At 36.9% G+C, this 57671-nt stretch carries 66 protein-coding genes (1 of these 66 running past the window's edge); 40 read left to right on the forward strand and 26 right to left on the reverse strand.

Features of this window, described 5'->3' with window-relative positions:
- Window positions 1-177: 177 nt before the first annotated feature.
- Entirely contained in the window at window positions 178-705 is a 528-nt protein-coding gene (locus tag GMD78_RS18710; RefSeq protein ID WP_155671111.1) for a hypothetical protein, read from the reverse strand.
- Between the two features lie 135 nt (window positions 706-840).
- Here GMD78_RS18710 and GMD78_RS18715 point away from each other — a divergent pair, with 135 nt between their 5' ends.
- The 6 genes from GMD78_RS18715 to arsC all read left to right on the forward strand — a co-directional run bounded on the left by GMD78_RS18715 (window position 841) and on the right by arsC (window position 5351).
- Window positions 841-1056 carry a hypothetical protein gene (locus GMD78_RS18715; RefSeq protein ID WP_155671113.1) on the forward strand — a complete coding sequence of 72 codons (216 nt, stop codon included), beginning with the start codon at window positions 841-843 and terminating at the stop codon, window positions 1054-1056.
- A 21-nt stretch (window positions 1057-1077) separates the two neighbouring features.
- Window positions 1078-2514, forward strand: coding sequence for a sodium:solute symporter family protein (locus tag GMD78_RS18720; protein WP_155671114.1), 1437 nt, complete (start codon window positions 1078-1080; stop codon window positions 2512-2514).
- A gap of 12 nt (window positions 2515-2526) precedes the next feature.
- Complete coding sequence (locus GMD78_RS18725) at window positions 2527-3102, forward strand: hypothetical protein (protein ID WP_246187705.1); 576 nt, start codon at window positions 2527-2529, stop codon at window positions 3100-3102.
- Window positions 3103-3251: 149 nt separating this feature from the next.
- Complete coding sequence (locus GMD78_RS18730; RefSeq protein WP_155671118.1) at window positions 3252-3596, forward strand: ArsR/SmtB family transcription factor; 345 nt, start codon at window positions 3252-3254, stop codon at window positions 3594-3596.
- A gap of 16 nt (window positions 3597-3612) precedes the next feature.
- Entirely contained in the window at window positions 3613-4914 is a 1302-nt protein-coding gene (locus GMD78_RS18735; RefSeq protein ID WP_425495065.1) for an arsenic transporter, read from the forward strand.
- Between the two features lie 17 nt (window positions 4915-4931).
- Entirely contained in the window at window positions 4932-5351 is a 420-nt protein-coding gene (gene arsC / locus GMD78_RS18740) for an arsenate reductase (thioredoxin) (RefSeq protein ID WP_155671122.1), read from the forward strand.
- A gap of 110 nt (window positions 5352-5461) precedes the next feature.
- On the opposite strand, the gene GMD78_RS18745 is transcribed toward arsC, so the two are convergent.
- Window positions 5462-6667: an Nramp family divalent metal transporter gene (locus GMD78_RS18745; RefSeq protein ID WP_155671124.1), complete on the reverse strand. Its 1206-nt coding sequence runs from the start codon at window positions 6665-6667 to the stop codon at window positions 5462-5464.
- Window positions 6668-6985: 318 nt separating this feature from the next.
- Here GMD78_RS18745 and GMD78_RS18750 point away from each other — a divergent pair, with 318 nt between their 5' ends.
- The 4 genes from GMD78_RS18750 to mgtE all read left to right on the forward strand — a co-directional run bounded on the left by GMD78_RS18750 (window position 6986) and on the right by mgtE (window position 11405).
- Window positions 6986-7636, forward strand: a complete 651-nt coding sequence (locus tag GMD78_RS18750; protein WP_155671126.1) for a DUF1232 domain-containing protein — start codon at window positions 6986-6988, stop codon at window positions 7634-7636.
- 39 nt (window positions 7637-7675) lie between these two features.
- On the forward strand, window positions 7676-8830 hold the full coding sequence (rodA, locus tag GMD78_RS18755; RefSeq protein WP_155671128.1) for a rod shape-determining protein RodA: 1155 nt from the start codon (window positions 7676-7678) through the stop codon (window positions 8828-8830).
- A gap of 15 nt (window positions 8831-8845) precedes the next feature.
- Entirely contained in the window at window positions 8846-9958 is a 1113-nt protein-coding gene (gene ftsW, locus GMD78_RS18760) for a putative lipid II flippase FtsW (protein ID WP_155671129.1), read from the forward strand.
- Between the two features lie 85 nt (window positions 9959-10043).
- Window positions 10044-11405, forward strand: coding sequence for a magnesium transporter (mgtE, locus tag GMD78_RS18765; protein ID WP_155671131.1), 1362 nt, complete (start codon window positions 10044-10046; stop codon window positions 11403-11405).
- A gap of 50 nt (window positions 11406-11455) precedes the next feature.
- On the opposite strand, the gene GMD78_RS18770 is transcribed toward mgtE, so the two are convergent.
- Window positions 11456-13033 (reverse strand): peptide chain release factor 3, encoded by a 1578-nt coding sequence (locus GMD78_RS18770; protein WP_155671133.1) that lies wholly within the window; start codon window positions 13031-13033, stop codon window positions 11456-11458.
- A gap of 178 nt (window positions 13034-13211) precedes the next feature.
- Here GMD78_RS18770 and GMD78_RS18775 point away from each other — a divergent pair, with 178 nt between their 5' ends.
- From GMD78_RS18775 to GMD78_RS18795, 5 genes are all read left to right on the forward strand, one after another.
- The gene (locus GMD78_RS18775) at window positions 13212-13817 is read left to right on the forward strand and encodes a helix-turn-helix domain-containing protein (protein ID WP_246187706.1); all 606 of its coding nucleotides are present in this window, start codon (window positions 13212-13214) and stop codon (window positions 13815-13817) included.
- A gap of 320 nt (window positions 13818-14137) precedes the next feature.
- On the forward strand, window positions 14138-14920 hold the full coding sequence (locus GMD78_RS18780) for a phosphotransferase family protein (protein WP_155671135.1): 783 nt from the start codon (window positions 14138-14140) through the stop codon (window positions 14918-14920).
- A 123-nt stretch (window positions 14921-15043) separates the two neighbouring features.
- A complete protein-coding gene (locus GMD78_RS18785; RefSeq protein ID WP_155671137.1) occupies window positions 15044-15502 on the forward strand; it encodes an NUDIX hydrolase in 459 nt (152 codons plus the stop codon).
- Window positions 15503-15567: 65 nt separating this feature from the next.
- Entirely contained in the window at window positions 15568-16071 is a 504-nt protein-coding gene (locus GMD78_RS18790; protein ID WP_155671139.1) for an NUDIX hydrolase, read from the forward strand.
- Window positions 16072-16416: 345 nt separating this feature from the next.
- Window positions 16417-17421: a sodium-dependent bicarbonate transport family permease gene (locus GMD78_RS18795; RefSeq protein ID WP_155671141.1), complete on the forward strand. Its 1005-nt coding sequence runs from the start codon at window positions 16417-16419 to the stop codon at window positions 17419-17421.
- Between the two features lie 58 nt (window positions 17422-17479).
- Here GMD78_RS18795 and GMD78_RS21445 read toward each other — a convergent pair whose 3' ends face one another.
- Both GMD78_RS21445 and GMD78_RS18800 read right to left on the reverse strand, forming a co-directional pair.
- Window positions 17480-17647: a hypothetical protein gene (locus GMD78_RS21445; RefSeq protein WP_196493870.1), complete on the reverse strand. Its 168-nt coding sequence runs from the start codon at window positions 17645-17647 to the stop codon at window positions 17480-17482.
- Between the two features lie 12 nt (window positions 17648-17659).
- Window positions 17660-19132, reverse strand: a complete 1473-nt coding sequence (locus tag GMD78_RS18800) for an aldehyde dehydrogenase family protein (RefSeq protein ID WP_155671143.1) — start codon at window positions 19130-19132, stop codon at window positions 17660-17662.
- A 333-nt stretch (window positions 19133-19465) separates the two neighbouring features.
- Here GMD78_RS18800 and GMD78_RS18805 point away from each other — a divergent pair, with 333 nt between their 5' ends.
- A complete protein-coding gene (locus GMD78_RS18805) occupies window positions 19466-19705 on the forward strand; it encodes a hypothetical protein (RefSeq protein WP_155671145.1) in 240 nt (79 codons plus the stop codon).
- Window positions 19706-19763: 58 nt separating this feature from the next.
- Here GMD78_RS18805 and cysC read toward each other — a convergent pair whose 3' ends face one another.
- The 4 genes from cysC to GMD78_RS18825 are packed head-to-tail and all read right to left on the reverse strand — an operon-like array spanning window position 19764 to window position 23316.
- Window positions 19764-20360 (reverse strand): adenylyl-sulfate kinase, encoded by a 597-nt coding sequence (gene cysC / locus GMD78_RS18810; protein WP_155671147.1) that lies wholly within the window; start codon window positions 20358-20360, stop codon window positions 19764-19766.
- Entirely contained in the window at window positions 20360-21511 is a 1152-nt protein-coding gene (gene sat, locus GMD78_RS18815) for a sulfate adenylyltransferase (protein WP_155671149.1), read from the reverse strand. The genes cysC and sat overlap by 1 nt, the downstream gene beginning before the upstream one ends.
- Before the next feature lies 1 nt (window position 21512).
- A complete protein-coding gene (gene cysP, locus GMD78_RS18820) occupies window positions 21513-22589 on the reverse strand; it encodes a sulfate permease (RefSeq protein WP_155671151.1) in 1077 nt (358 codons plus the stop codon).
- 16 nt (window positions 22590-22605) lie between these two features.
- Window positions 22606-23316 carry a phosphoadenylyl-sulfate reductase gene (locus GMD78_RS18825; protein WP_155671153.1) on the reverse strand — a complete coding sequence of 237 codons (711 nt, stop codon included), beginning with the start codon at window positions 23314-23316 and terminating at the stop codon, window positions 22606-22608.
- 263 nt (window positions 23317-23579) lie between these two features.
- Between GMD78_RS18825 and GMD78_RS18830 the strand changes: the two genes are divergently transcribed.
- From GMD78_RS18830 to GMD78_RS18845, 4 genes are all read left to right on the forward strand, one after another.
- On the forward strand, window positions 23580-24275 hold the full coding sequence (locus GMD78_RS18830; protein ID WP_155671155.1) for a 2-phosphosulfolactate phosphatase: 696 nt from the start codon (window positions 23580-23582) through the stop codon (window positions 24273-24275).
- Complete coding sequence (locus GMD78_RS18835; protein WP_155671157.1) at window positions 24272-25030, forward strand: phosphosulfolactate synthase; 759 nt, start codon at window positions 24272-24274, stop codon at window positions 25028-25030. The genes GMD78_RS18830 and GMD78_RS18835 overlap by 4 nt, the downstream gene beginning before the upstream one ends.
- Before the next feature lie 25 nt (window positions 25031-25055).
- Window positions 25056-25454, forward strand: a complete 399-nt coding sequence (locus GMD78_RS18840) for a VOC family protein (RefSeq protein ID WP_155671159.1) — start codon at window positions 25056-25058, stop codon at window positions 25452-25454.
- Between the two features lie 151 nt (window positions 25455-25605).
- Complete coding sequence (locus GMD78_RS18845) at window positions 25606-26220, forward strand: YitT family protein (RefSeq protein WP_155671161.1); 615 nt, start codon at window positions 25606-25608, stop codon at window positions 26218-26220.
- Between the two features lie 2 nt (window positions 26221-26222).
- Here GMD78_RS18845 and GMD78_RS18850 read toward each other — a convergent pair whose 3' ends face one another.
- The 5 genes from GMD78_RS18850 to GMD78_RS18870 form a co-directional block, all read right to left on the reverse strand.
- Window positions 26223-26435 carry a hypothetical protein gene (locus tag GMD78_RS18850; RefSeq protein WP_155671163.1) on the reverse strand — a complete coding sequence of 71 codons (213 nt, stop codon included), beginning with the start codon at window positions 26433-26435 and terminating at the stop codon, window positions 26223-26225.
- Between the two features lie 69 nt (window positions 26436-26504).
- Window positions 26505-27722 (reverse strand): MFS transporter, encoded by a 1218-nt coding sequence (locus GMD78_RS18855; RefSeq protein ID WP_155671238.1) that lies wholly within the window; start codon window positions 27720-27722, stop codon window positions 26505-26507.
- 66 nt (window positions 27723-27788) lie between these two features.
- Window positions 27789-28289, reverse strand: coding sequence for a DUF3231 family protein (locus GMD78_RS18860; RefSeq protein ID WP_155671165.1), 501 nt, complete (start codon window positions 28287-28289; stop codon window positions 27789-27791).
- 145 nt (window positions 28290-28434) lie between these two features.
- The gene (locus GMD78_RS18865) at window positions 28435-28710 is read right to left on the reverse strand and encodes a YqhV family protein (protein ID WP_155671167.1); all 276 of its coding nucleotides are present in this window, start codon (window positions 28708-28710) and stop codon (window positions 28435-28437) included.
- A gap of 144 nt (window positions 28711-28854) precedes the next feature.
- Window positions 28855-29556, reverse strand: coding sequence for a YetF domain-containing protein (locus GMD78_RS18870; protein WP_155671240.1), 702 nt, complete (start codon window positions 29554-29556; stop codon window positions 28855-28857).
- A gap of 229 nt (window positions 29557-29785) precedes the next feature.
- On the opposite strand from GMD78_RS18870, the gene GMD78_RS18875 reads away from it, so the two are divergent.
- From GMD78_RS18875 to GMD78_RS18885, 3 genes are all read left to right on the forward strand, one after another.
- On the forward strand, window positions 29786-30412 hold the full coding sequence (locus GMD78_RS18875; protein WP_155671169.1) for a transporter: 627 nt from the start codon (window positions 29786-29788) through the stop codon (window positions 30410-30412).
- Window positions 30413-30515: 103 nt separating this feature from the next.
- Complete coding sequence (locus GMD78_RS18880) at window positions 30516-31172, forward strand: DUF3889 domain-containing protein (protein ID WP_155671171.1); 657 nt, start codon at window positions 30516-30518, stop codon at window positions 31170-31172.
- A gap of 154 nt (window positions 31173-31326) precedes the next feature.
- Window positions 31327-33282, forward strand: coding sequence for an elongation factor G (locus GMD78_RS18885; RefSeq protein ID WP_155671173.1), 1956 nt, complete (start codon window positions 31327-31329; stop codon window positions 33280-33282).
- 201 nt (window positions 33283-33483) lie between these two features.
- On the opposite strand, the gene GMD78_RS18890 is transcribed toward GMD78_RS18885, so the two are convergent.
- From GMD78_RS18890 to GMD78_RS18900, 3 genes are all read right to left on the reverse strand, one after another.
- Complete coding sequence (locus GMD78_RS18890; RefSeq protein WP_155671175.1) at window positions 33484-33624, reverse strand: YjcZ family sporulation protein; 141 nt, start codon at window positions 33622-33624, stop codon at window positions 33484-33486.
- Between the two features lie 43 nt (window positions 33625-33667).
- Window positions 33668-33778, reverse strand: a complete 111-nt coding sequence (locus tag GMD78_RS18895; protein WP_425495066.1) for a YjcZ family sporulation protein — start codon at window positions 33776-33778, stop codon at window positions 33668-33670.
- A gap of 130 nt (window positions 33779-33908) precedes the next feature.
- Entirely contained in the window at window positions 33909-34019 is a 111-nt protein-coding gene (locus GMD78_RS18900; protein ID WP_155671179.1) for a YjcZ family sporulation protein, read from the reverse strand.
- 199 nt (window positions 34020-34218) lie between these two features.
- Here GMD78_RS18900 and GMD78_RS18905 point away from each other — a divergent pair, with 199 nt between their 5' ends.
- Window positions 34219-34473, forward strand: a complete 255-nt coding sequence (locus tag GMD78_RS18905) for a hypothetical protein (protein ID WP_155671181.1) — start codon at window positions 34219-34221, stop codon at window positions 34471-34473.
- Between the two features lie 159 nt (window positions 34474-34632).
- On the opposite strand, the gene GMD78_RS18910 is transcribed toward GMD78_RS18905, so the two are convergent.
- Window positions 34633-34782, reverse strand: a complete 150-nt coding sequence (locus tag GMD78_RS18910) for a YjcZ family sporulation protein (protein WP_155671183.1) — start codon at window positions 34780-34782, stop codon at window positions 34633-34635.
- A gap of 42 nt (window positions 34783-34824) precedes the next feature.
- The gene (locus tag GMD78_RS18915; protein WP_155671185.1) at window positions 34825-34935 is read right to left on the reverse strand and encodes a YjcZ family sporulation protein; all 111 of its coding nucleotides are present in this window, start codon (window positions 34933-34935) and stop codon (window positions 34825-34827) included.
- A 204-nt stretch (window positions 34936-35139) separates the two neighbouring features.
- Here GMD78_RS18915 and GMD78_RS18920 point away from each other — a divergent pair, with 204 nt between their 5' ends.
- Window positions 35140-35406, forward strand: coding sequence for a hypothetical protein (locus tag GMD78_RS18920; RefSeq protein WP_155671187.1), 267 nt, complete (start codon window positions 35140-35142; stop codon window positions 35404-35406).
- A 405-nt stretch (window positions 35407-35811) separates the two neighbouring features.
- Here the strand turns inward: GMD78_RS18920 and GMD78_RS18925 are convergent, their stop codons facing one another.
- Window positions 35812-36597 (reverse strand): DUF2268 domain-containing putative Zn-dependent protease, encoded by a 786-nt coding sequence (locus GMD78_RS18925; RefSeq protein ID WP_155671189.1) that lies wholly within the window; start codon window positions 36595-36597, stop codon window positions 35812-35814.
- Between the two features lie 168 nt (window positions 36598-36765).
- Here GMD78_RS18925 and GMD78_RS18930 point away from each other — a divergent pair, with 168 nt between their 5' ends.
- The 3 genes from GMD78_RS18930 to GMD78_RS18940 all read left to right on the forward strand — a co-directional run bounded on the left by GMD78_RS18930 (window position 36766) and on the right by GMD78_RS18940 (window position 38257).
- Window positions 36766-36990, forward strand: a complete 225-nt coding sequence (locus GMD78_RS18930; RefSeq protein WP_155671191.1) for a YppG family protein — start codon at window positions 36766-36768, stop codon at window positions 36988-36990.
- A gap of 61 nt (window positions 36991-37051) precedes the next feature.
- Entirely contained in the window at window positions 37052-37765 is a 714-nt protein-coding gene (locus GMD78_RS18935; protein WP_155671193.1) for a class I SAM-dependent methyltransferase, read from the forward strand.
- 51 nt (window positions 37766-37816) lie between these two features.
- Entirely contained in the window at window positions 37817-38257 is a 441-nt protein-coding gene (locus GMD78_RS18940; protein WP_343042437.1) for a GNAT family N-acetyltransferase, read from the forward strand.
- Window positions 38258-38315: 58 nt separating this feature from the next.
- Here GMD78_RS18940 and GMD78_RS18945 read toward each other — a convergent pair whose 3' ends face one another.
- On the reverse strand, window positions 38316-38771 hold the full coding sequence (locus tag GMD78_RS18945; protein ID WP_155671195.1) for an Hsp20/alpha crystallin family protein: 456 nt from the start codon (window positions 38769-38771) through the stop codon (window positions 38316-38318).
- A gap of 88 nt (window positions 38772-38859) precedes the next feature.
- Complete coding sequence (locus tag GMD78_RS18950) at window positions 38860-39669, reverse strand: alpha/beta fold hydrolase (protein WP_246187707.1); 810 nt, start codon at window positions 39667-39669, stop codon at window positions 38860-38862.
- 160 nt (window positions 39670-39829) lie between these two features.
- Between GMD78_RS18950 and GMD78_RS18955 the strand changes: the two genes are divergently transcribed.
- Together GMD78_RS18955 and GMD78_RS18960 are read left to right on the forward strand one after the other, a co-directional pair.
- A complete protein-coding gene (locus tag GMD78_RS18955; RefSeq protein ID WP_155671197.1) occupies window positions 39830-42616 on the forward strand; it encodes a UPF0182 family membrane protein in 2787 nt (928 codons plus the stop codon).
- Between the two features lie 257 nt (window positions 42617-42873).
- Window positions 42874-43857: a ring-cleaving dioxygenase gene (locus GMD78_RS18960; RefSeq protein ID WP_155671199.1), complete on the forward strand. Its 984-nt coding sequence runs from the start codon at window positions 42874-42876 to the stop codon at window positions 43855-43857.
- 73 nt (window positions 43858-43930) lie between these two features.
- Here GMD78_RS18960 and GMD78_RS18965 read toward each other — a convergent pair whose 3' ends face one another.
- Complete coding sequence (locus GMD78_RS18965; RefSeq protein ID WP_155671201.1) at window positions 43931-44215, reverse strand: hypothetical protein; 285 nt, start codon at window positions 44213-44215, stop codon at window positions 43931-43933.
- A 165-nt stretch (window positions 44216-44380) separates the two neighbouring features.
- Here GMD78_RS18965 and GMD78_RS18970 point away from each other — a divergent pair, with 165 nt between their 5' ends.
- Together GMD78_RS18970 and GMD78_RS18975 are read left to right on the forward strand one after the other, a co-directional pair.
- A complete protein-coding gene (locus GMD78_RS18970; RefSeq protein ID WP_155671203.1) occupies window positions 44381-45568 on the forward strand; it encodes a DHH family phosphoesterase in 1188 nt (395 codons plus the stop codon).
- 311 nt (window positions 45569-45879) lie between these two features.
- A complete protein-coding gene (locus GMD78_RS18975; protein ID WP_155671205.1) occupies window positions 45880-47091 on the forward strand; it encodes a S8 family peptidase in 1212 nt (403 codons plus the stop codon).
- Window positions 47092-47171: 80 nt separating this feature from the next.
- On the opposite strand, the gene acs is transcribed toward GMD78_RS18975, so the two are convergent.
- Window positions 47172-49136, reverse strand: a complete 1965-nt coding sequence (gene acs / locus GMD78_RS18980; RefSeq protein ID WP_155671208.1) for an acetate--CoA ligase — start codon at window positions 49134-49136, stop codon at window positions 47172-47174.
- A gap of 147 nt (window positions 49137-49283) precedes the next feature.
- Window positions 49284-50885 (reverse strand): BCCT family transporter, encoded by a 1602-nt coding sequence (locus GMD78_RS18985; protein WP_155671210.1) that lies wholly within the window; start codon window positions 50883-50885, stop codon window positions 49284-49286.
- Window positions 50886-51060: 175 nt separating this feature from the next.
- Here GMD78_RS18985 and coaW point away from each other — a divergent pair, with 175 nt between their 5' ends.
- The 7 genes from coaW (at window position 51061) to mobB (ending at window position 55992) form a co-directional block, all read left to right on the forward strand.
- Window positions 51061-51864, forward strand: coding sequence for a type II pantothenate kinase (coaW, locus tag GMD78_RS18990; RefSeq protein ID WP_155671212.1), 804 nt, complete (start codon window positions 51061-51063; stop codon window positions 51862-51864).
- 32 nt (window positions 51865-51896) lie between these two features.
- Entirely contained in the window at window positions 51897-52367 is a 471-nt protein-coding gene (locus tag GMD78_RS18995; protein ID WP_155671214.1) for a hypothetical protein, read from the forward strand.
- A 78-nt stretch (window positions 52368-52445) separates the two neighbouring features.
- Entirely contained in the window at window positions 52446-53456 is a 1011-nt protein-coding gene (locus GMD78_RS19000; protein ID WP_155671216.1) for a MoeB/ThiF family adenylyltransferase, read from the forward strand.
- Window positions 53457-53468: 12 nt separating this feature from the next.
- Window positions 53469-54782 carry a molybdopterin molybdotransferase MoeA gene (locus GMD78_RS19005; RefSeq protein ID WP_155671218.1) on the forward strand — a complete coding sequence of 438 codons (1314 nt, stop codon included), beginning with the start codon at window positions 53469-53471 and terminating at the stop codon, window positions 54780-54782.
- On the forward strand, window positions 54772-55239 hold the full coding sequence (locus GMD78_RS19010; RefSeq protein ID WP_155671220.1) for a molybdenum cofactor biosynthesis protein MoaE: 468 nt from the start codon (window positions 54772-54774) through the stop codon (window positions 55237-55239). The genes GMD78_RS19005 and GMD78_RS19010 overlap by 11 nt, the downstream gene beginning before the upstream one ends.
- On the forward strand, window positions 55240-55473 hold the full coding sequence (moaD, locus tag GMD78_RS19015) for a molybdopterin converting factor subunit 1 (protein ID WP_155671222.1): 234 nt from the start codon (window positions 55240-55242) through the stop codon (window positions 55471-55473).
- Window positions 55474-55479: 6 nt separating this feature from the next.
- Window positions 55480-55992, forward strand: a complete 513-nt coding sequence (mobB, locus tag GMD78_RS19020; protein WP_155671224.1) for a molybdopterin-guanine dinucleotide biosynthesis protein B — start codon at window positions 55480-55482, stop codon at window positions 55990-55992.
- A 366-nt stretch (window positions 55993-56358) separates the two neighbouring features.
- Here the strand turns inward: mobB and GMD78_RS19025 are convergent, their stop codons facing one another.
- Window positions 56359-57075, reverse strand: a complete 717-nt coding sequence (locus GMD78_RS19025; RefSeq protein ID WP_281349730.1) for a Crp/Fnr family transcriptional regulator — start codon at window positions 57073-57075, stop codon at window positions 56359-56361.
- A 451-nt stretch (window positions 57076-57526) separates the two neighbouring features.
- Here GMD78_RS19025 and GMD78_RS19030 point away from each other — a divergent pair, with 451 nt between their 5' ends.
- Window positions 57527-57671, forward strand: partial view of a hypothetical protein gene (locus GMD78_RS19030; protein ID WP_155671228.1) — the 5' end (the start) only. The gene runs 353 nt beyond the window's last position; the window shows 145 of its 498 coding nt (coding positions 1-145); the start codon lies at window positions 57527-57529; its stop codon lies beyond the right edge, outside the window.

Raw genomic sequence — 57671 nt, forward strand, 5'->3', positions numbered from 1 at the left:
TTGCATTTTAAACTTCATATAAGAGTTCCTCCTTAAGATTTTGAGTTTTAGAGTGGTGTCTATACTCATATCTTACTGGGGAGCTCTCTTTTGATCAAAGTTGAAATTAACGCTCTACAGGAATGCTACGCATTCTACATCAATAACACTAAGATTCATTTCATGAAAGGAATCATTCTAATCCTCAATAAGTTGATTGGCAAAATTGATCATCTCTTCTTCTCCATAAGGATCTTCAAATTGTGTAAGATGATACAATCCATAAGTGAGTCCATCTTTTTCGAATTGGATTCTTTCTCCTAGGTCCTTTTCATAGTAGTAAGCAACAGTTCCATCATTTAATTCTACTTGTGCTTCTTGTTTCATATCTTCATTAGTTAATCCGCTTTGTAGATTACTGCTTTCTGGTGAAATGATTAAGTTAAAGCTTTTATCTTTATCATCATTCTTATTTACTATTACAACCTTTTGTAACGACTCCGATCCGTATCGATAATGGTATAGATTGACACTGGTATCTGACTCAAAAGGGATATCATTAATTTCTATCATCTCGATATCTGCTTGTTTCTGAGCTTCTTCTATAGTTAACTCCATTTGTTGATCTGTAAGAATTAAATCCTTCCCTGAACCATTAAAAGCAACATAACACGTTGTTCCTACTATTAAAGCCCATAGCACAAATGCAACCACATATTTCCTCATGTTAAAAAGCTCCTTTTCCAGTTACTTCCAGGTGCCTGTCACTTGTCGAACTTCGACAAGTGACAGGCACCTGCCTATATGTTCATACTATGGAGGTTTTGTGCATAGTGTGTTTAGTAATAAGGAGGTGAGGACATGCGAGGATGTTCGAAGCTTCGGGATCCTGGATTCTTTTTAACAGTTGTATTACTAATCTACGCAGGGTTCGTATTTATTTGGTGGCCAGCAGATGTATATGTTGCAGGTATATCTTTAGTAGGTTGGCTAATGTTTGTAGGTTTATTTTTCTGGTTTTTGCTAGCGATTGTCTATTGTTTATGGATTGAAAATCTAGAGAAGAAAGAGGAATAAGGAGAAAAGGAGGTTTGACGGATGAGAGTAACGGAAGCTAGTATTCTATTCATTTACTTAGTAATTATGACGGGTATTGGGATTTACTTTTATAAGCGGGCTCGTAAATCTGAAAGCGATTATTTTACCGCTGGACAAAGTATAAATACATTTGTTGGGGCATTTGCTATTTTTGCAGCAGTAGCAAGTTCTAGCTCTCTTATGGGGGCTGTTGGATCTGGGGTTGCTTTAGGTGTTCCATACTTTTTCACGTATGCGTTTGGGGTAATAGCAATTTTACCATTTGCAATGTTTTTAATTTCTGGTCAAATCAGACGTGCTGGAGTTAAAACCATGCCTGACTTTTTTAAACAGCGTTATGGGAATTCTGTACAAATAGTTTCAGCAGTCATTGTTGTAATAGGAATGACTTTTTATATGGTTCCACAGCTAACAGCATCTGGTTTGATTGGTTCCTATGTGCTTGGGATTGATTACAAAACGGCAGTAATTGTTCTTGGATTGGGATTTACCTTGTATGCTGCTTTAGGTGGTATGTGGGCAATTACTTATACCGACTTGATTCAAGGGGCGGTAATGCTAATAGGTATCGTCATATTAGCTGGATTTATTTTAATTGATCATAGTGGGGTTGGAAATTTAATAAATGACGCATTAGCAGTAGATCCGAATTTTGGATCAATTACACAGCCGTGGATGTCGTACTTTGGCTTATTTATAGCATTTCTATGGTTTGGAATTATATCACCCTCAGTGGTAATGCGTAATTTTGCCTCTCGTGATGCAAAAACTGCACGAAGATCTTCCATGTGGGCGTGTTTAATTTACTTAACTTTATTTATTTCTGGGTTTGCTGTAACAGCTGCAGGAGCAAGCTTAGGTATTGTTGAAACGTTAGTTAATAAAGATATGATCTTCGTTTCAGTTATCGAGCATTACTTACCTGCCATTTTAGGTGGTATTATGTTAGCGGGATTAATGGCTGCAATCATGTCTTCTGCTGATGCAATGCTTTTAGCAATATCAGCTGGGATTGCTCATGATATTTACAAAGGACATATAAATAAAAATGCTAGTGAGCGTTTTGTAACTGGACTTGGATTAGTGGTAATGGTTGTTGCAAGTATCATTGGGATAATTTTTGCAATTGATCCACCAGGTTTAATCGCGGTTATGGTTGGATGGGTTGGAGGCTTTTTGTTGTCTTCGTTTGGATTCCCAATTGTACTTGGTTTATGGTGGAAACGTGCCAATAAAACAGGAGCACTGGTTGGAATGCTAGGGGGAGCAATTACATTCTTAGTATTAATTATTTCACAGGTGCTCCCAACGAATGCGGAGCCAATTATTGCAGCACCAATTTCTTTGGTTCTGATGATAATTGTAAGCTTGATGACGAAACCACCATCTGCGGCCATTCAAGCTAGAGTTGATTTTTACCATTCTAACCAATCGTAAAGGATGAGAATTGTGGAGAACGTGGCAACGAAAAAAAAGACGATACTAAGAATAGGAAAACAATCCATCTCTGATCAGGAAATTTACAAGTATGTATACAAAGGCATGCCGTTTCAAGCAAAATTTAGTCGAAGGGTCGATGAAGCATTTTTACGTGAGCACACGTTGGATAAGAGATTAATATATCATCCGTTTTGGGTTGCTAAGGTACTAGTGATAGCGGAACGGCCACCGTTTCCACCACGTAAATTACCAAATGTCATTTTTGTAGATGGTGTGTCAGGATATCGAGGAGTATTTTCAAAAGTACCACCGATTCAAAAGGAAGAAGTCGATAGCGGTGAGATTGTGCCCTTAAAGATTGCTAGTCAGAATGAGGCGAAAAGGTTCGTAAAGGATGTACAAGAAAAACAAATTAACCGAAGCTATATCTTGAAAAAACCATTGCATGAATTGAAAAACTTACAATTAGTTTATTTGCCATTATGGAAAATAAACATTACGAGTGAACCGGTCACAGACACACTTTACATCAACGCCAACACCGGAGAAATAGAAAAACACCTCCAACAACAATGGAAAAATTAGACTGCCTTGCTTTTGTCGGTGCCTGTCACTTGTCGAAATTCGACAAGTGACAGGCACCGACATTTCATTTTTATTTGAGCTTTTATTTTGTATATATAAGCAAATCGTTATATACTAATATAGTGATATTTTTGGAAAGGGGTGAGTTTATGTTGAAAACCACAATTGATATGGATCGTGCAGCAGTAGTGTTGAAATTGTTAGGGGACCGGACTCGGTTAACTATGATGAAAATACTTGAAAACAATGATTGCTGTGTTTGCGAGTTCGTTGAAATTTTCGAAGCAAGTCAACCATCTATTAGTCAACATATACGCAAGTTAAGAGATATTGGCCTGGTGAAGGAAGAAAGAAGAGGGCAGTGGATATTTTATTCGATAAATACAGAAAATGAGTATTATCCATTTGTACAACACGTTCTAGCTCAACTCCCTAGCCAAGATCACAAATTAAAAGAGTTAGAAGAGAAAGGAACAAGAATTTCTTGTTGCTAAACAGGAGGGACAAATGTTGTCAACAACTCAGGTTGTACTAGCAATCATAATATTTCTTATTACACTAATCCTAGTTATATGGCAACCAAGAGGGTTATCGATTGGTTGGTCTGCAGTTGGTGGAGCCATAATTGCATTACTTGTTGGTGTTGTAGGATTTCAAGATGTTATAGAGGTTACAGGAATTGTTTGGAATGCAACATTGGCATTTGTAGCGATCATCCTCATCTCGTTAGTACTTGACGAAATTGGATTTTTCGAATGGGCATCGCTACATATGGCAAGAGCTGCAAAAGGAAATGGAATTAAGATGTTTGTGTATGTCAGTATATTAGGTGCTATCGTTGCTGCCTTTTTCGCAAATGATGGAGCTGCTTTAATTCTTACGCCGATTGTATTAGCAATGGTTAGAAACTTAAATTTTCAAGAAAAAATGGTGTTTCCGTTTATTATGGCCAGTGGATTTATCGCTGATACGACATCACTACCACTCGTCGTAAGTAACTTAGTGAACATCGTATCTGCTGATTTCTTTAATATTGGTTTTGTGGAATATGCAACGAGAATGATTATACCAAATCTTTTTTCACTTGTAGCAACAATAGGGGTATTACTATTTTACTTTAGAAAAAGTATTCCCAGAAATTATGATCTATCCCAATTAAAGCAACCACAGGAAGCAATTAAAGATCGTAAAATGTTTCATTTATCATGGTATGTTCTTGGTGTATTATTAGTTGGCTATTTTATTAGTGAATTTATTAACCTTCCAGTTTCCATTGTTGCTGGAATTATAGCGATATTCTTCTTATTAATGGCTAGAAATAGTGAGGTAGTAAATACAACAGCTGTTATAAAAGGTGCTCCATGGTCGATAGTGTTCTTTTCCATTGGAATGTATGTTGTTGTATTTGGCTTACGAAATGCAGGCTTAACCGATTTATTAGCTCATGTGATTCAATTAGCAGCGAATGAAGGGTTATTTATTGCAACGATTTCCATGGGATTCATTGCAGCGATTTTATCATCAATTATGAATAACATGCCAACCGTTATGATTGATGCAATTGCAATTGCAGAAACTGATACAACTGGAGTAATTAGAGAAGCATTGATCTATGCAAATGTGATTGGATCAGATTTAGGTCCGAAAATAACACCAATTGGTTCCTTAGCGACATTGTTGTGGCTTCATGTGTTGGCACAAAAAGGAGTCAAGATATCTTGGGGAACGTATTTTAAAACGGGGATTGTGCTAACCTTACCAATCTTATTTATTACATTGTTAGGACTGTATTTGACACTTACCATACTTTAAAAAAAAGGAGAATTATCATGGCTAAAAAGACGATTTATTTCTTATGTACTGGAAACTCATGCAGAAGCCAAATGGCAGAAGGATGGGCGAAAAAACATCTGGGAGATGACTGGGAAGTTAAAAGTGCTGGAATTGAAGCACATGGATTAAATCCAAATGCGGTTAAAGCGATGAATGAAGTTGGTATCAATATTTCAGAGCAAACCTCTGACATTATCGATCTAGATATTTTAAATAATGCAGAATTAGCGGTAACCCTTTGTGGAGACGCAAAAGATAAATGCCCGGTTACACCTCCACATGTTAAGCGTGAGCATTGGGGCTTCGATGATCCAGCGAAAGCGGAAGGCACTGAAGAGGAGAAATGGAAAGTGTTCCAACGCGTTCGTGATGAAATTGGTGAACGAATCAAACGATTTGCAGAAACAGGAAAATAGTAGAAAAGCCATGTGTCGCTAAGACACATGGCTTTTTACGGTGCCTGTCACTTGTCGAATTTCGACAAGTGACAGGCACCGACACTGACATCGCTACACTCGAACCGAGCCTATAGGATGCCGAAGGAGTTAAGGGATAGTAGTAAAGTGATTGCGAATATGGTCCATCCGACGATGTTAATGACTAATGGATTGGTGTTTTCCCCTAGTAATCGTTTGTTGTTCATGACGATCATGAGTAGTAGAACGATAACGGGTAAAATTAATCCATTTGCATATTGTGAAAAGACAATAAGTTCGATTGGACTATATCCAATTGCTGAGAAGAAAATTCCGATTGCTAAAATAGTAACCCAAATGATACGAAATCTAGTTGATTTTAAATCGCGTTTCCAACCTAATACACCTGTGGTTGCATAGGCAGCGGCCAATGGGGCAGTCATTGCAGAAGTTATCCCAGCAGCAAAAATACCAATAGAAAAGATATATTTTGCCCAAGAACCTAATAATGGTTCAAGTTGAACAGCCATTTCGGTTGGATCACTAATCCCGGTACCGAGTGGAAATGCTACTGCAGCCGAAACAATAACAGAGATCGATATGACCATCACAATTATTAAGGAAAAGATAATATCAAAACGACTCTCCTGTAAGCCAGATTTGTCCTTCCAGCGCTCCTGAACCGTGGACGATTGTAAAAATAGAGTATAAGGAACAATCGTTGTCCCGATGAGAGATACTACTAATAGTGCAGTTCCGTCTGGAATCGTTGGAACAAATCCAGAAAGTATATCGCTAATATTTGGTCTAATAACTAAAGCAGTAAGGAAAAAGCTCAAGCTCATCATCAAGATTAATACAACAAATGCTTTTTCAATTGTTTTATAGTTCCCAAACCAAAGAAACAATCCAGCGATTCCCCCAACTAGAATCCCCCAGATGTTTACAGGGATATCCGTAATAGTTGCTAAACCAATAGCTCCTCCAGTAATATTTCCTGCTTCATATGCCGCATTCCCGATTGCTATAGCTGAAATTACTAACACAATTGTTATGGTTCGTAACATGGGATTATCGAACTGTCTCCGAAATGCAGTACCTAAGTCCATTCGGGAGACAACACCTAATCTTGTAGACATTTCCTGCAAAAACATTGTTGCTACAAGTGAAAATACAAGTGCCCATATTAATGTAAACCCAAATTCTGCACCTGTTTGTGATGCTGTTGTAATCGTGCCTGGCCCGACTATTGCTGCTGCTACGATCGTTCCAGGGCCAATATTCTTTATTTTATTTAGAAATCCTTTTTGACGCATTTTTTCCTCCTTTAATTTTTCTATATTTAGTATTCCTTTTCTGTCAGTGTTTAACCAAATCTTGATCACTAGGCTCTTGAATATTCTTTAAAATCTAGCACATCATTACAAGGAATAGGTAGATTAGAAAATATATCCATTACTACCTGCCAAAAAAGACACAATCTGTATACTACCATCGAAATATGATGTTTGTCACGTTATAACTATGAGTCGCAATATGTTGACGAATACTCAAAAATCGTTGACATAATGTCAATGATTTTGTATAGTACAACTAACTAATATAGTAGTTGAAGAGCGTGGGATGGTGAAAGAATGTTAGAGGAACATCATGAAAATAGAGTAGGAGAATATCTACTTGAGTTAATACAATCAAAATCTTTATCGATGAGAAAATTAAGTAAAGCTACCGGTATTGATACGGCAATAATTTCAAAAATAGTAAATGGAAAACGTAAGGCGAACCTGCAGCATCTACAAAAATTTTCGGAAGGTCTAGACGTTCCGTTATACCAATTTTTAAAAGTTGCAGGTTATGTGAGTGAAGATAATAATTTTGATAAAACAAAATCCGATCTACAGGAATCTGCTGACCATATTCAGTCACTTCTAAAGGCAGCAGATGCTAAAGATATTGAGTTTTCGTTAGAACGAATGGAACATTTACTATCAAATTATCAAGATTATAGTAAAACAGATGAAGGTAAACTGACGATATTAAATGGCTTTAAGGAAAAACTCACAAAAATAGGTAGTACGGGGCCGTACATCCAAAAATTAGAGAAAATGTATGAGGCATTTCGTTTACAAAAGGGGACGACTCAACATTTACTGCTAATGGGTAGTGCTTTGCTTTACTTTATTTTTACGATCGATATTGTACCGGATTATTTTTTTCCAGTCGGCTATTTAGATGATGCATTAGTTGTCCAATACATTACTAGTGTAATTTCTATGAAAGAATAAATACCCTTTTTTGAAATACAGGATAATGAGGTTAAGGATATGCAGCATAGAGAACAGCAAATCGATTATATTTTATTAACAATACTAGGATGTTTATTTATTTTTAGTTTAATAGCTGTATATAGTGGTTCTGGGCAATATACACTTGATGATTCGTTCTTTTTTGTTAAAAGACAAGTCATTTGGTATATTATTGGAATTATTATTATGTTTGGTATTGCTTATTTTGATTTTGAACTCCTCGACCGAGTAGCCATTTATCTATACACAGTTGGAGTTGGATTATTGCTTGTCGTACACTTTTTTGGTACAACGAAAAACGGCTCTCAACGTTGGATAGACCTCGGTATATTTGATCTACAACCATCCGAATTTATAAAGATATTTCTCATTCTCCAGTTAGGAGTTTTGTTAAGTAAAATTGGAGAAAACCGAATTGCCTTTCTAGCTAGTATTCCTGTTACGTTAAAGATTGCTCTCTATTCAACAATTCCTTTCTTATTGATACTCATTCAACCCGATCTCGGATCAGCGCTGATGATTGCTGCAATCGCTGCATCTATGATTTTGGTTTCTAGTATTTCCTTTAAAATGATCGGCCTATTATTGGCTAGTGGAGTTGGAATGATTTTATCTTTAATCCTATTATTTCAATATAATTTTGAATTATTTTCAAAAATATTTAAGCCGCATCAAATGGGAAGAATCTATGGATGGCTTAGTCCAAACGAGTATGCATCCGATTATGGTTATCAATTAAAACAAGCAATTACAGGGATTGGAGCAGGGCAACTAACAGGTGCGGGCTTTAACCAAGGGGTGCAAGTCCAATCTGGAAAAGTCCCTGAAGCACACACTGATTTTATATTTGCAGTAATTGGCGAGGACTTTGGATTCATTGGAGCTAGTATATTAATAACACTATATTTCATATTAATCTATCGAATTATTGCTATTGCGCTTCGTTCAAATAGTTTATTTGGTGTGTATATTTGCATTGGTGCGGTTGGATTATTTGGATTCCAGGTGTTCCAAAATATTGCAATGACAGTTGGTCTCATGCCGATCACTGGACTTCCTTTACCGCTGATTAGCTATGGAGGGAGTGCGTTATTAACTAATTTTATAGCGCTCGGTCTCGTTTTAAGTGTGCAAATTAGGTCTAGAGATTACATGTTTAGTGATAATAATTAGCCTAGGAGAACATCTATGATTGTAAAAAAACTTAAACATATTGATTATCCATTTACTATATTTATATTATTATTTGCCCTTTTTGGTTTAGTCATGATCTATAGTGCAAGCTTTCCAATGAGTTCGCTTTTTTATGGAGATGCTACTTATTTTTTTATGAAACAAGTACAATGGTTTGTTATTGGTTTCATTTTCTTGGTCATCACTGCTATAGTACCGTATGAAGTGATTGGAAAATTAAGTGCATTACTTGTAATAGCTTCAGTTGTGTTACTCATTCTTGTATTGGTGCCAGGGGTAGGTGTAGAACGGAATAATTCGCAAAGATGGATTCAACTAAGTACTTTTGTATTTCAACCAACAGAAGCGGTAAAGTTATTTATGATTATTTACTTTGCTTATATATATGCTAAGAAACAGTCCTATATAGATCAGTTTAAAAAAGGAGTGTTACCTCCTTTAATTGTGTTAGCAATTGTATTTCTCTTAGTCTTGCAGCAACCCGATTTAGGTACTGCTACCATGATCTTATTATCATGCGGTATCATTGTTGCTTGTTCTGGGGTAAGGTTTCGCCATTTAATCTTACTTGCAAGTATAGCAGTTGCTGGATTTAGTTACTTTGCTTACTCATCTCCATATCGGTTGGAACGACTAACATCTTTTAGGCAAGCATTTAATGATCCTTTAGGTGATGGGTATCAATTAGTTAACTCATATATCGCCATCGGTTCTGGGGGAATATGGGGAAATGGGTTAGGAAATAGTGTGCAAAAACTAGGATATCTCCCTGAAGCGCACACCGATTTTATTATGGCGGTTATCTTAGAAGAGATTGGTGTCGTTGGTCTAGCAATTATCATGTTTAGCTATTTGTACATTATGTTTCGAGGCGTGCGAATAGCCAAACAAGCGCCTACTATGTTTGCAAAGCTACTTGCGGTGGGTTTAACATTTCAGTTAATCATTCAAGCTGTAATTAATTTAGGTGCTGTATCAGGTTTATTGCCAATTACGGGAATTACGCTTCCGTTTATTAGTTACGGAGGATCTTCATTAGTATTTACCATGATTACCGCAGGCTTACTAATTAACATATCTGCAACAAACCATCATAAAGTTAACTAGACTCGACATACTATGAATAGGTGCCTGTCACTTGTCGAAATTCGACAAGTGACAGGCACCTCCCGAACAGAAGGGGGCAATTTGTATGGCTTTATCGATGAATGAAAATGAGGTTATGGTGGCTTTGATTCAGTCGTTGAAGGAGGGGAAGAAATCTTCTTTCCAAACGATTGTAGATGAGCTGCAGCCTTACGATATAGCACAACAGTATGTTCAATTACCTAGAAAACATAAAAATAAATTCATCCTTTATCTATCGATTGAACAATTATCAGAGCTGATTCAAGAGCTAGAAGAAAAAGAAGATCAATTAGATGTCATACATAAACTAGGAATTGAAAAATCATCCAAAGTGCTTGATTTAATGGAAAATGATGATTTAGCAACCTTGCTTTCCGATTTAGAACCGGAAAAAATTGAAGAACTACTCTCCGAGATGAAGCAAGAGGAAATAGATGTTGTTCAAAACCTCATGAATTATCCTCCAGAAACTGCTGGTCGAATTATGACCAATCGTTACGTATGGATACCGAAAACGTATACGGTGAGAGAAGCTGTTGATAAGATAAAGCATTTTGCAGAACTAGCAGAGTATTTGAATTACCTTTATGTTATCGACGAAGAGAAGAAGCTAGTTGGTGTTGTATCCTACAAGGACCTATTGCTAGCCGATTTACAAGATAAAGTAGAAGACATTATGTTTACCAGGTTAGTAATGGTTAATGCACAAATAGATCAAGAAGAAGTTGCAAAATTAATTAGTCGTTATGATTTTGTTTCGATTCCGGTTGTGGAAGAGGATCAAAGATTGGTTGGTGTTGTAACTGTTGATGATATGATGGATGTCGTGATCCGTGAAGCTAATGAGGATATTGAGAAGCTATCAGCAACAGGTAAAGCAATTGATTTTAATACCAAGCCATTGGTGGCAGCTTATCGGAGATTACCTTGGTTGATTTTATTACTATTAATTGGTCTTGTATCTGGAAGTATCATTAGTGGATTTGAGGAAACCTTAGATCAAGTGGTAGCCCTAGCATTTTTTATGCCAATGATTGCAGGGATGACGGGCAATACCGGGACACAGTCCTTAGCTGTAGTCGTCCGTGGATTAATCACAAATGATTTAAATTTCAAGCAGGTCATTCGACTTGTTCTACGTGAATTATGGGTAGGTATTATCATTGGAATTGTGTGTGCGATCTTAATAGCGGTTATTGCTTACTTTTGGCAAGGGGATATGACCTTAGGATTTGTTGTAGGGACATCCTTATTGTTAACGCTAATCATTGGTACGTTAGCTGGAACGATTATTCCACTTATATTATATAAATTTAATGTAGACCCCGCCGTAGCATCAGGTCCACTAATAACAACCATCAATGATATTATATCGCTATTTATATATTTTGGACTTGCAACCATATTCCTTACACAACTAACATGAATAAGGTGCCTGTCACTTGTCGAATTCCGACAAGTGACAGGCACCGACATTTAGACACCATATTGGTTCACTTCAAATAAGTCAATTAGCTCTACGTCTGGGTTTTTGTCTTTAAACCAGTTTAGGGAGAATTCGTTTTTGAATAGGACGAGGAAGTTTCCTTCTCGATCACGTACGAGCATATTTCGCTCATCATATAATGTTTCATCCACTTTTTGGTCTGGTTTTAACCAGCGAGGAATCCGATCTCCAATTGTTTCAAATACAACCTCGACATTATATTCATTTTTCATCCGATATTGGAATACTTCATATTGTAATTCACCTACAGCTCCTAAGATATAGGATTCCGTACGTTTGTCTCGGAACAATTGAATCGCACCCTCTTGAACGAGCTGCTCAATTCCTTTTTTGAATTGCTTCGCCTTCATAACGTTTTTAGCAGCTACCTTTTTGAAAACCTCTGGTGGGAACTGAGGAAGTTCATCATATTCATATGTTGATTTTCCTTCCATTAAAGTATCCCCAATCTGATAAGCGTTTGGATCATAGATTCCAATAATGTCCCCGGCATAGGCTTCATCAACCGTATCACGAGCTGAGGCAACGATTTGTTGGGACTGGGAAAGCTTAATAACTTTATCGGTTCGTGCTAATTTCACACTCATACCACGCTCGAATTTTCCAGAGCACACCCTTAAGAAGGCTACACGATCACGATGTGCTGGGTTCATATTCGCTTGGATTTTAAATACGAATCCAGAAAAATCAGGGTTATCAGGCTGTACGACACCTTCTGTAGTTTTTCTAGGAGTTGGTGCCGGAGCCATGGAAATAAACGTATCGAAAAAGGTTTGTACCCCAAATGGAGCGAGTGCACTACCAAAAAACACGGGGGTTTGTTTCCCATCCAAAACAGCATCTAATGAAAATTCATTACCTGCTTCATCAAGTAAAGCCAGCTCTTCTTTTGTTGCCTCATAAGTTGCTTGATCTACTAGTTCTTCCTGTTGATCCAATTCCTTGTATGGGATATAGGTTTCTTCTTCATTTCCGTTGAACTTTACAAATTGCTTGCCATGTCGGTCGAAAATACCAAGGAATCGTTTACCCATGCCTACTGGCCAATTCATCGGATAGGTTTCGATATCTAATACTTCCTCAATCTCTTCCATTAACTCAAGCGGTTCTTTTCCTTCACGGTCTAATTTATTAATAAACGTAAAAATTGGAATTCCGCGCATCCGACAGACTTTAAAAAGTTTTAAGGTTTGAGCCTCAATCCCTTTTGTTGCATCAATAATCATGACAACACTATCAACCGCTGTTAATGTTCGATAGGTATCTTCACTAAAATCTTCGTGCCCAGGTGTATCCAATATATTGACCTGATATCCGTTATACGGAAAATTCATCACACTGGAAGTTACTGAAATTCCCCGTTGTTTTTCAATTTCCATCCAGTCAGAGGTAGCAAACTTACCAGATTTTTTACCTTTTACAGTTCCAGCAGAACGAATTAAGTTTCCGTATAGTAATAATTTTTCCGTTAACGTTGTTTTCCCCGCATCTGGGTGGGAAATGATAGCAAATGTTTTTCGTTTTTGTACTTCTTCTTGTAGACTCATATACAAATCCCTTCTTATTTTCATTCTTATTTCTATTATATTAGTATTGGGATTTACGCTTTACATCGGACTAATGCTCCTTTAATAAAATGAATAACAAATACCATCAAAAGATAGCATTAGATTCGGTCTAAGTCAATGTCTTCATCTTGACGATTGTGATGCAGCTGTTCTATGATTGAATAACAAATATAGACGTAACAGAGGGGAGAGGGCAACCATAAATCTTGATCATATTGGAAAAAAAATAAAAGAAATGCGATTACGTAAGAAATTAACACAACAACAGGTAGCAGATGAATGTGGTATTTCCAAAAGCCTTTTATCTAAAATTGAAAATGGACAAACTGCCTCTGCGATTGCTACATTATCCAAAATTAGTGATGTTCTAGAAGTTCCTCTCTCTTGGGTGTTAGAGGAAAAACCCGAGCAGGATCTGGTTTTATTACCAAAGGCAAAACGGCCATCAAAAATTGGCGATGAAAATATGGGTTATTCCTATGAATTACTAGCAAACCGATCTCAATATACGGGGATAGAACCCACCATTATCCATGTTACACCGAAGGATATGAACCTACGGGAAGATACATATACTCACTCTCAGGATGAATTTATTTACATATTAGAAGGTGCGATTTATTTGTTATATAATGGAGAAAAGCATTACATGGAAAAAGGAGATAGTGCTTATTTCCAGGGCTCCAAGCCGCATTTATTTGTTCCCGTGAATAATGATGGTGCAGAAGTACTTACATTTTTTATTACAAACCCCATGGATTAAACCTGCGTTCTTTATGGATGCAGGTTTTACTTTTTTTAGGGCTCATATAACATAACATAATGCTATAACAAAGAATGTGTAGTAAATTGTGCCATGAAAACGTTGCCTTCTTCAGAGTGTTTTTTGGAGATAGATTACTACACATGTTTTCATCAAATACTTATCGAACCTCAATTCTTGAATAAATCAACAATCTTTCAAAAAACGGCCATTAATAATATATAAGAAGCAATAATAGTCGAAATATTTTAATTATCAGTGGCATCATTATGGAAATCTATGAGATAATTTTTATATAAATTAATGGGAGGAACGAAAACATGAAGCCTATTGAATTATTTGAGATCCCAAAAGAAATTATGAAAAATACTAAAGCCATTACATTTCCAAAACAAGGATGTACCTCTGATGTAGGGATTATTGAAACAAGTGAAGGTAAGTTTGTTGTTAAGCGTTCCAAAAATCAACTATATCGTCAGTGGCTTGCCGATGAAGCAAACATACTTAAGCAATTGGAAGCCACTCAATTAGCCATTCCAAAATCACATCGTTTTTTCGAAGATAGGGAGCAAGGTCAAAGCTGGATATTGATGGATTATATTGAAGGAAAGCCTCTAGGCGAAGTACTTCATGAAAGTCACAATGAGGAAGAACGATTGCACTTAATCTATCAATTTGGAAATAAATTAAAAACGTTACATGAAACTCCTTGTCCTAAAGCATTAATTACAGACAAGCCTTGGCTTGAGGATATGCTAGAACAGTCTCAATATAATTTTGACCATTATGAAGTAGACGGTTCACAGCAATTACTTGATCAACTGAAAAAGACCAGACCTAAACCATTTAAACAAACATTAATACACGGTGATTTTACCATTGATAATGTATTGGTAAATGACGGAAAAATCGTCGCAATTATTGATTGGAGTGGGGGAGCTTACGGTGATCCGAGATATGATGCTGCTCTTGCAATCCGTCCAAAGCCGAATGCCTTTGAAAAAGAAGTCGACAAAGAAGTGTTTTTCGAAGGGTATGGTGAGAAGATTATTGATGAAAAAGAATATTGGTACTTCGAACAGGGATTGTATGAGTTTTTTTAAGCAGATAGTAAGATTTAAACTTTACTATCCTACATAAGTGCAGTTAAGGTATTCACCATAGAGGCTTGGCGAATGCAAAGTTTGCAAATCTGGTAGACCAATATCTTAGAGGAGAATTAGTGCATGGGGTATATAGAAGAACTTAGAAAAATAGTAGGTCATCGACCATTAATATTCGTAGGAGCAGTTACAATCATTGTAGATGATCTAGGAAGACTATTATTGCAGCAAAGAAAGTTTCCAAATGGAATGTGGGGCATCACTGGTGGTCTTATGGAATTAGGAGAATCTACAGAAGAAGTTGCCAAGCGTGAGGTACTTGAAGAAACTGGATTAATCGTTGATGATCTTCAGTTAATCAACGTATATTCTGGTCCTGATCAATACATAAAAGCTGAAAATGGTGATGAATTCTATGTCGTTACAATTGCATATTATACGAAAGGCTACAAAGGCAGTTTAGATGTGGATAAATCGGAATCTATTAAGTTTGAATTCTTTTATCCGAATGAGTTACCTAAAAATATAGTGAGTAGTCATCGAGCTATATTGAATGAATTTTTAACAAAGGAAGGGTATTAATTGTTTTTATCTACCTGCTTTAAATGTAAGGAAATCTGCTGAAAAAAGAAAAGAGGGACTAATCATTGACTACTACCTATGTGAATTGGGGAGAATCGAAGGTTAAATTAACATGGCATGCCAATCAAACATTACCTTCTCGTAACTTAATTACTAGTGTTCACGGCTATTGCTTTCACGAGGAAAAATTAATGCTGGTAAACTTAAATCAAAGAGGCTGGGATATTCCAGGGGGACATATTGAACAAGACGAAACACCGGAAGAATGCTTTAAACGTGAAGCGATGGAGGAAGGTTATATTGAAGGAAGGTGTTACCCGTTAGGATATATAATTGTAGATCACAGTGAAAATACAAAATGGGATGAATCAAGTCCATATCCTGAAATTGGGTACCAAGTATTTTATCGGATGGATATCGAACAGTTACATCCTTTTGAAGCGAAATTTGAATCCTTCCAACGGGTGTTCATCAAAACAGACGAAATAACTAATTATTATCAAGGTTGGCATGAGTTTCATCAAGAGATATTAAATTGTGCATTAACTAATAAAAAAAGAATGGTATAGTCTGATTCTCACAAGTTGACAGGATCTCAAAATCAAGATATTATATATTTTACATTCATAAACGAACCGAGTGATGTTTAATTTTAATTCGACTTATACTAGGTACTTTAGCAAATCGTTAATGACATATATTGACTATTTGAAAAAGAATCTAGTAATCATTCGTTTTAAAAATTAAAAATAAATCGGCATACTTCCTAACGATTTAGGAAATATGTCGATTTTTTCATGAAAAAAGTCAAAAGGTTTTGTTTATTACAAGTATAGGAAGAGCTTTAAACAACATTAAGTTTAGTTAAAGGTAATCCTACTTATTAATCATGATTGTAATAGGAGGAAACTTATATGACTGATATAATAATGGAAAATTTATTATCTCCAGTTGTGTTATTTTTTGTACTAGGAATCGTAGCCGCTTTGTTTAAATCTGATTTAAAAATTCCTCATGGTTTAAGTGAAGGATTAAGTATATATTTATTAATTGCAATCGGCTTAAAGGGAGGCATTGAGCTCTCGCATTATTCTTTGGAATCGGTAATTGGTCCAATATTAGGAGCGATATTTTTAGGAATCATTATTCCGATTATTACCTTGTTTATATTGAAGTTTATCAATATGGACCTAAAAAATTCCATTGGACTAGCAGCAACTTATGGTTCCATTAGCATTGTAACTTATGGTGCTGCAGTATCATTCCTTGAGAGTAACAGCATAAGCTATGAAGGGTTTATGAACGCCTTGGTGGCTCTGATGGAAAGTCCAGCAATTCTTGTTTCGCTTCTAATGTTAAAAGTTGTGGAAAATAAGGATAATATTTCTGGAAATTCCACACAACGTGTAGGGTTCATTTCACAGCCTCTACAATTAATAGATAAAAGGGTTGTAAAAGAGAGTATCTTTGGAAAAAGCATTTTGCTTCTAATGGGAAGCTTACTGATCGGTATTATTCTGGGGGAAAGCGCCGTTCCAATGGTTAAGCCATTATTTATTGATTTATATAATAGTGTATTAATATTATTTTTACTAAATATGGGAATAATCACTGGACAACGGTTACCTGAGGTGAAAAAACACGGTGTGAAGCTACTCCTATTTGGATTAACCACTCCATTATTATTTGGTACTTTAGGTGTATTAGTAGGTAACTTGGTTGGTTTATCATTAGGTGGGGCTACATTAATGGGAGTTTTAGCTGGAAGTGCTTCCTATATAGCAGCACCGGCAGCTTTAAAAACATCCGTACCTGAAGCAAACCCATCCATTTATTTAGGATTAGCATTAGGCGTAACGTTTCCATTTAATCTGATTATTGGAATACCAATGTATTATGAAATAGCCAAATGGTTTTAGGTTGGTGAGATTGTAACGCAGAAACGAGCTTGAAAGTTTTCTTTCAAGCTCGTTTATATTATTTTTCACTAGGATCATATTCATCATTAATTAGTCTAATTACCTTAGTTGATTCACCTTGTTCAATTTCTGAATTCGTTGCATCCTCACCGTAGGAATCTTCAGGATCGATTCCAGGTGCTACACCACGAACATTCTTCAAATTTGTTTTTCTTTTCTTATCCATTTATAAGCCTCCTTATTCTAAGTAATTAGTATGATATGGGCTTTCTCTTTCTTCAGATTGTACAGAAATCCACTGTAATGTTGTAAATTCTTCTAAGGATCTTTCTCCACCAAAACGACCTAATCCAGAATCTTTTTCCCCACCAAAGGCTATCAATGGTTCATCATTGACACTCTGGTCATTCACATGGACCATACCCGTTACAATTTGTTTGGCAACTTCCACACCATGTTCTGGTGAGCCGGCGTGTACTGCACCGCTTAATCCGTATTCAGTATCGTTTGCAATTTTAATTGCTTCATCGTCATCTTTAGCTGAAATAATCGTAGCTACCGGACCAAACATTTCATTCTTTGCCGTAGCAACTTCATTTGTACCGGTTAGAATATATGGGTACATAACATTTCCCTCCGCTTTACCTTCTAGTACAACCTTTGCACCTTGCTCTTTCGCTTGGTCAATAAATTCTAGGATTCCATCAACAGCTTTACGGTTGATAAGTGGTCCAATGAGCGTATCTTTATCACGAGGATCTCCAACTTTTATTTTTTTCGCTTTTTGGACGAACAAGTCGACAAATTCATCATATTTGCTTTGGTGAACAATAATTCGATTAATGGCCATGCAAATTTGGCCATTATGCATGAATTTCCCAAACAATGCAGAATTAACAGCTCGTTCAACATTAGCATATTCCAGCACAATTAGTGCATTATTTCCACCTAATTCAAGAATTGATTTTTTGATATGTTTTCCACATAGCTCACCAATGTGACGGCCAACTGCGGTTGAACCTGTAAAGGAGATTAGCCTTGGTATAGGGTGTTCTGTAACCGCATCCCCAACCTCTTTGATGGTTGGCATGATCACATTGATTAATCCTTTAGGAGCTCCTGCTTCTTCAAAAATTTTTCCTAATAATACCCCACCTGTTATTGGGGTCTGGCTATCTGGTTTTACAACAACTCCGTTACCAGTGGCAATGGCTGGTGCAACCGAACGCATGGATAAATACATAGGGAAATTGAATGGTCCAATAACACCAACGACTCCTAATGGTTTACGGTAGATTCTATTTTCTTTACCGGCTATAAGAGAGGGAACGATGTGACCTTCCATTCTTAACGGAAAAGAAGCGGCTTCACGTGTTATAGCTGTGACAAAGTCCATTTCCACATTTGCTTTAATAAAAGAAGAACCACTTTCCTCAATTAAATGCTCTATGAACTCTTCCCTTCTTTCTTCTAATAGTTGAACTGCTTTTTCCATAATGGAAGACTTTTCAAACGCATTTACTTTTTCCCATTCCTGTTGAACTTGTTTTGCTGATTGGTACGCTTCGTCTATATCTTCTACACTTGCACTTTGAATTGTCTCCATTTTTTCATTGGTATAAGGGTTAGTAACTTCAATGGTCGATTGTCCTCGTCCATCTCTCCATTCACCAGAAATATAGTTTTTATTTAGCGATTCATAAGGTTTCATCATTAGCACTCCTCATTACGGTTAGGCTTTTTACTTCGCTTATGTTTCCCATATATTGCAAATATAATCGGTGAGGAAAGTTAATTTCCATCATCATTTTAGCCATGAAGAACTTCTTCTTCTAAAATTCAGGTAGGGAGGTGAATTGTTGATGGGATTGGGAGGGTTTGTACACCGATGAGTTAACCCCACTGATGGTTTAACGTCATTTTTAAAGTTGATACCTCAGAACACACCACTTCGAAAAAAAATTAAGTGATGGAAGTATTCATCGTATGAAATTGTAAATAAAAGAGACAATACAATGGAGTCCAATATAAAAGAGGTGATAATATGACACATCAAGTTCAACAAACCCTTCAACAGATTGCACAGCTTGCTCAACAGTTAGAACAAACGGAGCAACAAAATGCACAACAATTACAGAGTGCACAGCAACAGGGTGGGGCAAACATGAATGCAGGTGCTCAGCAACAGCAATTAGCACAACGTGAACAAAACGCTGCTCAACAGTTGCAACAAATTCAGCAACTTGTTACACAATGCCAAACCCAATTAAACCAACAGCAATAAGAAAAGAAATGAAAAGGTGCCTGTCACTTGTCGAATTTAGACAAGTGACAGGCACTTGTTAAATTATTCCATTTATTTTGAGGTGGGTGATGATAAGTTGGGCTGCTTCGTGGACGGTATGTTTTGCGGTGTTAATGGTTAATTCTGGATTAATTGGAGCTTCGTACGGTGAGTCGATTCCAGTAAAGTCACGAATTTCACCTTTCCTAGCCTTTTGATAAAGCCCTTTTGGATCTCGCTGCTCACATATTTCAAATGGACAATCTACAAATACCTCGATAAATTCGTTACCCGCAAATAGCTGTCTAACTTGATCACGATCCTTTTGGAATGGGGAGATGAAGGCAGTTGTTACAATTTGCCCACTATCCACAAATAGCTTTGCAACTTCACCAACGCGGCGGATATTTTCTACACGATCTTCTGGTGAAAATCCTAGTTCCTTATTCAATCCGTGTCTAATATTATCACCGTCTAATACATAGCTTTGAATTCCTAATTCATATAACTGACAATCTAATTCATTGGCTATTGTTGATTTTCCTGATCCAGAATATCCGGTAAACCAAAGGACACAGCTTTTATGATTATTTAGTTTATGACGATCTTTTTTTGTTATTGCAGTTGGATGCCAAACAATATGTTGATGAACCATTAGAATTCCCCCGTCTCTACTAAGGGTTTTGTCATACCTTCGATTAATTTTACTGCAACTTCGGGACGACTAAATTCTTTTGGTGGTAAGACTCCTTCTCGTAGCATTGCTCTTACTTTGGTACCAGATAAGGAAATATGGTGCGATTCATCATGTGGGCATGTTTTTGACGTTCCCATACTTTCACATTTCCTACAATAGAAGCTATTTTCAAAACAAAGAATTTGAATACCGATTTCCTCTTCTGTAAAATGGTCAAAGATTATCTGAGCATCATACGTACCATAATAGTCGCCAACACCAGCATGATCCCGACCAACGATAAAATGTGTACAACCATAATTTTTTCTAACAATGGCGTGAAAAATAGCTTCTCTAGGGCCAGCATATCTCATTGCTGCTGGAAAGACAGATAGAAATACACGATTAGTTGGATAATAGTTTTCTAACAATATTTGATAGCATTCCATTCGTAAATCACTTGGTATATCACCAGCTTTTGTTTCACCAACTAGTGGATGCAATAGCAATCCATCAACTGTTTCTAAAGCAGTTTTTTGAATATATTCATGTGCTCGGTGAACTGGATTTCGGGTTTGAAATCCAACAATTGTCTGCCATCCCAGTCTCTGAAATACTTCTCTTGTTTGGCTTGGAGTTAAATGAAACGTATGGAATTGTTCTTTTTTAGGGTATTGGATTAATGTAATCGGCCCACCAAGATAGCTGGTTGGACGTTCCATTAATTTCTTAACACCAGGGTGCTTCAAATCTGTAGTTTGATAGATATGTTTCGCTTCTTCTTCTTTATTTGGAGTATAGATATCCCTGACTTCCATAACTCCATAAACGATGTCCTCATAGACCAAATTGACAGTATCCCCGATATTTATTTGTTGAATTTCTTCATCTTTGACCGGAAGCGTAATTGGAATACTCCAAGGTAGCCCTGAAGAAAGTCGCATATGGTGAACGACAGACTGATAATCCTCACTAACCATAAAGCCAGTAAGTGGACTAAAGGCACCAGTTGCTACTAACTCAAGGTCGCTTAAAGCAATAGCATCTAGTTGAATTTGTTCCTTTGTAGGGTCATGGTCGAGTTCTGTATTTACTCGGTTGATGAGTGAACCACCATGGGGTTTGATCATGTTAACTACCTCCTAATTTTTTCGGTACAACTTTTTCTTTATATAAAGGTCGACTTTTAAATCCTCGCTGCCATATGCCAACTGCATAAATAATGGCCACAAGAATGAAAATCATAGTTAAACCAGAATAATCATCTCGTATGAAAATCTTCACAAGGTTATAGGAAAGAATTAAAGAAAAGAATGGGGATAAAACCCATGTTTTAACCAGTTTGGTAATGATCGACTTTTTAAATAAGGCTTTTCCATGTGCAGACACACCGACACCTAAAATACTACACGTGGTTATTTGGGTGTGGGGGACAGGAATACCAAAGATTGATGCAATAATCACAAGTGTGGCTCCAATTCCAGACACGGCACCGCCCTGTAAAAGAGTTAATTTGGTAATTTTTTTTCCGTTCGTTTCGATTACTTTTCCTCCGAGAAATATTGCTCCTAGGGCTACAAAAATTCCACCATAAAATGTTCCTTGTTCGATGGATAGTAAGCCTGCAGCAACAAGAGGACCTACTGAATTCGCCACATTATTCATTCCAGCTGAAAATGCTTCTAAAAAACCAGTGAGGATAACAGCTATAGCAAGGAGTTTGGTACTTTTTCCTTGTAAAGTGGGTTGCAGGCGTTGAATTCCTTTGTTTGTGATAAAAGCTAGTAAAAAGGCGATGAATGGAACGAATAACCAGAACAAAACAATCATTAGAAGAGTATTTACATACAAAACCTGAAAAGCTATGCCGACACCTACTACTGCTCCTACGGTTACCTCACTTGTGGATAAAGGAATTCCACTTAGGTTTGCGATGAAAAGGGAGATGGATGCAGATGAAAGGATGATTAGAGCAATTTTAATGGAGATCATATGGTCGGGAACAATCTCTGAACCTAGTGTTTTGACTACTTCTCCTCCGCCTAAAATAGCACCTAAAAAAACCCCAATTCCACAAATGAGCAGTGCCATTTTTCTATTGCTAACAGCTTTTGAACCATAGGCAATTCCCATGGAAGCAGCTGCTCCACTTGCCCCAATATTGATTGCAAAAAAGAAAGCCACGAAAAATAAAAGTATGATGATCATTGAACACAATCCTTACTTATGCCTGGTGCAGGCCGCACTCTTTTTTTTCAAAATTCACCCATCTACCTGCGCGTGAGTCGTCTCCGTTTCTGACAGGAAGGGTACACATCTCACAGCCAATACTTGGATAGTTTTGATCATGCAGTTCGTTATATGGTAAATCATTTAGTTTAATATAGTCCCAAACATCCTCCCATGACCAATGGATTAATGGGCAGATTTTAACTCGTTTAAACCGCTCATCCTTGTTAATGTACTCCGTGTTTTTTCTAGTTATCGATTGTTCACGTCGTAATCCAGAGATCCATGCATCAACTTTTGATAATTCATTTTCTAGCGGTTGGATTTTGCGAATGCTACAACATAAATTAGGATTACGTTCCCATAACGATTCTCCAAACTGTTTTGTTTGTTCATCTAGCGTTAAGGACGGCTTCACAATATTTAAATCAAGCTTAGGATATTTTTGTTTGACCTTCTCAATTAGAGTATAGGTTTCCGTAAAATGTAAGTCGGTATCAAGAAAAACAATATTAGCATGCGGATTGACTTTGGAGATTAGATCAATTAATACGATCCCTTCAGCTCCAAAGCTACAAGAATATACGATTTTATCTTCGTAGACGCTATAAGCCCATTTGATAACATCCATAAAATCCTTTAATTCATGATTAAGCTGGTCTTGGAATTGATCATCCCAGTTTTCGTACGTTAATTTTTTCTCCATATACTTCCCCCGCTTTGCTTATTCGACAAGTTCTAAGTGTTAAAACAATTAACCTAGGTATTTGCCTTAAATCAATGTATTCAATCTATTGGGCGATTGTTAAAAGGATAAGAGCCCATTTTTGCTGGAAGGGTAGATTTTTAAAACAAATGGAGGTGTACGTACCCTTAACTGTTTTTAAAGTTGTAACGAAAAATAAATAGGCGAATATACTTGGTGTATGTGGTTGAAGTCAATTTTAAGAGAACTAGGAGAGTAACAAAATGGATATTCGAATATATCAAGGAAGTGACGCTATAGAAACGGAAGCAAAAGTTACCGTTGTGATTGATGTGATTCGAGCATTTACCGTAGCTCATTATGCTTTTTTACAAGGAGTAAAGGAAATCTATCTTGTGGAAACGGTTGAACATGCCTTTCGTATGAAAGAAAAAAACCCAGATTTTGTGTTGGCAGGTGAAGTAAATGGATTAGCCATTGATGAATTTGATTTGGATAATTCACCCTCCCATATTCAAGAAGAAGAATTAACAGGGAAAACGCTTGTTCAGAAGACAACAAACGGTGTTCGAGCTACATTAAACAATTTATCCTCCAACCATCTATTTGTTACTGGATTTACCAATGCGAGAAAGACGGCTGAATTTATTCGAGATAACCTATTGCCTGGGAACAACGAGATTGTTCATATTATCGCCTCCCATCCGAGTGGAGATGATGATTATGCTTGTGCGGAGTTTATGAAACAAATTATGGAAGGGGACTCTGTTCTTATTTCAGCCCATGAGGTGATAGATCGAATAATACACGCTCATGTGGCTGAAAAATTCTTTGATGAATACAATACAGCATTTAATCGAGAAGATATCATGTATTGCATAGAAGAATTAGATACCAATTTTGTGATGAAAGTGGATCAAACGAGTAAGATTCCAAAGATTGAGAGGGTTCAACTATGAGAGAAACAGGTTTAATGCTGCCATTTAGAGAAACGAAACCACGAGAGAATGGGTTAACCATACTAATAGACAATGGGGCTCCTTTAAACTTGTTTAAGGATACCATTCAAAGTTCTAAGGACTACATTGACTTTGTTAAGTTTGGGTGGGGGACATCCTTGATTACGAGTTATTTGGAACAAAAAATTGATTGGTTACAGGAACAGGGAATCGAATTCTTTTTTGGCGGTACGTTATTTGAAAAATTCCTTAGTCAAGATAAAGTAGGGGAGTATTACGAGTTCTGTAAAAAGATGGACTGTCATTTTGTAGAGGTTTCAAATGGAACAGTTGATATTTCAAATCAAGAGAAAGCTTTATATATTAAAGAATTTGCAGATGAATTTGTGGTTTTTAGCGAGGTTGGTAATAAGGATGAGTTAAGGGCAAGTGGGAAAGATTCAGCAGAATGGCTAGAACATATACATGAGGATTTTGAAGCCGGGGCCACGAAGGTTATTACAGAAGCAAGAGAAAGTGGAACAAGTGGCATTTGTATGGCGAATGGTGAAATTCGTTTAGACATTTTTGATTTGATCAAGGGATCTGGTATTCCGTTTGAAAGAATTATTTTCGAAGCTCCTAATAAAAAGCTGCAAACATTCTTTATCGAGCAGGTAGGTCCAAATGTCAACCTTGCAAATATTGCTTTGAATGATGTTATATCAGTAGAAACGCTCCGTCTTGGATTGCGTTCCGATACATTTAATGTTTAGAAGAAATGCGGGGAGGAGTAATAGCATGCGAGAAACAAATAAAGTGTTTCATTTAGCTATTCCATGTAAGGAGCTTGATGAAACGGTAACATTTTATGAAAAATTAGGATGTAGGTTGGCTAGAAGATATGATGATCGTGTAACCTTTGATTTTTTTGGGGATCAAGTAGTTTGTCATTTAAGCCCTGAAAACGTAGACAGGGAACCAACTATGTATCCTCGTCACTTTGGAGTTACGTTTTTGGAAAAGGAAGAGTATGATCAAACATTAGAATATGCAATCAAAGAAGAGTTACCCTTTTTTAAAAAACCGATGGTACGATTTAAAGGAAAACAAGAAGAGCATATGACCTTCTTCTTAATTGACCCAGCTAATAACTTGCTAGAATTTAAATATTATCACGACACGAGTATGGTCTACTAAACAAGCTAGGAAGTTCCAGAAAAGTGGAGTGCCAAGTGCCTGTCACTTGTCGAATTTCGACAAGTGACAGGCACTTGTTCTTTTTTCTGGTGGTTTTGAATAGGTTAGTAGGGGTTGTTTGAATAAATTGGGTTTTGATAGGGAGTTGCTCATGAGACCATTTTGGAAGAAACATGGACTAGTTATGCTCGGGGGTATATGTCAGGGATTTGGAATGGGGGTATTTTTATTTCCTCAGTCCATTCCGTCTGGTGGCGCCGGTGGAATTGCAATATTGTTAAACCACTTTCTTCAAATAAATATGGGGCCAGCTCTTTGGATTGTGAACTTTTCCCTCATGTTACTGGGTATTAAATACCTTGGTAAACGATTTACATTATGGACGCTCATCGGAATAACGATGACATCCTTAGCTATTGATTTTTTTGAAACACATTTTGTTATTACCCACCGAAACCTTATGTATGATCTTGTGATCGGATCGTTTTTTCTTGGGACAGGCATTGGAATCCTCATGCGGAATAATGTTTCCAACGGTGGCGTTGGTGTTGTTGCAGTGATGATATCTCATGGAAGAAATATACTTCCCGGAAAACCTCTATTTTACATGAACTCCGTTATATTTTTAATTACTGCAGCAGTAATTAGCTGGGAAATCATCTTTTTAGCGTTGATTAGCCAATGGATATCAACGACAGTTATTGATCTTGTTTGTCGAATAGATATTCCTCGTTCCTACAGCTTTGGGTGGAGAAAGAAACCTTAAGTTTAATGTAGTAAAATTTGATAATCATGCTGTTGCAGTGTAATTGCTATTCGCTCTTTTGAAATCTGTTTATCATTATACTCAATTTTCAATTCACCATCATCCGTGTCTATGAGGACTCGTTCGATGCCACCAAGCTCATGTAAAATATCTTCAATTTCTTGAATAGTTGGACCTGATGTTGCTTCTTTTACATAAAAGGTGATCTCGTTCATCTGAATCTTCTCCTTCCTACATGTAAAATTGTAATGTAGTGTTACATTTATTTGCAATAATTCACATTCTTAAACATACTTATACCGAAATTTCGTCTTTTTATTTTTCTTCCCATCTTTCCCTTTCACATGCAGTAACAGTAATACGAGTAGGCCAATAAGCAAGGTGAAGGTTGCAAGTGATACAAACATCCCGGTACGTGACCAATCCATTAACCGGGAAAAAATGGGTGGCCCGAGAGCGACTCCAAGAAATCGTACAGATCCGTATAACGAGGTAACAAATCCTCTTCTTTCTTTGCCTACTGCTCCAGTAATTAAGCTATTGACACATGGTAAAATTAATCCAGCCCCTACACTACTGATTGCTAACACTGCCAAAAATGGAACAATTTTTTCTAAAAATACAAGAGAGCCATAGGAAATCGTCATAAATGCGAACCCTAATAGCTGTAGCTTTTTCATTTTTTCAAAATTTTTACCAATCTTACTTCCAGTAATATAAGACGTTGTAACCATTACAAGTAATGGAATAGCGAGGATTAATCCCTTCATAACTCCATCAATCTCGTACTTTGTCTCCAATTTATCAGATAGGAAAAATAATATTCCAAACAACGTAAACAAACATGTCCCACCTGCTAGATAGGTTGTAAATAGCCATCTTCCTTCATGTTTAAAAACACTAAACAGTCCATGTGCATATTTCTTAAACGGAGGTGGTGCCTGGCGATTGCTTTTTTCTTTTACAAAAATGAATACAAGGATTAATGACACAAGTGTAATTACAGGAAAAGCGAAAAATACAGAATGCCACACTAATAATCCTAGCAAGGACCCTATGATAGGGGATAATACTTTACCTAATCCGTTCGATGCTTCAAATATCCCAAGCACACGACTTTGTTCTCCACCTTTAAATAAATCCCCTGTAAGTGCCATGGCCACAGGCGCAGTTCCTGCTGCACCAATTCCTTGGAGAGTTCTCCCAATAAGTATCCAAGCGTATGCATTCGAAAAAAAAGCTGCGGCTAACCCAGCCAGCAGTCCGCCAAGTCCAAATAGGATTAACGATGGTATGATGACCACTTTTCTAGAAAAACGATCAGACAGGTAACCGACAATGGGAATAAAGATTGCTCCAGCTATGGAAAAAACGGTTATCGTTAGACTGACTTTCATTTGAGAGATGTCTAAAGATGATTTCATATCCGGAAAGATAGGTATTAACATGGAATTTCCAAGGGTCATGATTAGAGGAATGGACCCTATTGCAGCGATAACCATACCTTTATTTTTGGGTTTCACAATTTCTCTACTCCTTGTTTTTCCTAGGTTACAAATCAGAAATGGTTACTTTATGTTTATTGGTGGTGGTACGATCCACCCTTTTTCTTTTGTGAGTTGTAATAGTTTTACTTCATTTTCCTCTTTTTGTGTATGGAAATCTCCAAACATGTCACGTATATCTTCTCGGTGAGCTATTCCCATCACATAACTACACGTCATTTTTCCAGTTATTAATTCCTTTTGTACTAGCGCAGCAATTTCAGGGTCGTTAAATCTTGCGCCTGCTGGAATATCCTGTACTTCAACATTAGGGCGATCTGGTGGTGCTGGTGGTAAACGTATCCCAGTTTCTTTTAGTAATGATTCAACCTGTTTAGCTTCTTGAGTAAAGACGCTTTCAACAAGGTCTTCTAACAACGTCTTTAAATCATGATCTCCTGAGTGATTAATCAGTACTTGCATTGTAACTAAGTGTGCTTTCATATGGAATAAATAAGTCCACAAGTGAAAAACCTCTCCTGAATGAAGTGGTTCTTCCTCTGGTTTTCCGCCTAGAACTCCCATTTATCTCACTCCCTATAACATGTGTCTATAGTTTTCCTAAATAAAAGAAAAATATGTTTGTTGGTGAAAATTATTAGAATGTAATGCGGACAAGGGGCCATTACAAGTGGTAAACAAGAGGATAGGGAGGTGGTGAAAGTAAGAATTAACTACTTTTCACACCATAGATAATACAGGCGACACCAAGAAAAATCCAAAAAAACTTTTTAAATGATAATTGATCAGCAATTCCGAATAGACCAATTGTAGTAGTTAGAAGCAATACAAGTGGTCCAATGAAAGCAAGCGAGCTATTTATAATCAATGCTTTTTCAACGCTATTATATCGAAGCATTAATAATGCTGCAGATATCTCAATGAATCCAGATAATACACGAAGTAGTGCCATACCTATAACTGCTTTATGAAACAGCAAAAACATTCTTTTTCCCCCTAGAATACAAGTTACTTTTTTATGTATATGCACTACTTGTACACCTGAGGACGAATTTAGTAAGATTTTCTAAAAAAATTTCTGTTACATAAGACGGGAAACAAGACCGCTACGGACGCAATAATTCATTTTTTAATAATTCATATTATCATTTTTGATATCGATATATATCGAACCATCCTGCTGTACCTCAGCATAAAAAACCTCTTCAATAGAAGAAACTTCTGCTTGTTTAAGTTGCTGTCTAACCCAACTTTCACTTAGATCTAATCGTTTTAAGTTATTCATATTGATTTTGCCATCGGAAATAATTTCTGTTGCAGTTGGATAAATCTTTTTTGTTGAAGTTAAAATGTTTAAATCTCCTTTGGTAATTGGTAGTTTACTGTCCTTCAATCGTACCGAAAGATTTCCGCTTGATTCAAAGATGGCATAGTCCACATCTTTAATTGAAAAAACCTTGTTAATCCTTAATAAGGAATTTAATGAATCCATATCCAGTCTAGTTTTTCGCAAGGCACCTTCCATAACCATTCCATTTTTAATGACTATAATTGGTTCTCCAGTTGTAATTTTACGAGCATTTTTAAACTTAATATCTATAACATCCATTACTAGAGTATATATAGTCCAAGCGATAAGAGCTAGTATGCCATTTCTTATACTGAAGCTTTGATCAGTCACAAGTGCAGCCGCAATGGATCCGATAGCAATTGCTGAAACAAGATTAAAAAATGTCATTTGACTAATTTCTTTTCTACCCATGATTCTAGCTAGCGTAAATAACACAACAAATGAAAGAAATCCTCGTAGAAATAATTCGGTTATCTCCATATCCTTACCTGCTTTCACAAATATTGTATGCATAGGATGCTTCATCCAATTAGTTTTATACGAGTATACAGAGTAATACGATGTAGTTATCGTTGGAGTGGCGGATAAGCGATAACAAGTAATAAGTAAAACGGAAAGTACAAGCTTTCTAATTTTTTGCTGGAGGGATGCACGAATATTTATTTTCCAATATAATAGATGGAAATAGAAATTTAAGAGGGGAATCGTTTTGCAAAAATTTTTAAAAGCAATGTATGAAAGTATTATGGTTCTACTCGTAATGCTAACCATTATCACGTTATGGACGCAAAATACGTATAATTCCACTATAAACTGGGTGGTTTGGTTTGTATTTTTTGTAGATTTTTTGATTAGATTCTTACTTTCGGAGGAAAAGTGGATCTTTATTAAGAAAAATCCATTTTTAGTAATTGCCATTATTCCATTTGATCAGTTTTTCCAGGTTGCTAGAATTGTACGGATCTTTTACTTTTTCCGAATTAAAACAATTGCTAAATACTATATTCTACCTTATGTGAATAAAATGAATTTCCAATCGCTTACATTAATTGTACTTTTTCTTCTGGCATTATTCTTTATGGAAGGAATCGTTATCTTGAATGTAGAGGAAACAGTTCAATCCTATATAGATGCATTGTATGTCATTATTGGGCATATGTTATTTTTTGGCCATGAAATATTTGTGATTCATCATTCACTATCTATTTGGTTGCTTACGATTACCTCCGTTTTAGGGATTGTGATTCAAGGAGTTGCTCTTCAGTGGGGTTTTTCCAAAGTAGAATGGTTGTACAAGAAAACCAAACATAGTTGGGATTCAAAACGTGCTAGTTAATAAGAAACGAACAATTTTCTGGAAAAGAAAAAGGCTTTTGTCACGGGTCAACCTTTTGAATGCATATCTTATTTAAGGTTAGTCTTAAGATAGGAGGAAAATAATGTATTCAAGTTATCCATATTACCCATGTGTACCATATGCTTATTATCCAGATTATAGAGTTGCGTATGTTCCATATCCATATGGAACAACTAGTATGATTCCGACTACTTGGACACGTCAACAGCCAGTTAGCGGCCGTGCTACATGGACAGAAGGTGGACCAACAACTCAATGTGGGATCCCTTGGTCTACTAACGAATATATGACAGTAGCTGTTGGGCAGAATTCTCCATATCAGTGTGGACAGTCCATTAAAGTGAGAAATCCAGCAATTCCAGGTAGAGAAGTTATTGTAACTGTTGTTGATAAGGTTTCTAGCGGTGACGCTAGTCAGATTACTTTACACCGTAGAGCGTTTGAGGCATTAGGTGCTAATCCAGATATTGGAGTATTAAATGTAGAGATCATTGCTGATCCTGAGCTAGAGGAGGAGCGTTGGGGAAAATACTTATTAGAAGTTGTTCAAACAGCGTATCCTAATGCAAATGTAACAGAATACAATACGGTAGAAAAATCCCAAGTCTCAGCGACAGAAACAAAAGAAACGTATGACTTTATTTTACAGTCTCCAGAGGGCCAAATGACCGTTAGAGGGAATGTGGTATATAATCCTCAGACAAACAGAGTAATCTCCTTTGATCTTTCGGAGGTTTAATTAGCATGCCCCAAACCATTATGGTTTGGGGGTTTTTGTATGCTTGAGATTAGGTGAGTGCCAGCAATCACCATTAACCGGAGAAATCAACCTTCACCCGATAAAATCCTCTGTTATAATAGTAGAATCATAGTTACATATAGAGGGTGACGTAATGAATATTACTATTGGTGTTTTAGCACATGTAGATGCTGGAAAGACAACTTTTTCTGAGCAGCTGCTTTATCATACAAAAACCATTCGAAATAGAGGTCGAGTAGACCATAAAGATGCTTTTTTGGATAGTCATGAGATTGAAAAAGAGCGTGGTATTACAGTATTTGCTGACCAAGCAACGTTTTCCTATAATGATTCAACGTATTATTTAATTGATACTCCTGGTCATGTGGATTTTTCACCTGAAATGGAGCGTGCGATCCAAGTAATGGATTATGCAATTGTAATTATTAGTGCAGTGGAAGGTGTCGAAGGACATACAGAAACGGTATGGCAATTGCTTCAAAAACATAAAGTACCGACATTTTTCTTTATTAATAAAACAGATCGTGAAGGTGCAGATGTTGACAGCGTATTAGCTGAAATTCGAATAAATCTTACAGAAGATGCAGTTGATATAACCAAGTCCTATGATAACGGAAAAATGGATGAAGAATTAGTGGAGTTCATTGCTGAGCGAGATCAACAACTATTTGAAGCCTACATGGAGTCGGGCTATGAACAAAGCCTATGGCATAAGACATTTAAAACAATGATAAGAAAAAATATAGTCTACCCTTGTGTACATGGTTCAGCCTTAAAGGATGTAGGTGTTCATGAGTTTTTAGAAAAGTTAGATCTACTAACAGAAACTAGGTACTCGGATGAAGGTGATTTTTCTGGACAAGTCTATAAAATTCGCTATGACGAAAATGGGAATCGAGTATCGTTTATGAAAGCGTTAGGTGGTACCCTTTCAGTTCGTGACGAACTTTCCTATGGGAAGGGTGAGGAGCGAAAAACTGATAAAGTTACTCAAATACGAGTGTATAATGGAACGAAATATACGACGATCAATCAAGTATCTTCAGGAGAACTCTTTGCAGTAGTAGGATTATCAGATGCTGTAATTGGAGATGGAGTTGGTGTGAATGTGGAAAAAAGCATATTTGAACTGGTACCAACATTGAGGTCAAAAGTTGTTTTTGACCCGTCTATACCGGCAAAAGATATGCTGCAATGCTTTTGCAAACTAGATGCTGAGGACCCATCTTTACAGGTGATTTGGGATGAGCATTTTCAAGAGATACACATCCATGTTATGGGGGTTATCCAGCTTGAAGTGTTAGAGCAACTCATAAAAGAAAGATTCCATTATGACGTTTCCTTCCAAGTACCGGAAATTTTGTACAAGGAAACAATCGAAACCTCAGTTGTTGGGTATGGGCATTTTGAACCTTTAGGGCATTATGCTGAAGTTCACCTTAAATTAGAACCTGCCCCTAGAGGTACTGGAGTAACATTTAATAATGATTGTCATGCAAATGATCTGTCAGTAGGGAGTCAGAATTTAGTTCGGAAACATTTAGTTGAAAGGGATCATCATGGATTACTGACGGGTTCACCCATAACGGATGTTGAAATTACCTTACTTACTGGACGTGCCCATCATCAACATACTTCTGGTGGTGATTTTCGTGAAGCGACATTACGGGCATTAAGACAAGGGCTAGAACAAGCACAAAATATACTCCTTGAACCTTACTATAACTTTAAAATAAAAGTTGGAATCGATGAAATAGGTAGGGTTTTATCAGATATTCAACAAGCATCTGGGACATTTAATGCTCCTAAAACGGTTGATGATAAGACAGTGGTTACAGGTAGAGTTCCAGTAGCCACCTTTATGAATTATCAAAAAGAGTTTGCTTCATTCACACATGGAAAAGGAATATTAAATCTTAGGTTTGCAGGATATGACCGTTGTCATAATGAAGCAGATGTTATTCATAAAATGGACTACCGAAAAGATGCGGACCCTGAGTATTCCTCAAACTCCATTTTTTGCGCGAAAGGAAAAGGATATACGGTTCCATGGGATCAGGCGAAAAAGCAGATGCATTGTTTGAGCTGATTAGAAAACTTGGCATTCGCCAAGCCTTTATGGTGAATGCCCTAGTTGCACTTATGCAGGATAGGAAAGTTTATACTTTCTTAACTGCTAAAGAAGGAGGTCGGTCTACGACCAACCTCCTTAAGATTGTAGGAACATGAGTAAATGGAAAAATGTAGTAAAGCCTAACTACTATATCGGTAGTTAGGCTTTACGTTTACCTTACAACCAAGCAGCACCAACAATGATTAGTAGGATGAATAATACAACGATTAGTGCAAAACCACCGCCGTATCCATAGCCAGCTCCTCCTACTGGTGCTCCATAGCCGTAACCACAATGATGACCATATCCAAATGACATAACACAATTCCTCCTTGTTTTAGTAATTTTTTAAATGTGAAAATTAATAACCAACGTAAGCTGTTCCAACAATAATTAGTAAAATGAACAACACTACAATTAACGCGAAACCTCCGCCATAGCCATATCCTGCTCCAGCAACAGCTTCACCCATTAATAACACCTCCATGTGCTATTTGCTAATACTATATGAGAGTTGCCCTAGTTTTGTATGGGACAGTGTCCCAATTTGCCTAATTTGGGCTACTCTTTCCTAGTCATTCAATCAGATTGTTTTTAAAAGATTAGTAGCCAACGAAAGCTGTTCCAACAATAATTAGTAGAATAAATAGCACTACAATTAATGCGAAACCTCCGCCATAGCCAAATCCTGCTCCAGCAACAGCTTCACCCATTACATAACACCTCCATGTGTCATTTGTTAATACTATATGTAATACGCCCGATCTTGATATGGAAAATGTCACGAATTCTAAAAATGGGCTCTTTAGTATATGAATCTCTTCCGCTATTCCCCTAATGCATCTATCCATTACGACATTTTATATTGCAACATACAATGTCATATAGCTCATGTATAATGGAGGTGAGAGTATGTCAGCAGGGCATTATTTTGAACTGTGTAATCGGTATAAGGGGAGAGCTGTGGAAATAAGAACGAGAGATGGTAGAGTTCATCGTGGAATCATCCAGCATGTAGATCATAGAAAGGTATATTTACAACCAATGGGTGGTGCTGGTGGCCTTGGAGGCTATGGATATGGCTTTTTCGGTTTTAGAGGATTTGGCCTTGGGATTGCACTAGGCTCAATTTTTACACTTGCATTACTTCCTTGGTTCTTTATTTAAGAACCAGATATTCTATAACTACCAACTTCCTCATCAAAGAAGCATCCCATATTACGAATAAGCACGTAATATGGGATTATTTTTTATCTAACTTGTCCAAAAAAGTGAGTAAAAACACAGTCACTCACAAGTGACTGTGTTTAAATGGAAGTTTTGAAATTATAACCATGCTGCTCCAACAATGATAAGAAGGATGAACAATACAACAATTAATGCAAATCCTCCGCCATAGCCAGCACCATAGCCAGCGCCGTATCCAGCTCCGGCTCCAGCTGCGCCATAGCCATATCCACCATATCCAAATGACATAAGAAAAACCCTCCTAATTAAATATTTTAGTTAATCGGTAAATTAATACCCTACATAAGCTGTTCCAATAATGATTAATAGTATAAACAGCACTACAATTAAGGCGAACCCTCCGCCATATCCGTATCCAGCTCCAGCAACTGCACCACCCATTACTTCAACACCTCCATAACCATTTGTTAATAATATACGCAGATAAATAATGTGTGATATGGATAGAATCCTAATTTGACCTAAATTGGGCTTAGGTAATAATAAACGGATGGATATTCCGCTGTTAACTCAGTCTATCTATCCTTACCATGCTTCAGATTTACACATACGATATGATAAGGCTCATCATATGGGGGTGAAAAAATGTCTGTTGGATATTATCATGGCCTTTGCAGGCAGTGTACGGGAAGAGCTGTTGAAATTAGAACCCATGATGGAGGTGTCCATCGTGGAATTGTTCAAGGTGTGGATCGACGAAAGGTTTACTTGCGTCCACTTGACGGAAGACGCCATTTAGGAGGATATGGATACGGATTTGGCGGTTTTGGTGGTTTTGGAGGCTTTGGAGGTTTTGGCCTTGGTCTAGGCTCCATTGCAGCCTTAACTTTGTTGCCGTTTTTATTCATTTAATCAAAAAATAACTGCTTAGAAAATGCTAGAAAAAAACTATAGCACTCTATTCTAAAGACGGATGATTCAGGATAAGGAAGTTTAGGATGTTACTGGATCATAATTCGTAGTAAACTACGCAGTAACATATCCTTTGAAATACGTTGGTTGAAAACTAAGACGGAATGTAACGCTTGCACACCGCTCCGAAAATACACTTCGCTTTCTGCGGGCGGCTGGTGAGCCTCCTCATGCTGACGCACTGTGCGGCTCACCGATGCCTTTTTTTCCGCAGGCCAAAGGATGGTTACGTCAGAGTTAGTTCAGATTTTTCATTGATTAATACACTTTTGTCTCAGTTACTATCTACCTATAATCCTAGAGATAAAGTAACTAGCAGAATACATCTATTTAGGAAAACGTTCTTTATTCATTTGCAATTTGAGCAATTTCCTCTGATGACTTACCTAATAAATCTTTGCATCTCAATTCAGTCTTGGTTAAATATTTATTAACTAAATGATAGCCAACACAGTAGCCAGCCATTCTAGGCTGAAACTTGAGCCCATATAATAATTCCGGATGTTTTCGATGATTTTTAGGAAGATCTTTATGAGGATAAATAATCTGCTTCCATATTTTCTCTGCTTCATCCTCGGTATAATAGGATGTCCAGTTTGCTGTATAATCTTCGCCTAATCGCTCCCGAACAGCATTTTCAGCTAAACCCTCCAATATAATGGTATCCAATAATACATAATCCTCTTCTGGCTTTGAATAGACGGATAATCGACAAACATGATTATACTCATGGGTAAATAACGCCTGTATTTCTTTTACCGAATTATCCTCTGAAAGAAATAAAAATAACTTATCGTTAAACGCCAGTCCTGATTTTCCATTATATTCAGCATTCATTGTACGATTAGTTGTATCGGAAGGTAAAATTAGAATTGGAATATCTGGACCATTCCACTTCTTCTGAAGCTTTCGTTCTTCCCATTTAATGATATCCCAGAATCTTTTATCTTGTAGTCCTTGTACAATTTCTTCTCCATGCTTACTCGGTCTCCGGTACATACCATTAATGGCTAAATGCTGATAAATCTCTGAAGCAGAAGCACCACTAAAATAATCCTCGATTCTTTCGCATAGTTTTAACGGGTCTTCGTAATCGTTCAACAACCATTGATCCGTTTCAATGACGCTCATAGCCACACCCCTCTACATTAACTTCATCTAATAACTTATGATACTGTTTTGCCACCAGTTACAAGAATTTCATACACAATTTTATTTATATGGGACAGCGACCCTTTTCAATAATATATTCAATGAATAATATATAGTAGATTTTTTAAAACTTAGGAGGTGTGTTGTATGTTTCCAGGAAGACCGGGACGACCGATGCCACCATACCCGCCAATGCCACCTGGAAGACCACCGTTTCCAGGACAGCAACAATCCAACCGACCGAATTTACTGTCTTTGTTTCAGGATCCAGATGGAAACCTAGATCTTGAAAAAATTTCAACCACTGCACAACAAATTAATAGTATTTATGGTCAGGTTAGTCCGTTAATTTCCCAATTCTTCAAGCGATAAGTGGAACAAGTCACTATTAAAATCATAAGATGATGTAACCAAAATAGAAGGCGGGGCAGGAATGAATTATTCGTATATGGATTGTTTAGCAGAGTTAGGAATAGGGGGGGCACATCCTGGTGGGCTTCCTTTGACCAAACAGCTTCTATCGCAAGTACCCATTCAGGATGGAACCACTGTTTTAGATGCTGGGTGTGGTACTGGTCGATCTTCTGCATATGTGAAAGAACATTTTGCTTGTCAGGTAACAGCATTGGATAACCATCAAACGATGGTAAAAAAAGCAAAGCAACGATTTTTGTCTCACAATCTCCCAATTGAAGTACAGCACGGAAGTACAGAGAGTCTTCCGTTTGAGAAAAGCACATTTGATATTATCCTTTCTGAATCCGTCATAGCATTTACGGATGCATCACGAACAGTGAATGAATTTTCCCGGGTATTAAAACCAACCGGGGTATTACTTGCTGTTGAGATGGTAGTAGAAAAAGCAATTCCTATGAAGGAAGTCAATGAAATTAAGGAATTTTACGGGTTATCCGAATTATTAACCGTTGACGAATGGGATAGCTTATTTCAACAAGCAGGTTTTCAAGACAGAAAAATTTTAACGTTTACTTCACAGTTTGATGCACATGACCCAGATCATGCACCAGAATTCCTTTTATCAGAAAATCTTGATGATGTACATTTCGATATATTAAAGGAACATGAACAGTTAATTGAAAAATATAAGGATGTTTTAGGCTATCGAATGTTCCGATGTACGGTTTAAACGTAGTAAAAACCTTAATCCGTTCAATTTCTAGGAAGGGGATGATTGTGAGTGACCATTAGAAAAGCAACATTCGATGAAACGCAGAGGATTTTAGACTATGCGTTAGTCGTTTTAAAAGAATCCACCATGGGATTTGTTAAACCTAGAGTTGAAATAGCTAATCTGATTATGGCCCCAATATTAGCAGATGGTGGTTATTATTTAATTTATGAAAAAAACCGTACCATTCATGGATGGATTGGCGTTGGGACTATATATGATAGCTATTCGGAGGAAGTGGTAGGTACCATTCCAGAGGTTTATGTATTTCCAGCTTACCGTGGTCAAGGGGTTGCTGAAAAACTGTTCCATGAAGCGTTTCGTCATCTTAAAACAGAGAATGTTAATAAGGTGCAATTAAACGTGTTTGCGGGAAATCATGCCAAAAAACTGTATGAAAAAATAGGGTTTCATGATGTTTCTACACTGATGGAAAAAGATCTAGATTAGGATATATAAATGAAAAGCCGGCTTTCCATTTTAGGAACGACCGGCTTCTTATCTTTATTTACTCATGAATATCAAGGTATTTACGTTCGGAGTGTCTTTTTGGAATGGTTACTTTTAATAGGCCATCACGAAAAGATGCTTTTGTTTCTCTTTTAGGTATTTCAAATGGTAATGTGACAAATCGTTCTCTTTTTTGATAGGATTGTTGTTTATTGAAGTACGTATCCTCGTTATTTTTTTCTTCTATTACGGCGTGGTCTTCTACACCAATTCTTAGTTGGTTACCAATGATTTCAAGTTCAATTTGATCTCGTTTATATCCTGGTAATTCGGCTTCAACAATGAATTTGGAATCCGTTTCGCGCACATCTACCCAAAATGGTCTCAGGTTAAATTGTGAATTGATGTGCTTAAATGAATGATTGAAAAAAGAGTCCATTTGCCTCATAAAGTCATGAAGTGGTGTCATATCAATGTCGAATTTACTTGGAAGTTTATCTTTATTTGAAGCCATTGTTTCACCCCTTTTTTCAAGAATTTACACTATACATTATGCAAATCTTGAAAAATAGTAGTGGGCATTTACGGAATTTTCGTTTTAGCTAGATATGAATGAACTCACGAATTTGATTACTTACTTCGGATGGTTTTTCTTCTGTTAATAAATGTCCAGTTTTTTCATAGGTAACCAGCTTAGCATTTGGTAAATCGTTAACAAGTCTTTTTCCAATTCGTAATGGAACCACTTTATCCTCCGCTCCCCAAATCAATAATATAGGTGTAGTTACTTCCTTAAGTTGTTCTTTTGTTAAATCTCCCTCGCGATATCGTACAAAACGCACGAGTGATTTTGAGAAATTCTGCTCGTTAATTGGTCTTTTATATTCTTCAATTAATTCATCGGTGATGAGAGAATGATCATATAAAACATTTTCTAGATTTTCACGAACGCCATTCTTTTTAATACGATGTTTAGCAACTATGTTAAAGAAAGGTAAGTACGATGCATAAATAAGCCATTTGTTTGCTCGTTGTAAATATCCCGAACTAGCTAGTAAAATCAGTTTGTTAATTCGATTTGGAATTTTACGAGCGGTATACATTGCAATTTGTCCACCCATGGAATGACCAATAATATAACAATTTTTCAGATGAAAGTAATCCAAACATTCTATAATTAATTCTGCATAGTTATTATACGTATAGACAAAGGTTTTTGATTTTTCACTTCTTCCAAACCCAGGTAGATCGATTGCGATAATAGAGAAATGATCTTTAAGATATGGAATTAAGCGATGAAATGTATGGGTAGAAGATACAAAACCATGAATAAGCATAATTGGTGGTTTATCATTTATTATGTACTCACAATATATTTGAACATTAGATAGGGAAAGGTATGTTTTATTCAATGCAAAATCACCTCAATACCACTATTATTTGCTTTCGGGTTCGTATTTAAACAAAAATGAAACCAAATTCAAGTTCATCCGTATAAATAAGGAAAGAAAGTTCTTTCATTTTTTGGTATGATAGTTACGTAACTTAAGAGAATTTATAGGGGGATCAATTTTGGATTTTAACAATAATGAAGGTAATGTTTCAAAAGAACAAGTAGTGAGGTTTAAGAAATTACTGAATAGAGTAGGTATCTTGTTAGGAATTATTATCGTGCTATTAGTTATTGGATTAATAGCTTCTCAATTTCTAACAGATTATATTTGGATGGATTCCCTTGGGTTTGGAAGTGTTTTTACAACCGTATTAGGGAGTAAAGTGGTATTAGGAGTAATTGGTTTTATCTTATATTTTGCTCTTACTTATTTTACACTTTCTTGGATACGCCGTTCCTATATGGGACATTTTCATGGCAACCAATTGCCATCCTTTATCCAAAGCCGTAAGTATAGCATACTAATCATTTCAGGGATTGCTTTATTTGTTGGAATTATAGGTAGTTCCATTATACAAGGGTTTGGATGGGAGCCAGCCTTAAAGCTATTGAATTATGCACCGTTTGGGGAGACAGATCCTCACTTTAATATGGATATTTCTTTTTATTTATTTGTTTTGCCATTTATAAAATTTATTGTAAATGTGTTGTTGGTGTTAGGAGTATTTTTCCTACTGGTTGAAATTGGCTTTTACTCAGCATTTCACATGTATCGAATGAGCAGATCTGCACAGCTTCATATGGGGATTACACTAGGATTCATTGGTCTTTTACTTGCTGGCATGCATTTATTAGCACCATACGAGACATTGCTCACGAGCCAAGTGAATATTTTCCAAGAAAGTGTTGTTCATGGTTTAAGTTATACGGATGATGTGTTTAATATTCCAAAAGCCTATGTATTAGCTGCAGCAGCTATTATTGGAACAATTTGGCTAATCTTTGCCTTAAGTAAAGGTAGATTACAATCCATGGTAACTCCAATAGCTATCTATGTTGGTTTGGTAATTATTGGGCAAATTGGATCGGTAGTCGTACAAAATTTTGTTGTGTCACCAAATGAATTTTCTAAGGAAAGTCCATACTTGGAACATAATCTTGAATTTACAAGGGCTGCATATGATCTTGATCAAATTGAGGAACAGGAGCATCCCGGAAATAATTCATTAGATGAAGATATGTTAGAAAGAAATGCATTAACCATTGATAATATGCGAATTAATGATGCAAGGCCAATCCTTGATGTGTATAATCAAACGCAAACGATTCGAACATACTATAACTTCAATGATGTTGATATTGATCGATATGAAATTGATGGAGAGTATCACCAAGTTTTTGTAGGGGCAAGGGAATTGAGTACCGTTGATCTTCCCTCTCAAGCTCAAACATGGGTGAATCAAAACCTACGCTATACGCATGGTTACGGTTTGTCGATGAGTCATGTTAATAAAATCACTCGACAAGGGCAACCGGAATATATGCTAGAGAATTTACCGCCTGAGGGTGTTATGGATGTCAATACACCGCAAATTTATTTCGGAGAAAATCCATATCAAAATGTTATTGTTAACAGTACAGTGGATGAGTTTGACTATCCAATGGGAGAAGAGAACGCATCTTCTCGATTCGAAGCAGATGCAGGAATACCTATGAAAGGATTTAATCGTTTATTATTTGCATTAAATGAAGGATCCTTCCGTATGCTAGTGTCCGATCAAATTACGGATGAAAGTAAGTTATTAGCAACACGAAATATAATGGAACGTGTTAATCGAATTGCTCCTTTCTTCACTTATGATGAGGACCCGTATATCATTGTTCGTGAAGATGGAAGTCTAACTTGGATTATCGATGCTTATTTAACGGCTGAACGTTATCCTTATGCTGAACCACATCAATATGAAGAAAACTATATTCGAAACTCGGTAAAGGTTACGATTGATGCGTATTCAGGGGAAGTTAATTTTTATGTTGCTGACCCAGAGGACCCATTGTTAATGACATATCAAAGTATGTTCCCAGATTTATTTACAGAAGAAATTCCAGAGGATATCCAAGCGCATTTCCGTTATCCTGAAAAGTTATTTAAGGTTCAAGCATCCATGTATGGTACGTACCATATGTCTAATTTAGAAGTATTTTATAATCGTGAGGATACGTGGCAGTTTCCAACAGAAAAATATTTCAATGAAGACATCGTTATGGAGCCGTACTATATTACGATGAAACTTCCTGAGTATGATAAAGAAGAATTCATTTTAATGATGCCGTACACGCCGAAGAATCGCCAAAATATGATTGCCTGGATTGGTGTGCGTAATGACGGAGAAAATTATGGAGAATTGTTTGTATATCGTTTTCCAAAACAAAAAAACATTTATGGTCCACAGCAAATCGAAAATCGAATTAATCAGGATAGTGTCATTTCTCAGCAATTAAACTTATGGTCACAAGGTGGATCAGAAGTTATACGAGGAAATTTACTTGCTATTCCGATTGAAGATACGATTCTTTACGTTGAACCAATTTATATTGAATCTTCAAATGCGACCTCCTTACCGGAAGTGAAACAGGTCATTGTTGCCTATGGTGATCTAATTGTCATGGAAGCAACTTTTGAAGATGCGATTGAAAAAATATTGGAAATGAATGATCCAACTGTTGATTTAGGGGAACAGGAACAACCAGACCTTGATGAACAACCTGATCAAGAAAACCAGCCCGATGCTGGAGAAGAGGATGAAACAGAGACTCCAATTCAACCAATATTAGGTGCGGAGGACCAGTTACGTGAGTTTGCTGAATTGTTCGAGGCTTACCAAGCAGCACTATCGAATGGTAATTGGGAAGAGGCTGGCGAAATTATGACGGAAATTGAAGCGATATTAGATGAAATAGAATAAACACATTGAAAAATGCTCCTACTAGTGTAGGGGCATTTTTTAACACTCCGGAACGGTAGTTGAAGCAAATTCTAGTTACTTCACTGTTTTATCAATAGCTAACAATCAATCAATGTAATAAACCTTTTTTGAAAAACCATACTAATTGACAGATTGAATGAATCATGATACATTTATCTTGAATTAAAGATATCTTAATTAAGTATATTTTTTTCTTAATGTTTGTATATATAATGGTAACTATGGGAGGCAATATCATGAACGGTTTAAAAGGAATGCATCATGTTACAGCTATTACAAGTAGTGCGGAAAAGAATTACGAGTTTTTCACCTATGTACTAGGAATGCGTTTAGTGAAGAAAACGGTGAACCAAGATGATATCCAGACATATCATTTATTTTTCGCAGATGACAAAGGAAGTCCAGGTACGGATATGACATTTTTTGATTTTCCTGAAATACCTAAAGGCTCACATGGTACGAACGAAATTTATAAGTCATCCTTTAGAGTTCCAAGTGATGCTGCACTAGATTATTGGGTGAAACGATTGGCCAACTATGAAGTGAAACATACAGGTATAAAAGAACAGTTTGGCACGAAAGTATTAAATTTCGTTGATTTTGATGATCAAAACTATCAATTGATTTCAGATGAAGGCTTAGATGGAGTGAAAGCAGGTACACCTTGGCAAAAAGGCCCTGTACCACTCGAATATGCGATTACTGGTCTAGGGCCAATACATGTGCGAGTAGCTAATTTTGATTATTTCAAAGAAATGTTAGAAAAAGTACTACAATATAAAGAAATTGCAGACGATGGTTCTTTCCATTTATTTGAGGTAGGTGAAGGAGGAAATGGTGCTCGGATCGTTGTTGAGTATAACCCTGTTTTACCACAAGCTTTGCAAGGCTATGGAACTGTTCACCATGCTGCTTTACGAGTAGATGATCGAAATGTTCTAGAGGAATGGGACAGCCGAATGCAAAGCTTTGGATTCCAAACTTCTGGATTTGTTGACCGATTTTTCTTTGGTTCTTTATATGTAAGAGTGGCTCCACAAATTCTATTTGAGTTCGCAACTGATGGCCCTGGTTTTATGGGAGACGAACCTTATGAGACACTTGGAGAAAAATTGTCACTGCCACCATTTTTAGAGTCTAAACGTGAACAAATTGAGAAGTCGGTTCGCCCAATTGATACGGTAAGAAGTACCAAAGAAATCGAAAAAGAATATTATTAAGGTGAAAAAAGCCTGCATCACAACGATGCAGGCAATTTAAATTGAGGGGTATTTTCCGTCTGATGGTAACGTATTACCATTGTTTGGTGTCATTTGTCATTTGTTCTTGTATGCTTTGATCGCCTGTGTCCATATTCATGTTCATACCTTGCTGTTGACTGCCCTGATTATTATTATTATTCATCATGTTCTGAATTGGTTGTGTGATTTGTTGGACAGTTTGATTATTCATTGCATTCGATAAGGTTTGAGGCAAGCGTTGAAAAGTTCCGTTCTGAATACCTCTAGTGATACCATAAATGGCAGCCCCTGCAGCCCCCACTGTCAATATAGAAGTCATCATCCCACGGTTATTCATACCAACCATCCTTTAATTATTAAAAGTGCTTTCTTAAAAGAAAGCCATCTTTAGTTTTGATCAACCGACTAAAAAAATACATTTCACCAGTTACCACTTATTGTAAATAGAATGCGATATTTTTTTCGGATGAAACATCACATACTACTTGAAGAGGTGAAATAAATGTATAAACTACTTTCGCATAATGATTTAGATGGAGTGAGCTGTGGAATCCTAGCAAAGCTTGCTTTCGGAAGAGATGTTTACGTCCGGTATAATTCCGTTGGAGGGCTAGACCGAGAAGTAGAGTGGTTCTTGGAAAAGGGAGATAAGAATACATTTTTATTTATTACAGATTTATCTGTTAATGAAGAAAATGAAAAAAAGCTAGATGAGTTTGCACAAGCTGGTGGCGGGCTACAGCTTATTGATCATCATAAAACAGCACTTCATTTTAATAATTACGAATGGGGACATGTTGAAGTAGAGGATGAGGTAGGTAAACTTAATTCAGCTACTTCGTTATTATACGAATATTTGGTAGAGCAAAACCACCTGGAACCGACTCCAGCTATTGCCGAATACGTGGAGTTAGTAAGACAGTACGATACATGGGAATGGGAAAAAAATGATAATCAAGATGCGCAACGTTTAAATGCATTGTTTTTCCTTATTTCGATTGATGAATTTGAAGATAAAATGATGGAGCGACTCCAGTCCAGTGATCACTTTCATTTTGATTCCTTTGAACAAAAAATATTGGATATGGAAGAAAATAAAACAGATCGGTATATCCGTAGGAAAAGAAGAGAACTGGTTCAAGCAAAAATTGATCATCACTATGCTGGGATCGTATATGCAGAATCGTATCATTCTGAATTAGGGAACGAACTTGGAAAAGATAACCCACACTTAGATTATATAGTGATTTTAAATATCGGTGCGAAGCGAGCCGGTTTTCGGACAATTCACGATGATGTAGATGTCTCTGAAATAGCTGGAAAGTTTGGTGGTGGTGGTCATGCCAAAGCTTCAGGATGTTCCTTAACCGACGAAGCATATAAGCTGTTTGTTTTGGATACTTTCCCTCTTGAGCCTTTACGTGAAGATGCACGACGAAATCGATTTAACGTGAGAAAATCTTCTTTTGGTTCGATGTATCAGGACCGAAATGATGACCTATTCTTGATTTCTCCAACTGAAGAGAATAATTGGTTCATTGAACATAATAACCACCTTTTAGAACAGAGCTATACTAGTTTTGAGGAAGCAGAAAAATATCTAAAAAGAAATTTTCAGGCATGGTTAGCAAGAGATGATGTGTTTGTCCATTATTTGATGAATGAAGTTAAAAAGCAAAAAACGCGGTAGAGTAGAGTCTGTCAAATGACAGGCTCTTTCTTTTGGTACATGACAGGTTTTAATTAACTAGTAAATTGGTTGGTTTTTGGTACTTATGTAAGAACAACTAACTAGGAGGATTTTTTCGTGTTGTAAACTGATGTACGATAAACCCTTATTCAAATTGAATTTTACTTGGTTTAGAAAATCTAGGTATATTGTTAATCATTTATGCTTGTTTTGTTACCCTTTCTTTCCCAATATAATTCGGTCTCAAAATACTCATGAGACAATTCCTTCTTCCATATAAATTTTAAAGTAAATCTGGAAGGAGGAGTTTCATGAAGGTAAAGTGGTTTAGTGGTTTAGCGTTACTGGTTTTAGTTTTGTTTTCACCATTAGTGATAGCAACTGCAGAAGAAGGTGATGCTTTACAGAATAATGGGGAAGAAATAGCTGTCAACAAAACGGTAGAACCAGGAGCCTACGTAAAAGGGGAAGTAGTTGTACAGTTTAAGGACCGAGTGTCTGCTAGCAAACAAGAGCAAATTTTACAAGATGTAGGTGCAAAAGTTCAAGCTACACCAGAGGTTGTTAGGTCTCCATTTTTAGTGTTAGAAGTAGGAAATGTAGATGCAGTAGTGAATGCTCTAAGTAAAAATAAAAATGTGGAATTTGCTGAGCCAAATTATATTTTAAAAGCAGCATGGTCACCAAATGACACGTATTTTAGTCCATCCTATCAATATGGATTATTTAATACATCGGCAAACTCTGCTTGGGATGTAGCAAGAGGTTCCTCAAGTCAAGAGATTGCAGTTCTTGATACTGGGGTAGATTATAATCATCCTGATTTAGATGGGAAAACCATTCGTGGTTATGATTTCGTTGATCGAGATTATACACCATCAGATTTAAATGGACATGGAACACATGTAGCGGGTATAGCTGCTGCAGAAACGAATAATGGAACAGGTATAGCAGGTATGGCACCTAACACAAGAATCCTTGCTGTTCGTGTGTTAGATGCAAATGGAAGTGGTTCCTTAGCAAATATTGCAAACGGAATTCGTTATGCGGCTGATAATGGTGCAGAGGTCATCAACCTTTCTCTTGGTTGTGCTTGTGACACTCGAGCATTAGAAGATGCCGTTAACTATGCGTGGAATCGAGGTTCTGTAGTGGTGGCTGCAGCTGGTAATGATGGTACTTCTCAGCAGTTTCAGCCAGCATCCTATGCCAATGCCATTGCAGTTGGTGCTGTAGATCGTAATAATAATAAAGCTAGCTTTTCCAATTGGGGAACTTGGGTGGACGTAGCAGCACCAGGAGTTGATATTGCATCGACATATCCGGGAAATCGGTATGTATACTTATCTGGTACTTCCATGGCGTCACCATACGTTGCAGGGCAAGCTGCTTTGTTAACTGGTCAAGGTAGAAGTAATTCACAGGTTAGAGCAGCTATTCAAAACACAACAGATTCGATGAATGGTAGTGGATATTATGTACGCTACGGTGTGATTAACGCGTATAATGCGGTACGGTATTAAATAATCATAGCATCTCCTATGGGAGATGCTATTTTTCTGTAAGGAGAAGGACTGATTTATCCTTCTCCAAATTTTTAATACTATACCTTAGTACGTGCAGTGACCATTTGTTTTAATTGTTCTACCATAGCTGGATCTTCAAGCCCAGTTATATCTCCGGTAACTGTACCTTTTACGACAACTTCTTTAAGCAGTCGTCTCATAATTTTCCCACTAACGGTTTTAGGTAGTGTATCTGTAAAAATGATTTCTTTTGGTTTAGCAATCTTGCCGATCTGTCCAATAATACTATTTGAGATTTTCTCCCTTATGTCATCGGATGCATCATGACCATCTGACAGATGAACAAAAACAACTGGTGCCTCACCTTTAATTTCATCTGGAATACCAATTACTGCTACTTCTGACACACCTTTGACTTCAAGTACAGCGCTTTCCATTTCCATCGTACTTAACCGGTGACCAGCGACATTGAATGCATCATCGGAACGACCTACAACCCAGAAGTAACCATCTTCATCCTCTAATGCTAGATCGCTGGCAAAATAACATCCATCTACCTTGCTAAAATAGGCACTGTAATATCGTTCCGGCTCTTTCCAAAGTGTTCGACATAGCATAGGGAACGGGGTTCGGATGACGAGGTTGCCTAATGTACCTGGTTCAACAGGATTTCCGTAATCATCTACAATAGCGACATCTGCTCCTAAAAATTGTACACCTGCAGATCCTGGTTTCATCGGGGTTAACCAGGCTGCACCAGCTATAGGGCAACCTGCTGTTTCTGTTTGTCCCCATGTATTATTAACACTAATCTGTTTCTTACCGAGTACTTCATATGTCCATTGCCATGTCTCTGGATCAAACGGCTCTCCTACGAGAGAAATGACATCTAGACAAGATAAGTCATATTTTTGTAGAGTTTCTTCTCCCATACTTTTTAGCATTCGTAATGCAGTAGGTGCGGTAAAGAGTTTATTTACTCGATACTTCTGCATTATTTGGTAGAACCGATCCTTTGTTGGGTAATCTGGTGCACCTTCATAAACTACTGTAGTAACACCATTGGCTAATGCTCCAGCTATCCCCCATATGTGCATGGTTAGCCAGCCTATATCAGCGGAGCACCAGAATACATCATCATCATGATGATCCATATGATATTTAGCATAAATATAGTTTTGGATAACAAACGCCATCCCAGAATGGACAACACCTTTAGGTTTTCCAGTTGTTCCACTTGTATAAAATACAATGCCTGGTTCGTTAGCTTCTATACGTTCGGGTATACAATGGATACTTTCTTTGTTGATAACCTCATCCCACCAATAATCTCTTCCTGCTTGCATATTAATATCTGTACGTAATCGGTTGACTACGACAACGGCCTCAATTGAGGGGATGTTAGGAATAACTTGATCTACTTTTTCTTTTAGAGGGATTATATTGCCACGACGCTGAGTAGCATCTGCAGTAACAATTACTTTAGGTTCAAAATTCGTTAATCGATCTTTTAATGACTTTTCCGAGTATCCTGAGAAAATGGTGTTATACACTGCACCGATTCGAAAACAAGCTAGAACAGCAATAAATGCTTCTGTAAGATTTGGAAGGTAAACAGCAACACAATCTCCTTTTTTTACGCCAAAGGTTTTGAGAGCGTTTGCAAAACGATTCACCTCAGCAAGCAACATATTATATGTGTAAAATTTACTTTCACTATTTTCTCCTTCCCAAATAAGAGCGGTACGATTTCCAGCTCCATTCTCAATATGTCGATCCAACAAATTTACACAAGGGTTACTAATTCCTCCATCAAAAAAGCGAAAGTCTGGTAGAGTGCCAGAGATTGCCTGTTTCCATGGTTCAAACCAAACAAGTTCATTTGCAACATTTTCCCAGAAAGCTGCTGGTTCTTTTTGCGATTGATTAAGGAGTTCTTGAAAAGCTTTGCTACTACCAATTGATGTCGCTTGCTCTTTCTTTTTGTCTGGATACACTAGTGTACTATTTTTTACAACTTGTAAAATACCTGATTGATCCATCCATATCCCTCCGTATGTTTAAAAATATATAGTATATGATGCTATATGTAGTGCCATTATAAATAATATTCTGATAAAACGAAAGGGAAAAATTTACTATTAACGTAAATAAAAAAGTGCAACCCTTATTAGCGGGTTGCACGGCTATTATAATTTATTATTTTTGTTTCCAGTATCATCTGTTTTGTGTTGCGTAATAAAGATGGTAGGAGAACGATATTCCCTTGAAGCCTTTAAGTCCTTTGTAGAAGCTTTCATAAAGGACCACGCTAGTAAAAACATAATGAAAATAATTGGAAAACCAGATACAATGCTGGCAGTCTGTAAGGTTTCCAAATCACCAATAAACATAAGTGTAAGCGGCATGATACATAGGGTAAATGCCCAAAATAGACGGTGCCATCTTAATGGATCGCCACCTTGAACTGTTTTCTGTGCAACAGCTGCTAGTATATAGGATGCTGAATCGAACGTTGTTGCAAGAAAAATAATCGCTAAGATTGTAAATACCGCAACGATAAGGGTTGAGATTGGTAATTGATTTAAGATGGCAATGATAGCTGCCGGTGCACCATGTTCGTTCATAAACGCTAAAACGTCGAATGTTCCTGTTAACTGTAAATACAGACCATAGTTTCCAAGAACTCCAAAGAACAAGATACAGCCCACTGTTCCATAGATCATTGTACCAAGAATCATTTCTTTAATAGTTCGCCCTCTTGATATACGTGCTACAAACAATCCAACAAATGGAGCATAAACAAGCCACCATGCCCAATAGAAAACAGTCCATGCCTCAGGGAAACCAGTATTAGGAAACCCAGAAATATTGGCAAGTGGTTCTAACCATGTGGACATCCGGAAAAAATCATCTAATAAAATTCCGATACTTGTGATGGTTGTCTCACTAATGAATACAGTAGGACCAAATAGGAAAATAAATCCTAGTATGAATAATACTAACCATAAATTTAAATCACTTAATACCTTAATTCCCCTTTGTAAACCGGAATAGGAACTAACCGCAAAGATGGCAGTACATAATAACATGATGCCTGCTTGGGTTCCTAAGTTTACAGGAAGTCCAGTTAAGTCATTAACACCTTCTGTAATCATTGGTGTCCCAAGTGCTAGTGTTGTACCAGCTCCACCCATTAAACCGAATATAAATAACACATCAATGATTACTCCAAGAGGTCCATCAACATATTTACCTAAAACTGGTCTAATTGCTTCACTAATTTTAAGTACAGGTTTTTTCCGAACATAGAAAAAGTATGCAATTGGAAGAGCTGGTAATGTGTAAATTGCCCAAGCTATTGGTCCCCAGTGAAATATCCCATAAGTAGCTGCGAATTCAATCGCTTCATGAGATTCTGGTTCTGCTCCAAATGGAGGTCCTTGATAATAATAAGCCCATTCGATCATTCCCCAGTAAAGGATACTTGAGCCAATTCCAGCTGAGAAAAGCATGGCTGCCCATGAAAAGCTGCCAAACTCTCTATTTGTATCTCTACCACCAAGCTTGATTTTCCCATGTCTGCTGAATGCAACATACAGAAGAAAAACCAATGATAATAAGCCCATTAGTATAAATAAAACACCAAAGTTCCCTGTCATAAAAGTATTTGCCGCGTTAATTACTTCCGCTCCAACTTCGGGGAAAAAAATGAGTGGTATCGTAACTCCAAATAGTATTACTAGGGCACCTATGAAGGTTGGCCAATCAATAATGTTATTGTTGTTCATGGCAAGCATTCCTTTCTTTTTGATAATCTAAAAACATGTAATGTAGTGCATTGTTAATATGCGTCAAAATGTAGATATATATAAATAAGAAATGAGATAAATATTTTTAAACTCTACGTAAAAAAATGTTAAAATTGAATCAACATGATGTAAATTTTATGTAGGATGTGTATATATGGTAGCTAGAATAGGGATCGATGCAGGAGGGTCATTAGTTAAAATAGCATACGAAGAAAATCGACATTTACATGCGAAGTCATTCCCCGTCCATGAGATCGATCAGTTGACGCAGTGGTTACACCTGATTTCTCCGGATGCAACACTCTATTTAACAGGTGGAAAAAGTGGTTATCTTCAACGCTTAGTAAAACAAAAAAGTTTTATAATTGAGGAATTTAAAGCGGTTACAGAAGGAACGCGTTATTTATTACGGAAAGAGAATAAGCTAACTTTAGAAAAATTTATTTTAGTTAGTATTGGAACAGGAACGTCTATTTTCTTAGTTACAACTAATTCATTTGAACGATTACTTGGTACTGGCATTGGCGGGGGAACATTGATGGGACTTGGAAGCCTTATAACAGGAGAGCGTGATTTTAAACAGATCATAAATCTAGCAGGACAAGGTGATCATCGAAATAGTGACTTGCTTGTCCGAGACATATATACCCCAAATGAGCCGCCTTTAAAGGGAGACCTAACAGCAGCAAATTTTGGTAAGGCACACCTTGAGGAAAATATACATGTAGAAGACCATCTAGCAAGCTTAGTTAAAATGATTGGTGAAACAATTATACTACTTGCTAGTCAAGCAGCTATTGCTCATCAAGTGAAACCAATTGTATTTACTGGTAGTACGTTAACTAGTAATGAACCGTTACAAACGGTATTATCAGGATTCAGTGATATGCTATCCTATGAGCCTGTTTTTCTAGAGAAAGGCTCTCATGCTGGGGCAATTGGTGCATTACTTAAGTAATAAGGAGACCCCAAAAACATCAGGAGGAGCTTATGAACAGATGGTTTTATTTTAATTTAACAGTACTTATTGTAGCAGCATGGCAGGTCTTTCAGACATTCCCTTCTATCCCTACACATGTATTAGTTGGCTTTATCGGTTTATGCTTTGTCTTATTTAATTGGACAAGACATGCTGTGTTTTCCACGATTCGCAATACAACTGATCGAAAGCGAAAAATTAAGTTAGCAAATATATCGAAAAAGATAATGCCATTTCACCGCTGGATTGGCACTAGTGCATTGGTAATAATAAGTGTTCATGCACTACTTGTACTTGACTTATTTGGGTTCAATTGGAGAAATTTAAAAGTAGTCAGTGGCTTATTAGCTGGTCTTATTTTAATTGCAATGGTTACAACTGGATGGATGAGGTTAGTAAGACCAACCGGTAGGAAGCGAAAAGCTCATCTATATATCGGTTTAAGCTTGTTTTGTTTTATAGCTATACATATTTTACTTTAATTTCATATAGATTGTGTTTTTGCGTAGAGATATAGATAGGTATTAGAAATACTTAGGACTTAGGAAAGGAAAATGATTATGACAGATCGATATTCGCGCCAAGAATTGTTTAAGCCGATAGGGAAACATGGACAGCAGAAAATGGAAGCGAAGCATGTATTGATACTAGGATGTGGTGCATTAGGATCTGCAAACGCAGAGGGGCTTGCACGTGCAGGTATTAGAAAGCTTACTATTATTGATCGTGATTATGTGGAGCAATCAAATCTTCAAAGACAGCAACTTTTTACGGAGCAAGACTGGTTGGAGCAAATACCTAAAGCAGTAGCTGCTAAAACCCGGTTACAAGCTATTAATTCTACTATTAAGATTGAAGCATATGTGTTGGACGCATCATATGCATCCTTGGAACCTTTATTAAAGGATGTGGATCTTGTTATTGATGCAACAGATAATTTTGATACCCGTCTCATGATGAATGATCTCATGCAAAAACTTGAAAAGCCGTGGATATTCGGTTCTTGTGTAGGAAGTACCGGTATGAGCTATACCATTTTACCGAACGTGACTCCTTGCTTGCAATGCATATTAGATGCTACCCCGATATCAGGTGCGACATGTGATTCAGTTGGGATTATTTATCCTACCGTTCAAATGGTTGTTGCTCACCAGCAGGCAGAAGCGCTAAAGCTGTTAGTAGAAGATTTTCAAGCACTTCGAACCAAAATGGTAACATTTGATCTTTGGAATAATTATTATCATACAATGAATATGGAGCGCGCCAAAAAGAATGAATGCCCTAGCTGTGGAGAGAATCCCACATATCGTTATTTAGATTATGAAAATCAAACGAAAACAGAAATTCTTTGCGGGCGAAATACCGTACAAATTCGAAATAAACGTCACGTCTCTATGGTAGAATTAGCGAAACGTTTAACATCCGTTGGAAAAGTTAAACAAAATGATTTTTTAGTGTCCGTAGAATACGATTCATATCGAGTAGTGTTTTTTCAGGATGGTAGAGCATTAATTCACGGAACAAACTCGATTGATGCGGCAAAGAAAATTTATTATCAGTTAACTGGGTAGGGGGAGCTTATCATGGTAGAACGAAGGAAACCAATTAAAGTGAATGAAGCTATAGAACGAGTAATGAACTATAAACGGGGAGGCAGTGTTCGATTTGTTTCGATCGAAGAGAGCTATGGTCACTTTTTGGGAGAAGACTTAATTGCTGACCACCACGTTCCTCCATTTGATCGGTCTCCATATGATGGATTTGCTTTGCGAGCTAAGGATACCGAGGAAGCATCACGTAATTCCCCATTGCAATTTGAAGTAGTCGGAGAGATTGGTGCTGGTAGTGTATTTGATGGAGAGGTAAGGCATATGCAAGCTGTTCGGATTATGACTGGTGCTCAAATCCCAGCAGGATGTGACGCAGTAGTTATGCTCGAATTAGTAGAGGAACTGAATGAGGATGGTAAATCTTCTATTCTATTAAAACGGAGCTTAACAGCTGGTGAAAATATATCTGTTGCTGGTGAAGATACAAAAAAAGGCGACGTGCTTGCACAAAAAGGGACGTATGTTAATCCAGGAATTGTAGCCTTATTGGCAACCTTTGGGTATAAACAGGTTCCTGTTAGTGCAAAGCCAAAAATTGGAATTATCGCTACAGGGAGTGAGCTGTTAGATATAGACGAGCCATTAAAACCTGGGAAAATTAGAAATAGTAATGCCTTTATGGTTTATTCCCAAATCATACGAGCTGGTGGTGAGCCGATTTATTTTGGACAATTTAGTGATGACTTTGATACTTGTTATGAACAGGTAAACGATGCCTTTCATCAAGTTGATTTTCTTATTACTACTGGTGGAGTTTCCGTAGGGGATTTTGATTATTTGCCCGCTATTTATGAAAAAATAGGTGCTACTGTTTTATTTAATAAAGTAGGGATGCGACCTGGAAGTGTGACAACTGTAGCAGAAAAGAATGGTAAATTATTGTTTGGTTTATCTGGAAACCCGTCTGCGTGTTATGTCGGATTTGAGCTCTTTACTAGACCGATTATCCGTAACTTTTTACATTCTGATCATCCAGTATTGAAAAAAGAAGTAGCATTTCTAGGAACCGATTTTCCAAAGCCAAATCCGTTTGACCGTTTCGTTCGCGGACACCTATCGTATGAGAATGGAAGACTAATGGCTACACCAGTTGGTTTGGATAAATCGAATGTTGTTTCCTCGCTGGGGGCAGCTAATATTTTGATTTTACTTCCTGGTGGAACAAGAGGATATGAACGGGGGATGGAGGTCTCTGTTATTTTATTAGAGGATCAGGAAGGTATGAAAGTGCAAGAATTTATTCAGTCAGATAGAAATGCAAGAAGGAGACAGCGGCATGACGGATAATTTATTTGAAGTAATTGATCAACCAATTGAAGTAGGAGAACTAGTGAAAAAGGTTGAACGTAGAGAAGCGGGAGCTATTACTACATTTATTGGAACTGTTCGTGAATGGACAAAAGGTAGAAGAACGATGTATTTAGAATATCAAGCTTATATCCCTATGGCTGTTAAAATGCTTGCAAAGATAGGAGAGGAAATAGAAGAAAAATGGCAGGACACGAAAGTTGCAATTACTCACCGGGTTGGAAGGCTAGACATTTCGGATATTGCTGTTGTAATTGCTGTATCTTCACCCCACCGTAAAGCGGCCTATGAAGCCAACGAATATGCGATTGAACGAATTAAGCAAATCGTACCAATTTGGAAAAAAGAACATTGGGAAGATGGCGAAACCTGGATTGGAGATCAATTAGAAAATGTTGCTTACCCTAGTGGAGAACCAGAGATGGAGGATGAATAAATGATTACTGTCTTATTATTTGCGCATTTACAAGAGGAAATAGGTGCGGATCGGCTCGAATTGGAATATGGTGAACTGACCGTGCAAGAATTAAAGGAAAAATTGCAAAATGATTATCCGTCATCTCGCTTGGAAAGTGTAATGGTTGCGGTTAATGAGGAATATGCGTTAGATAGTGATTCCGTTCATTCCGGAGATACTGTAGCCCTAATTCCTCCAGTTAGTGGTGGGTAAAGCAAGATGGAAGTTATACAAGTCGTCGGCTATAAAAATAGTGGTAAAACAACCTTAAGTACAAAACTTATTGATTTTTTAACAGCGAAAGGAATTCGAGTAGGTTCTTTAAAACATCATGGTCACGGTGGACAACCAATAGGTATAGAATCTACAGATAGTGAAAAGCATCGTAGAGCTGGATCTGTCATTGCTGGTGTAGAAGGGGGAGGGGTTCTTCAGCTATCCAACCGTAATGAGTGGGATGTGGAACAAGTTGTTGACCTTTATCGATATTTTGGTGTTGAATGTTTGGTTGTAGAAGGATACAAAAGTTATTCGTATAAAAAGATTGTTTTAATTAGGCATACGGATGACTTACATGTATTAGATCAGGTAGATAATATTATTGCCGTAGTATCAACCATCCCTTTGTCTGGGAGTGGTTTTTCCTTTCCTATATATAATCGTGAGAAAGTGGACGAACTCATGGAGTGGATTTATCTAGAGTGGGTGAGTTTGGCGAGGGAAGAGTGCTAGTTCTTTATGAGGTGCACACCGGCGGAGGGCTCGTTCCGTTTGGCTGCTTTCTATAATTTAGAAACGAATCTGCTAGATATAAGACGTGAAATGTGAAATGATTTTGTCGCGGGCACGGTTTCAGCTAGGGAGCATATTGTATGCTTCATTGCCCTTGCGCCGATGAACTACGGTTCGAAGCGATACTAGAAGACGTAGGTTCGATCAGTCCAGTGTCTCCGGTGGGGCGAGTAATCGTAAGCCCAAGGAATACTTTGACACCTTTACATCGCACAAAAGAATACGAACTCACATTCAAGTGTTGCGTATTCTATACCAATAGCGACACACTACTTGAAAAGAACCTCCCAATTGAAATTCTGTACTTTAATTAATGTTACAAATTTCAATTGGACAATTCTCACACCCAATTTCATTTCGTAAATATTGTATATCTTTTATTAGTATTTTGCCTTGATCGACTGCTATCACTTCTAATTTTCTTAATTCTGCTAACATGCGATTGACACTTTCACGTGTTGTTGCACAAAATTTAGCGAGTTCCTGATTAGTTAAGGCAAGGGTTATTAGTGTTCCATTACTCTGTTTAGTACCGTAGCTGTTTGATAAGCGGATTAAGGTAGAATATAATGCACCTTTCTTACCATTTAATAATAAATCTCGAATTTTGCTCTGAAATTTTCTCATATGGTTGCTGGCCCATTTCATATATTCAAATGTGAGCGTGCTATTTGTCATCAATTCTCTTTCAAGTCTATTTTTATTAATCGTAATTACCTCAACTGGTTCTAATACTTTCGCGCTAAGAAAATATACCGGATCGTCACTAAAAAGTGTTAACTCGCCAATAATGTCTTGTTTTTTACATATCCGTAATGATAGTTCTTTTCCATCTGAAGTAAGTAATGTCATTTCAATTAAACCCGACTGAATTAAATATATTTCATGTGCCACCTCTCCTGCATGAAATATATAAGAATCCTTTTCTGCAGTTTTAATTGTTCCTATAGAATATAATAGCTGTTCCAATTCAGTAGATATGTGCTCGTCTTTATGTGCTTTTAACAGTATATTGGTTTGCAATTTAAGCCCCCCCTTTTTAACATTCCTGTTAAAGAATATCATTTTTTTACGACCCGTCTAAGAAGTATAGTTTTATTTTAACACTCGAAATAGTGTTATTGTGCACATGAAAATTACGATATTATGACAGCTTTCATTCTTTTATGTTATAGGAAATTAAATCGAAGGAAAAATAAATGGACAGCTATCTTATAGAAGGTAGTTGTCCTTGTTGGAGACTAATTAAATGCTTTGGCAAAATGAATTAATTTGTCTTCAGATAATTTATGTGTACTTTTTTGTATTCCATGTGCTTTTTTTATCGAACTTGGGCGAGAAGACTCCTTCCTCAAAAAGCGATAGTGTTTAGGTGGGAGATGAATCGCCTATTTTATAAATTAAAATCTAAAATCAAGACAAACGGGTGTTCTGTTTGGTAAAATATAACTAACAATGAGGGGGTGAATTCAATATGCCAACACTATCAATCAAAATGCCATTGTTTGAACCAACAAATATTAAACAAGAAATGTATGAAACAATGCAACATCGTTTTTCCGAATCTAGTAACTTGGCGATTAACATTAAAAAAGAAACTCCGAAATTAAAAGCTTCTG

The organism is Ornithinibacillus caprae, assembly GCF_009728145.1.
Lineage (GTDB): Bacteria > Bacillota > Bacilli > Bacillales > Amphibacillaceae > Ornithinibacillus > Ornithinibacillus caprae.

Excerpts from the sequence above, each read along its gene's own strand:
- GMD78_RS18710 (WP_155671111.1), bottom strand. The coding sequence starts at position 705 with ATGAGGAAATATGTGGTTGCATTTGTGCTATGGGCTTTAATAGTAGGA.
- GMD78_RS18715 (WP_155671113.1), top strand. The coding sequence starts at position 841 with ATGCGAGGATGTTCGAAGCTTCGGGATCCTGGATTCTTTTTAACAGTT.
- GMD78_RS18720 (WP_155671114.1), top strand. The coding sequence starts at position 1,078 with ATGAGAGTAACGGAAGCTAGTATTCTATTCATTTACTTAGTAATTATG.
- GMD78_RS18730 (WP_155671118.1), top strand. The coding sequence starts at position 3,252 with ATGTTGAAAACCACAATTGATATGGATCGTGCAGCAGTAGTGTTGAAA.
- arsC (WP_155671122.1), top strand. The coding sequence starts at position 4,932 with ATGGCTAAAAAGACGATTTATTTCTTATGTACTGGAAACTCATGCAGA.
- GMD78_RS18745 (WP_155671124.1), bottom strand. The coding sequence starts at position 6,667 with ATGCGTCAAAAAGGATTTCTAAATAAAATAAAGAATATTGGCCCTGGA.
- GMD78_RS18750 (WP_155671126.1), top strand. The coding sequence starts at position 6,986 with ATGTTAGAGGAACATCATGAAAATAGAGTAGGAGAATATCTACTTGAG.
- rodA (WP_155671128.1), top strand. The coding sequence starts at position 7,676 with ATGCAGCATAGAGAACAGCAAATCGATTATATTTTATTAACAATACTA.
- ftsW (WP_155671129.1), top strand. The coding sequence starts at position 8,846 with ATGATTGTAAAAAAACTTAAACATATTGATTATCCATTTACTATATTT.
- mgtE (WP_155671131.1), top strand. The coding sequence starts at position 10,044 with ATGGCTTTATCGATGAATGAAAATGAGGTTATGGTGGCTTTGATTCAG.
- GMD78_RS18770 (WP_155671133.1), bottom strand. The coding sequence starts at position 13,033 with ATGAGTCTACAAGAAGAAGTACAAAAACGAAAAACATTTGCTATCATT.
- GMD78_RS18780 (WP_155671135.1), top strand. The coding sequence starts at position 14,138 with ATGAAGCCTATTGAATTATTTGAGATCCCAAAAGAAATTATGAAAAAT.
- GMD78_RS18785 (WP_155671137.1), top strand. The coding sequence starts at position 15,044 with ATGGGGTATATAGAAGAACTTAGAAAAATAGTAGGTCATCGACCATTA.
- GMD78_RS18795 (WP_155671141.1), top strand. The coding sequence starts at position 16,417 with ATGACTGATATAATAATGGAAAATTTATTATCTCCAGTTGTGTTATTT.
- GMD78_RS21445 (WP_196493870.1), bottom strand. The coding sequence starts at position 17,647 with ATGGATAAGAAAAGAAAAACAAATTTGAAGAATGTTCGTGGTGTAGCA.
- GMD78_RS18800 (WP_155671143.1), bottom strand. The coding sequence starts at position 19,132 with ATGAAACCTTATGAATCGCTAAATAAAAACTATATTTCTGGTGAATGG.
- GMD78_RS18805 (WP_155671145.1), top strand. The coding sequence starts at position 19,466 with ATGACACATCAAGTTCAACAAACCCTTCAACAGATTGCACAGCTTGCT.
- cysC (WP_155671147.1), bottom strand. The coding sequence starts at position 20,360 with ATGGTTCATCAACATATTGTTTGGCATCCAACTGCAATAACAAAAAAA.
- sat (WP_155671149.1), bottom strand. The coding sequence starts at position 21,511 with ATGATCAAACCCCATGGTGGTTCACTCATCAACCGAGTAAATACAGAA.
- cysP (WP_155671151.1), bottom strand. The coding sequence starts at position 22,589 with ATGATCATCATACTTTTATTTTTCGTGGCTTTCTTTTTTGCAATCAAT.
- GMD78_RS18825 (WP_155671153.1), bottom strand. The coding sequence starts at position 23,316 with ATGGAGAAAAAATTAACGTACGAAAACTGGGATGATCAATTCCAAGAC.
- GMD78_RS18830 (WP_155671155.1), top strand. The coding sequence starts at position 23,580 with ATGGATATTCGAATATATCAAGGAAGTGACGCTATAGAAACGGAAGCA.
- GMD78_RS18835 (WP_155671157.1), top strand. The coding sequence starts at position 24,272 with ATGAGAGAAACAGGTTTAATGCTGCCATTTAGAGAAACGAAACCACGA.
- GMD78_RS18840 (WP_155671159.1), top strand. The coding sequence starts at position 25,056 with ATGCGAGAAACAAATAAAGTGTTTCATTTAGCTATTCCATGTAAGGAG.
- GMD78_RS18845 (WP_155671161.1), top strand. The coding sequence starts at position 25,606 with ATGAGACCATTTTGGAAGAAACATGGACTAGTTATGCTCGGGGGTATA.
- GMD78_RS18850 (WP_155671163.1), bottom strand. The coding sequence starts at position 26,435 with ATGAACGAGATCACCTTTTATGTAAAAGAAGCAACATCAGGTCCAACT.
- GMD78_RS18855 (WP_155671238.1), bottom strand. The coding sequence starts at position 27,722 with ATGGTTATCGCTGCAATAGGGTCCATTCCTCTAATCATGACCCTTGGA.
- GMD78_RS18860 (WP_155671165.1), bottom strand. The coding sequence starts at position 28,289 with ATGGGAGTTCTAGGCGGAAAACCAGAGGAAGAACCACTTCATTCAGGA.
- GMD78_RS18865 (WP_155671167.1), bottom strand. The coding sequence starts at position 28,710 with ATGTTTTTGCTGTTTCATAAAGCAGTTATAGGTATGGCACTACTTCGT.
- GMD78_RS18870 (WP_155671240.1), bottom strand. The coding sequence starts at position 29,556 with ATGGAGATAACCGAATTATTTCTACGAGGATTTCTTTCATTTGTTGTG.
- GMD78_RS18880 (WP_155671171.1), top strand. The coding sequence starts at position 30,516 with ATGTATTCAAGTTATCCATATTACCCATGTGTACCATATGCTTATTAT.
- GMD78_RS18885 (WP_155671173.1), top strand. The coding sequence starts at position 31,327 with ATGAATATTACTATTGGTGTTTTAGCACATGTAGATGCTGGAAAGACA.
- GMD78_RS18890 (WP_155671175.1), bottom strand. The coding sequence starts at position 33,624 with ATGTCATTTGGATATGGTCATCATTGTGGTTACGGCTATGGAGCACCA.
- GMD78_RS18895 (WP_425495066.1), bottom strand. The coding sequence starts at position 33,778 with ATGGGTGAAGCTGTTGCTGGAGCAGGATATGGCTATGGCGGAGGTTTC.
- GMD78_RS18900 (WP_155671179.1), bottom strand. The coding sequence starts at position 34,019 with ATGGGTGAAGCTGTTGCTGGAGCAGGATTTGGCTATGGCGGAGGTTTC.
- GMD78_RS18905 (WP_155671181.1), top strand. The coding sequence starts at position 34,219 with ATGTCAGCAGGGCATTATTTTGAACTGTGTAATCGGTATAAGGGGAGA.
- GMD78_RS18910 (WP_155671183.1), bottom strand. The coding sequence starts at position 34,782 with ATGTCATTTGGATATGGTGGATATGGCTATGGCGCAGCTGGAGCCGGA.
- GMD78_RS18915 (WP_155671185.1), bottom strand. The coding sequence starts at position 34,935 with ATGGGTGGTGCAGTTGCTGGAGCTGGATACGGATATGGCGGAGGGTTC.
- GMD78_RS18920 (WP_155671187.1), top strand. The coding sequence starts at position 35,140 with ATGTCTGTTGGATATTATCATGGCCTTTGCAGGCAGTGTACGGGAAGA.
- GMD78_RS18925 (WP_155671189.1), bottom strand. The coding sequence starts at position 36,597 with ATGAGCGTCATTGAAACGGATCAATGGTTGTTGAACGATTACGAAGAC.
- GMD78_RS18930 (WP_155671191.1), top strand. The coding sequence starts at position 36,766 with ATGTTTCCAGGAAGACCGGGACGACCGATGCCACCATACCCGCCAATG.
- GMD78_RS18935 (WP_155671193.1), top strand. The coding sequence starts at position 37,052 with ATGAATTATTCGTATATGGATTGTTTAGCAGAGTTAGGAATAGGGGGG.
- GMD78_RS18945 (WP_155671195.1), bottom strand. The coding sequence starts at position 38,771 with ATGGCTTCAAATAAAGATAAACTTCCAAGTAAATTCGACATTGATATG.
- GMD78_RS18960 (WP_155671199.1), top strand. The coding sequence starts at position 42,874 with ATGAACGGTTTAAAAGGAATGCATCATGTTACAGCTATTACAAGTAGT.
- GMD78_RS18965 (WP_155671201.1), bottom strand. The coding sequence starts at position 44,215 with ATGAATAACCGTGGGATGATGACTTCTATATTGACAGTGGGGGCTGCA.
- GMD78_RS18970 (WP_155671203.1), top strand. The coding sequence starts at position 44,381 with ATGTATAAACTACTTTCGCATAATGATTTAGATGGAGTGAGCTGTGGA.
- GMD78_RS18975 (WP_155671205.1), top strand. The coding sequence starts at position 45,880 with ATGAAGGTAAAGTGGTTTAGTGGTTTAGCGTTACTGGTTTTAGTTTTG.
- acs (WP_155671208.1), bottom strand. The coding sequence starts at position 49,136 with ATGGATCAATCAGGTATTTTACAAGTTGTAAAAAATAGTACACTAGTG.
- GMD78_RS18985 (WP_155671210.1), bottom strand. The coding sequence starts at position 50,885 with ATGAACAACAATAACATTATTGATTGGCCAACCTTCATAGGTGCCCTA.
- coaW (WP_155671212.1), top strand. The coding sequence starts at position 51,061 with ATGGTAGCTAGAATAGGGATCGATGCAGGAGGGTCATTAGTTAAAATA.
- GMD78_RS18995 (WP_155671214.1), top strand. The coding sequence starts at position 51,897 with ATGAACAGATGGTTTTATTTTAATTTAACAGTACTTATTGTAGCAGCA.
- GMD78_RS19000 (WP_155671216.1), top strand. The coding sequence starts at position 52,446 with ATGACAGATCGATATTCGCGCCAAGAATTGTTTAAGCCGATAGGGAAA.
- GMD78_RS19005 (WP_155671218.1), top strand. The coding sequence starts at position 53,469 with ATGGTAGAACGAAGGAAACCAATTAAAGTGAATGAAGCTATAGAACGA.
- GMD78_RS19010 (WP_155671220.1), top strand. The coding sequence starts at position 54,772 with ATGACGGATAATTTATTTGAAGTAATTGATCAACCAATTGAAGTAGGA.
- moaD (WP_155671222.1), top strand. The coding sequence starts at position 55,240 with ATGATTACTGTCTTATTATTTGCGCATTTACAAGAGGAAATAGGTGCG.
- mobB (WP_155671224.1), top strand. The coding sequence starts at position 55,480 with ATGGAAGTTATACAAGTCGTCGGCTATAAAAATAGTGGTAAAACAACC.